Source organism: Alteromonas sp. 38 (genome assembly GCF_902506055.1).
Lineage (GTDB): Bacteria > Pseudomonadota > Gammaproteobacteria > Enterobacterales > Alteromonadaceae > Alteromonas > Alteromonas lipotrueae.
This window is the reverse complement of sequence record NZ_LR733300.1, coordinates 4554870-4612540: the sequence shown is the minus strand read 5'-3', so window position 1 is coordinate 4612540 and position 57671 is coordinate 4554870. Positions and strand designations below refer to the sequence as shown.

Here is a 57671-nt window from a genome sequence, read left to right as displayed (position 1 = left end):
GTTTGCGCGTTTCAAAGGGAGACGTATTTACATTAAGGGTGGCATTACCTAAATCTTCACTGTTAATAAGCGACTGGGACTTAAGCTCTCCTTGCCTGAACGTTCCTGTTGTTTCCACAGAGTTAACCGTTATTGCTAGTGGCCTTTCTTTTCCTAACTGCCAGGTGGCAGGTGATAAAGACGCCGTAAAAGTCGCATCGATAGGATCGGCTTGAGAATATTGCCCTTGGGTTTTCATCGATAAGGTTGCCGGTGCGGCTGCCGCTATCATATCTGGCGCAAGCTCGTGTGCCCATAACCCCACAGGTAATGCCTTGGCCCATACATTCCACTTCGCTTTATTCTCTTGGTAGTTCAAGCTGGTGATACAAAGCTCACCATCTTCCCTAGAGTGCCAGCAGTGTTCGCCCACGCTTGCGCTAAAGGGGGCGCTGCCTATATTTAGCGCAAAAGGAGAAGATAACGCCCATTGCATGTTTGCGAGCTCTAGTTTGCTCTGTTCTACCTGTCCTGCCCATGTGTTGTCTTGCCATTTTCCTGCAACGCTTAGGGCAACACTATGTTCCGGTATGGTTACATCAAGGTCGGCCTTATGGTCTGTGTATGAGCCGTCGATGACAAGCTTGCCGTTGATTTCGCCTTGTTGGGCTACTGCGTTTGAAAGCGCTGGCGACACCGTAATATTTGAAAAATTAAGTGCGCCGGTCGCAATAGGGTTAGTCCACGGACCGGTGGCTTTTATGTTGCCAGAAATCGCTCCAGCTATTTCAGGGTAAAGGTCGGCAATGGCCGCTACATTAAGGCCAATATCGGCGTTGATATAGCGTTTGTTTAGCAGTTGACCTATAACATCAATTTTATTGTCGGCTTGCTCTACGGTAAGTGAGGCAACAAGCAAGTCGCTGGGGCCGGAATAAACGAAAGCGCCCGCTACTGAAAAGGGCTTGTTTTGCAAAATGCCTTTAAGATCTAATTCCCGAATACTGACGTGGGGGCCTTTTTCTGTGTACTGCATCACACTGGTAAAACCGCCCTCTAATTGCGCTGGCGCGTACTTGGAAAACTGAACGCCAGAGACATTGGTAAAAGTGGTGTTTCCTTCCCAAGAGATAGCCTCATCTAAATACAAGGTGCCGGTATTACTAATACTGCCTTCCAATGCTTCAATTTTGGCCTCGTTCACAAAAATATTATGTTCTTTTAGCACCACATTTAGCGCCACAGGCACCTTGCCGATATCAGGCAAGGTAGCTGCAGCGCCGCCATCTAAGAGGTAGTCGCCCATGGTGCCATTAAGGGTTAGCGCGCCATCGTGTAAGGTGCCGGATTTCATGGTTGGTAAGGGTTGTTTTTTCCACGTTGCGCTAAATGAAATGGGCAGGTTGTCGCTAAGTACATCGGCTGACAAATTCACTTTTGCATTCATCGCCCCTTCAGTTTTAAGGTCAGCTTCAAGTGCTGCTAACGACCCTGATGCTTGAAAGTCTACTTGCTGCTGGTTGTCGCTTATAAGGCCGCTACCGTTCAGTGAAACTGACAACGGATAGGCACCATCTAGGGTAATGGCTATGTCACCACTAAGTGTTCCTTGAGGGTGTTCCACATTCAAATTGGCGAGGGACACACTGGCATTCGCGAATTCAAAATCCTCAAAAGCGAATACCGATAAGGTTTGGGCTGAATCGCCTTGGTTTAATGTGCCATTGGTCAATGAAAACTCACCGATTTTTATTGGAATAGGCGATGAAACCGTCGGCAGTTCTGGAGCGGTGTACGATAGCGAATAGGACTTTGGCAGTGATTTGTTAGTGGCACTATTGTCAGTACGACTTTCAGGTGCATTGTTAGAGTTACTAGCATAAGTCTCAGAGGCAGCATCACTATTGTTAGCGTTACTTGAACTGGCTGTCGCTTGAGAGGAAACTTCATCTTGATGAAGGGTAACGGCTAAATTTTCAAGCGATAACGATGAAATCGCCAGCGTATCGTTACCCAAGAAATCATCTAAGCTTAATTTTCCTAATTCAACCGTCTCCCCCGGCATTTTTAGCGTAAAGCGCTCAACCTTGGCTAGGCTTACCTCAATAGGTAAAGGCAGCGTAAAACTTCCTGTTTCTTCGGTTGATTCTGCTTTCGGTGAAGTGCTTAATTGCTCAACAATAATATCGTTGGCATTCACTTCGTTCACGCAGACTCTAGGTTCAAAAATACAGCGCCACGTGACATCAAGGTACACATAGTCAGCGTGCACCCGCCACTGTGCATTTTCCCACTTTACATGTGAAATGGTGATGTTGTCAGCAAGGCCGCCCTCAATGCTCTTAATACTTAGCCCATTCACTAGGTTATTGGCAATAACGCGAATGGTCGGCCCACCTAATGGACTAATTAATAAACCATAAACAAACACTACGATAATTACAGGCGTTAATAGAATGGTTGAAATCGTTCGCTTTCTCATAACTCAGGCCCCAACATCAGGTGCAGTTGCCATGTCTTTTCATCTGGCGCAAAGCCTCGGGCTACGTATACCCGAACTGGACCTATGGGAGACAGCCAGTGAAACCCCGTCCCCACGCTGTAAGTTAATGTAGTATCTAAATCATTGGTTGCTGTGCCCGCATCAGTAAAGGCCGCAATACGCCAATTTTGTGCAATGCGATAGGCATATTCCACGCTAGCCGTGGCCAAGTATTTTCCGCCAATAGCATCGGTTACGATGTCACCGGTTTCAGGGTCGATAACCTCATCGGTAGGAGATATTTCTCGATAATCGAAGCCTCGAACACTTTGGTCGCCACCAGCATAAAACCGCAGTGATGTAGGTATTTGCGAAAAATCATTGGTTTTTATTGCGCCGAGCTCGCCCCGAATAGACACCCGATGCACATCAAAAAATGTACGAATGACCATGCCTTCCATTACAGATTTCACAATATTGATGTCAGAGCCAAGATTATCTCGCCCTACTTGGGTTAAAAACTGAAAATAATTGCCGTTGTTAATATTAAGGTCGTTATCTTTGGTAACGTAGGTAATAGAGTAGCCTGGCAGTATGAGTGACGTTGTGTTGTTGTCAGTGTCACCTTGATCATAGGTTTCTCGTAAATAGGTGATAGATCCATCGTGTTGCCATGGCGAATGATTTTCTTGAAAGTAACGGTGGGCAGCAAGCGATAAGGTTTCACTTTCAAACGAAGTGTTACTATATTCAATGAACTGATAACCCGCTTCAAAGCTAACGTAATCTTTGGTGATATTCTGCATAGGAATGCGATAGTCAGCCGTAACCGATTGCTCGGGTTGAGAGATAAAAATATCGGAGGAAATAGAATGACCGCGATCATTTAACCAAGGGCGCTCCCAGCCTAATGTAACACGTGGACCTGTGTCGGTAGCAGCACCGATAGAGACATCAAAAGCATCACGAGGACGATGTGCTAACGAAACTTCAATAGGGACATTCAGTCCCTCAGCGTCACTCACTACAGGCCGTGCAATAACACGGTTGAAATACCCTGATTGATTTAATGAACGGTTGAAGTCAGACAATTTTGCTGAGGAATAAGGCTCGCCTTCTTCAAACGGAGTTAGTCGTTTGATAATCGCTTTCGCTTTGTCTTCCCCAATGAATTTTAATTTACCAAAGTTATAACGAGAGCCGCTTTGGGCAATGAGGAGAATGTTAGCTTCTTTTTCTTCTCTGACTAAATCTAACCGCGTGGCCTGCCAATAAAAATCGAAGTAACCATGAGATAAGGCATAATTGAACATCGATGACTTAAACGACTCGTAAACGGGCTGATTAAGTACATCTCCTTCTTTAAGTGAAAACGCATTAAAACGGCTTCTAAAGTCGCTATCTTCTCGGCCTACACCAATAATTTCTCGAGTGACCTTTGATACAAGAAGAGGGTCGCTAAGTGAAACGGTTACAACGACCTCATCGTTCTTGGTGACTTCTACCGTTGCATTGCTATTGTAATAGCCAAAGGGCTGCACAGCGGTGGCTACTGTAGCGATAACCTCGTCCTGCCAGAATGGATCGTTCAGTAGTTCAGTTTCTACATCTAAATTATTCAAGTGCAAGCGAATATTATCTTTAAGCTTGTCTTGCTTTACCCCATTGATTTTATAGGTAACCGCTTGAGCTGAGGCGATAAAAATTACCAATAGGCACAGCGATAAAAACCGAAGAGCATACCCTTGGTAGCGCCAGGCTTTAATACCCGTTAGCAGCGTTTTTAAAGAAGATATAAAGCACAGTGGCATTGAAAAATGCGATTCCTTGTAGCAAAAAAAGAGACGGCGCGGTTTCAGCCTTTACGAAAAAGGGGGCGCTAATATGATACGAGATAAGCAACACAGCATCGACGATGCTGATAATACCATACCCCTTTGTATACTGTGTATTTAGTAAAAAAGCACAACTAAAGTACAGGTTAATGTTAAGCACTTTTTAGTGTAGTGTTTTGTCTGAATGTAACCAATTATTACAATTGAACTTTCTTTTTAAATTATAAAATGTTGTATAGTGGTAGAAACTTCGAGCTAATCACAGGATGAATAGTTCAATACGGGTTATTAATAAGCAAAGGAAAATATATGCGCTGTCGTTTGTTCTCGTGTATTCACTCAGTTACCTCTTTAGTGGTTCTATTTTCATTCAGCTTAATAAGCTTTTCCTCGCTTAGTGACGAAAATACGGCCAAGCCAGTAGAAAGTGTTTCAGCTCCCCTGCCTTACACCGTATTTAGTGCTTTACCGGCTTATCGAAGGCCTGCATTGTCGCCTAAAGGTGATAAAATTGCGTTTGTGAAGAACGTTAACGAACCTGATGAATTATCGGTTTTAGCCACTGTCGACCTGTCTACCGGCAAGTTTCATTACCTTATTCATTCTGATAATGAAAAAGTTAAGATCAATTGGTACCGGTGGGTTAACGATGAGCGAATAGTTATTAGTGCTCGTTATGAAAGTCGTCGCGGTAATACGCGGGTTTATGATACTCGTCTACTCGCTATGAACTTCGATGCGCAAGGCGAAAAACCTAAACACCTTTTAGATTGGCGAAGACTGAAACGAAGAGCGGCAGACCCTAATCGTGTCCCCCAATTTCAAGACAATGTGATTGATTGGCTACCTGATGATCCGGAACACATCTTAATGGCCATCGATGTAGAAGTGTTCGCTCTTCCCTCTGTATATAAAGTTAATGTTTATACTGGCAGCACCTCTAGGTTGGAGCGTGGGAAGCGCAGTATCAGAGACTGGATAGTTGATAGACAGCATAATGTTCGTGTGGGTACCACGTTAGATTATGACAGCGGTGAGCGCCACGTTTTGCTTAAAGAAGATGATAGTTGGCGCACCCTGTTCAGTTACAATGCCATGAGTGAAAAAGGTGAAATGCCTCTCGGGTTCGGTCTCGACCCCAACATTCTTTACTATCGCGGCTACAAGGGTGACTACAAAGCCTTATTTACGCTAAACCTTGAGACCAATGAGCATACAGAAATTTTCTCTGATGAAGGCTACGACGTTGATGGCAGTTTAATCTACTCCCCTGTTACCAACGATGCTATTGGTATTCGTCACTATGGTAGACATTACTGGGACGAGCGCTATGTTGCCCTGCAAAACGGCTTAGACGAAGCGCTGGTCGACTATTCCAATACACTCGTTAGCTTTAGCCGTGATGAGAAAAAATATATTGTTTATTCTGAGTCAGACACTATGCCAGGCGCCTATTTCATAGGTGATCGAGATAAAGGGTCACTAGATTTCTTGTTTCAGCAGTACTCTAAAATTGAAGAAGGCATGCTGACCGAGCATAACCTGATTACTTACACTGCCCGTGACGATATGGAAATTGAAGCTTACTTAACCTTGCCTAAAGGTGAAGGGCCGTTTCCAACGATTATTCACCCTCACGGTGGCCCAGGTGCGCGAGACTTTAGCGGTTTCGATTACTGGACATCGTACTTTACTAACAAGGGGTACGCGGTGCTTCGCCCTAACTTTAGAGGGTCGGAAGGTTATGGGTTTGACTTTGCACAAAGCCAGATGAAAAGCTGGGGGTTGTCGATGCAAGATGACATTACAGATGCAGCAAACTGGATGGTTGAGCAAGGCTATGCCACTAAAGACAATATGTGTATTGTTGGCGCGAGCTATGGTGGCTATGCAGCGCTAATGGCGGCGGTGAAAACGCCTGAATTGTTTCAATGTGCAGTCAGCTTTGCTGGTGTTAGTTCGCTAAAGCATATCGTTATTCACGCCAGACGCTTTGTAAATTCAGATTTGGTGAAAGAACAAATTGGTGACGACTTTGACGACTTGGAATCGCGGTCACCTTATTACAACGCAGAAGGGATAAAAACGCCTATTTTACTGGTACATGGCGAAGAAGATCGCATCGTTAGACCATTGCAAAGCCGTTACATGGCTGACGAACTAGAAGATTTAGATAAAACATTTAAATATGTCGAGCTAGAATCGGGCGACCATTACTTGTCTATACAGGGTAATCGTCATCGCTTCTTTGCTGAAATGGATGCATTCTTAGATAAGTATTTGAAAACAGAATAAACCTTTTTTCACACTGTACGCTTAAAAAAGCCAGAGCCGCCAAGTTCCACGACCAAATCGTGTGAAACTGGCGGCTTTTTGTTCATCTTTACGTTACAATTCTGCCGATTAGCGTGCAATTATGATGCACTAACGTGGCAATCATCACACTGAGCAACACAACTTATACCCCCTTCTTCGTTAAATAGAGAAATTATGTCCCATTCAAGCGAGACCGCGCCTAATGCTGGCCAGCCTCAAGGAAAGCCCCCTTTAGGGTTAATTGAATTTGTAGCACTGATGGCTACCATGACATCGCTGGTGGCGTTAAGCATTGACGCTATGCTGCCTGCACTACTGCAAATAGGCGAAACGTTAAACGTAGACGAGCCGCACCATACTCATCTTATTGTGACTGTTTTCTTTATAGGAATGGCCTTTGGGCAGATGTTCTTCGGTCCATTTGCAGATAGTCGTGGTAGAAGGCTTACCATTTTGATCGGGCTGTTTATTTTTGCGATTGGCACTTTTGTGTGCATGTCGGCCACTAATTTAGAGACCATGCTGGTGGGCCGTGTGATACAAGCCTTTGGTGTTTCAGGGCCGCGTATTGCCGCTATGGCGATTATTCGCGATTTGTACGTGGGCGACGCTATGGCGCGGGTGATGTCATTTATTATGATGGTGTTTATCCTCGTGCCTATGATAGCGCCCATGGTGGGCCAAGCAGTAATGGCCTTTTTGGGGTGGTTTCATATATTCACCCTATTTTTGATTGTGGCAACATTAGCGGGTACATGGTTTTTCAGCCGGCAAGGCGAGACTTTGCCACGGCATAAACGCAGGCCGTTTTCATTTAAGCAGTTTTATTTGTCATCAAAATTTATTCTTACCCACGCAACGGTAATGGGTTACACCTTCGCGATGGCGGGTATTTTTGGTTCGTTTTTGGCATATTTAAGTGCCTCACAAACCATTTTTCAGGTGTATTACGGTGTAGGTGATATGTTTCCTTACATATTCGCAGTACTGGCATTCTCGATTGGTTTAGCATCTTATTTCAACGGCACCATGGTAATGAAATTCGGCATGCGCCGCTTGTGTCGTTTTGCGCTTAAAGGCGTTAACGGGTTTGCCGTTGTCTATCTTGCGTTGCTGCTCGCTTATGATGGGTTGCCACCGCTCGTGCTTACCGTTGTTACCATGTTCGTCGGTTTCTTTTTTGTGGGTATTTTATTTGGTAACTTAAATGCGCTTGCCATGCAGCCATTAGGCGATATGGCAGGGCTTGGTGCCGCTATTATCGGCTCTCTTTCAAGCCTATTTTCTGTGCCTATTGCGCTGTTCGTCGATAGCTTTTTAGACGGCAATTTGTACCCTATAGGCGTCGGCTTTTTTGTCTTCTTTGTGTTGGCTTACTTTGCGGTGAGATATGCAGAGCGGGTTCGTGAGTGCGGGGAATAAGTAAAAACAAGCAGGCATAAAAAAGCCCGACCAAATTGGTCGGGCAAGAGGGCTTATATAAAGCACCTAACGACAGAAACTGTCCTAACCGATGATGGCTTTCATGTCAGTCATGTAGCCACGCAGGGTCTTACCTACTTGCTCAACACCGTGAGTGCGAATAGCTTCGTTAATATCAACAAGGCGCTTGTTTTCAACCTGATTAGAGGTTTCTGACAATCCCTTACCAATAACTGAAGTATCGATAGTAGGCATAAATTTCTCACGCAAAATTGGAATTGCTGCATTCGCAAACAAGTAGTTTCCATATTCTGCTGTGTCTGAAATTACCACGTTCATTTCATACAAACGCTTACGCGCAATGGTATTAGAGATAAGTGGTGTTTCATGCAGTGATTCGTAGTATGCAGACTCAGGTAAGATACCCGCTTCAACCATTACGTCGAAGGCTACTTCTACACCGCACTTGATCATGGCAACTAAAAGGATGCCGTGGTCAAAGAATTCTTGCTCGCTGATTTCACCTTCGTAGACAGGTGCGTTTTCAAAACCAGTTTCACCGGTTTCTTCGCGCCATCTAAGTAGGTTAGCATCGCCGTTTGCCCAATCTTCCATCATAGTGCGAGAGAACTCACCGCTAATGATGTCGTCTTGATGCTTTTCAAATAGTGGGCGAAGCAAGTCAGTAAGTTGTTCTGACAAATCGTACGCTTTCACTTTAGCTGGGTTTGATAGGCGGTCCATCATGTTGGTTACGCCACCAATTTTAAGTGCTTCAGTGACAGCTTCTAGGCCGAACTGAATAAGTGCACCAGCATACGCTGCGTCAATACCGTCAGCGGTCATTTTCTCAAAGGCAAGTACTGCAGCAACTTGTTGCATACCACATAGAATGGTTTGCTCGCCCATAAGGTCAGATTTAACTTCTGCCACAAACGAAGACTCAAGCACACCTGCACGATCGCCACCTGTTGCACTTGCTAACGCTTTAGCAGTATCCCAACCCTTGTTTTCAGGGTCGTTCTCAGGGTGAACGGCAATCAGAGTTGGTACACCGAAACCACGTTTATATTCTTCACGTACTTCTGTACCTGGGCACTTAGGTGCACACATAACCACCGTAATATCGCTACGGATTTGTTGGCCTTCTTCAACAATGTTGAAGCCGTGTGAGTATCCAAGTGTTGCGCCTTTTTGCATTAACGGCATTACCGCTTCTACAACGCTTGCATGCTGCTTATCAGGTGTTAGGTTGTACACCAAGTCAGCACTAGGAATTAGTTCCTGATAAGTGCCAACAGTGAAACCATTGCTAGTAGCACGTTTGTAAGAGTCACGTTGCTCTTCAATAGCTGCTTGACGCAGCGCATAAGAAACATCTAACCCAGAGTCACGCATGTTCAAGCCTTGGTTAAGACCTTGAGCACCGCAGCCTACAATGACAATCTTCTTGCCTTTTAAGAACTGACAACCGTCAGCGAATTCTTCGCGTGCCATGAAGCGGCAGCGGCCAAGCTGATCTAGCTGCTGGCGTAGCGATAGGGTATTGAAATAATTAGCCATAAAAATTCCGAACAACATTCATTTTCGTCATTATCAACAACCAACCGTGGCGTTGACGACCTCGTCTATGACGACTTGTTACGGAGATTAAGGGATTTCTTTTGTTTTGGAAAATGATATATTTGCAAGATAATATTGCAATAAGTGAAACACTATGGATTTTCGTAGCCTTCAATTGTTTACGCATCTTGCCACCAGCCTACATTTTGGCGATACCGCGCAAGCCATGTATGTGTCGCCTTCTACGCTAAGCCGCGTTATACAAAGGCTAGAGGATGAATTGGGTTGTACCTTGTTTAAACGCGACAACCGTAAAGTGGCGCTTACTCATAGTGGTCATAAACTGCTTTCATTCTCTACCCAGTCTTTAAAAGACTGGCAACAGTTGAAGGTAGACTTGCGAGAAGACAGTAATTCGTTGCAAGGTGAGATAAGTTTGTTTTGTTCTGTAACGGCCAGTCAAAGTCATTTGCCTGCTATATTGCGTCAGTTTAGGGCACAGCATCCTGGAGTCGATATTCGCTTAATTACCGGCGACCCTGCACTAGCGATAGATAAGGTAAAGCAGAAAGAATGTGACTTATCGATAGCTATTTATACGCCTGACTTACCTACTGACTTACATTTCTCCCCTTTAGATAACGTGCCTTTGGTGCTAATTGCGCCGCGAGACTGGCGGTTAACCCAGTTGACTCAGGTTGATTGGACTAAACATCACGTGATCATGCCAGAGCATGGGCCAACAAGACGCATTGCTTACCACTGGTTTGCAGAGCATGGTATTAGGCCAAATGTGTATGCTTCGGTAGGGGGGAATGAAGCCATTGTCAGCATGGTGGCTCTAGAATGCGGTGTGGGTTTTGTGCCTAAAGTGGTGCTTGATCATTCCAGTATGGCTAGCTTGGTAACCCAAATTCCGGTAGATGACATTGAGCCCTATGGGCTAGGGCTATGCTGCTTGCAAGATAAGCAAAACGAGCCGCTTATTAACGCGTTTTTACAATTGGAAATGACGCCCTGATCTATTCAATGGTGAGGTGTTTAGATATTTGAACTACAAATAAGCTTGGACGTTAAAGGCTATGCATTAAGCTTTCATGCTACTTGCTGTTAAATATCACCTAATAGGCTACTGACTACTGAGCTGCTTAATTAAGGTGTCCAATGCGCGGTAACCTAGCGCTTCGGCTAAATGGGCGCGAGTCACCGTAGGCTGTCCTGACAAGTCTGCCAGTGTCCTCGCTACCTTAAGGGTGCGGTGGAATACCCGCATCGACAAATTTAATTGCTTAGCGGCTGCTTGTAAAAAGCGTAAGTCGCTATCGGTTAGCTGACATAAATCAGCAAGCTCCCCGGCGGCAAGCTGTGCATTGGGCTTTCCTTGGCGAAGAAGTTGCACTTCTCTTGCACGTAATACCCTGTCTCTGGCATCTAACATGGAGTCAGACTCAGAATTTACCGGTGGCGATAAATCGTAACTGGCAAGCCTGGGTACCTCTACTTGTATGTCTATTCTGTCTAATAAGGGGCCAGACAGCCTATTTAAATAACTCAACTGCTGTTGTGGTGTTAAGCGGTTGTCGTCAATATCGCCAGTAGGGCTAGGGTTCATAGCCGCAATCAATTGAAAATTGGCGGGATAGGTGGCGCTCGCCATCGCCCGCGATATATGTACATCACCGGTTTCTAATGGCTCTCGAAGTACATCTAATGCGCGGCGGCCAAATTCCGGTAATTCATCTAAAAATAATACCCCATTATGGGCTAAGGATATTTCGCCAGGTACAGGCTGCGAGCCACCGCCGGTAAGCGCTACAGCAGAGCTTGTGTGGTGTGGGCTGCGCATGTGGCGCTTTAAAAAACGCTCTACATTTAAATTTTCCCCTTTTACCGAATGAATGGAGGCTACTTCTAAGGCTTCTTGTTCAGTCATGGGGGGTAATAGGGCAAGTAACCTACTGGCTAGCAGACTTTTACCCGTGCCTTGAGGGCCAACCATAAGAAGATTATGGCTACCCGCTGCCGCAATAGTTAAAGCACGTTTGGCTTGTGTTTGGCCAATAATATCATCCCAACCCATACTACTAGTAGAGGAAGAACACGAGCTAAAAGGCTGGCCTTTATTGAGTTTTTTATTATTCGCTAGGTGTTCGTAAACCGATAAAAGATCAAACGCTGGGTAACGAGTGGCGTAGGATACTAACGAGGCTTCTACATCGTTAACCCCCGGAAAAACAAGGGGTGTGTCATCGTCGGCTGCTGCAATTAAAACAGGAACAAGGCCACTTACTGGCTTAATTTCACCGTTTAACCCGAGTTCGCCCACAAAGGCGATGTTGAGTACGCTAGTGTCAGGGAGATACCCTGATGCCACCAAAATACCTACTGCAATGGGTAAGTCGAAACGCCCACCATACTTAGGAATATCAGCGGGGGCTAAATTTACGGTTATACGTTTAGCGGGAAAATCGAAACCGCTGTTTATGAGCGCACTGCGCACCCGCTCTCGGGCTTCTTTTACACTGGTTTCTGCCATACCTACCAACTGGAACGCGGGTAAACCATTGGCCAAGTGAATTTCTACTGATACCTCGGGGGCTGCCACGCCCTGCCCCGCAAAGGTTTTAACTACTGCCATGCTCATACTTTGTCGCTCTTGAAGGAAGTCCCCTAAGAGGCGTACTTTAAGTGAGCATGATAAAAGCTGAAACTGTACTTAGGGCAAGAAGAAGGACTAATTTTCGTTATAGAAGACCGGCATTTCCCAGTGCCAGCGCAAAGCGCCTAGCCGCATTAATACTGTGGTTGCAAGGGCAACTGCACCGCACCACTGGGCCTCAAAGCCCAGATACATGGCGAGACCGTAGGCCATTCCCCCAACAATACAGGTCGTTGCGTAGAGTTCCCCGCCTAAGACTAATGGTATTTCTCTACATATAACATCACGTAACAAACCACCAAATACCCCTGTAATGGTGCCCATGGCAATGGCGACGGCAATGCCTGTGTCATTGGCTAAGGCCTTTTCAATACCCACTACATTAAATAGCGCTAACCCAAACGCATCAGCAATAAGCAAATAATGATAAGGAAAGCGTGGGCTTAATCGTAACCAAATAATAGGGATGAAGGCAGCAATCAGCGTGGTGTACAGGTAATCGTTATCGGCAATCCAAAATACGGGAACATCTAGCATCATGTCGCGCAGTGTTCCACCCCCTATAGCTGTAGCGCTAGCCAATACAATAACGCCAAACCCGTCCATCCTTTTTTGGTACGCCATCAGGGTGCCAGAAATAGCACACACCGCTACCCCTGCTAAATTTAACCAGTGAAACCAGTCTACCATTGTATTGCGATACCTTTTTTATCTGACGAAAACCGCGTTTGAACCGCAAAATACTTGATTTCGGCTGCGGTTTCATGCTATTTCTTTGCGCACAATAAACGTGTAACGGCCAATTCACGTTTAATTGGGGTAAAAGCCATAGCCCTATCGTACAACCATTCATTTTAGTATTCATCCAAGGAACTGGGTGTTGCTCGTCAATTAAATCTGTAAATTCAATGGCATAAGTCCATTGTTTTTATCTGATGTCCTTTGTTTACACGACAAACGACAGTGTTTCAATGTCAGTGATAAAGCACAGATGCGTAAATTTATGTGTCCGCGCGTCGCGTATTGCATCAAGCGTATTGGGCGCTCGCGCACTGTCATGTATCATTCGTCTCGGTATTAATATTTCCGCAAAACGCGGTTCGGGCTTTACGCTCAATTTTTGAAGGATTACTCATGGCTAAGCAACCTGCCGAACATATTTGGTTTAATGGCGAACTGAAACATTGGAAAGACGCTACTGTTCACGTAATGACGCATGCTATTCATTATGGTTCGTCTGTATTTGAAGGTGTACGTGCATATAACACGCCGGATCAAGGCACTTGTGTTTTTCGTTTAAACGATCACAACCGTCGCTTGTTCGATTCAGCGAAAATCTATCGTATGACCATTCCATACACGCTAGATCAAATTAATCAAGCTACCCTTGATATCATTCGTGAGAACAAATTGAAATCAGCGTACATTCGCCCTATCGCGTTTTACGGTGATATTGGTATGGGACTTCAAGTGCCGTTCGGTACGGAAGCTGAGGTTGCCATTGCTGCATTTGAGTGGGGCGCTTACCTAGGTGAAGAAGCCCTTAAAAATGGTGTAGATGCGGGTATTTCTTCTTGGAACCGCTTAGCAGCTAACACTATGCCTACTGGTGCAAAAGCCGGTGGTAACTACTTATCTTCACAGCTGATTTCGATGGAAGCCCGTCGTCATGGCTATGGTGAAGGTATTGCCCTTGATACTAACGGTTACATCAGTGAAGGTGCGGGCGAAAACATTTTTGTTATTCGCGACGGCATTGTAATTACCACGCCTAAAACTGCAGCCATTCTTCCAGGTATCACTCGTGATACATGTATCACGCTACTTAGAGACAAAGGCTACGAAGTTCGCGAAGAAAACATTCCTCGTGAAGCTATGTATCTAGCTGATGAAGTATTCATGTGTGGTACAGCGGCAGAAGTGACGCCAGTACGCAGTGTAGATGGTATTGAAGTAGGTGCGGGCGGCCGTGGCCCAATCACCAAAGAAGTGCAAGATATGTTCTTCGGTCTTTTCAACGGTACTACTGAAGACAAATGGAACTGGTTAACACCGGTTTACAAGTAATTAATTTAGCTATTTATTAAACGGGAAGGATTTTATGCCCAAGTTACGTTCTGCAACGACTACGCAAGGTAGAAATATGGCCGGCGCACGCGCTTTATGGCGTGCAACGGGAATGAAGGATTCTGATTTCGGTAAACCTATTATTGCTATTGCTAACTCATTCACGCAGTTTGTGCCGGGGCATGTGCATCTAAAAGACATGGGTCAATTAGTGGCACGAAGTGTTGAAGCCGCCGGTGGTGTAGCAAAGGAATTTAATACTATCGCGGTAGATGATGGTATTGCTATGGGTCACAGCGGCATGCTTTATAGCTTACCTTCCCGTGAAATTATTGCTGATGCAGTAGAATACATGGTGAACGCGCACTGCGCCGACGCCATTGTATGTATTTCAAACTGCGACAAAATTACCCCAGGAATGTTAATGGCGTCATTGCGCTTGAACGTACCTGTTGTGTTTGTATCAGGCGGTCCGATGGAAGCGGGTAAAACCAAGCTTTCTGATCAAATCATCAAACTCGACTTAGTGGATGCCATGGTAGCCGCTGCCGACGATAAAGTGAGTGACTCTGATACTGACGAAATTGAACGCTCTGCATGCCCAACTTGTGGATCATGTTCAGGCATGTTTACCGCAAATTCTATGAACTGCTTAACCGAAGCACTCGGTTTATCGCTTCCGGGTAATGGTTCAATGCTAGCGACCCACGCTGACCGTGAAGGTTTGTTTAAGAAAGCTGGTTCGCAAATAGTAGAGCTGTGTAAACGTTATTATGGCGACGATGATGAAAGTGTGTTGCCACGTAACATTGCTAACTTTAATGCCTTTGAAAACGCCATGAGCTTAGACATTGCCATGGGCGGCTCTACTAACACTATTTTGCACTTGTTAGCGGCAGCAATGGAAGGTGAAATACCTTTCACTATGAACGACATCGATAGACTGTCACGTAAGGTTCCGCACCTTTGTAAAGTGGCACCGTCTACCCCGAAATACCATATGGAAGACGTGCACCGTGCAGGTGGCGTATTAGGTATTTTGAATGAATTAAACAAAGGTGGCTTACTGCATGGTGATGCAAACCATGTGTTAGGTAAGTCACTGACAGAAGTGATTGCAGACTGGGATATCACCAATCCAGAAAACACCGATGCGATTAAATTTTTCCGTGCAGGCCCTGCCGGTATTCGTACTACCCAAGCATTCAGCCAAAGCTGTCGATGGGATGAAGCAGATAGCGACCGTGAAAACGGCTGTATTCGCTCAGTTGAAAATGCCTTTAGCCAAGAAGGTGGCCTAGCCGTGTTATACGGTAATGTGGCGGAAGATGGCTGTATTGTTAAAACCGCTGGTGTTGATGATTCTATCTTGAAGTTCACTGGTACTGCACGCATTTACGAAAGCCAAGATGATGCCGTTGCCGGTATTCTGGCTGACGATGTGAAAGCTGGCGATGTGGTCTTTATTCGTTACGAAGGCCCACGCGGCGGACCGGGTATGCAAGAAATGCTATACCCCACTTCATACTTGAAGTCGAAAGGCTTAGGTAAATCGTGTGCGCTCGTTACTGATGGCCGTTTCTCGGGTGGTACAAGTGGCCTATCGATTGGTCACTGCTCGCCAGAAGCTGCCAGTGGCGGTGGTATTGGTTTAGTTGAGCACGGCGATAAGATTGAAATTGATATTCCAAATCGCAGTATCAACATCGCTATTAGCGATGAAGAACTCGCAGAGCGCCGCGCGAAAATGGAAGCCAGCGATAAGCCTTGGCGCCCGAAAGATCGCGTTCGTGAAGTATCAACATCATTGAAAACCTTTGCGGCATTGGCCACCAGTGCGGATAAAGGCGCAGTACGTGATGTATCGAAACTGGAAAATCTATGACCGTTAGCGATCACGACTATTTAAAGAAAATTCTATTAGCCCCTGTTTACGACGTAGCCGTAAGCAGTGAGCTTTCTTACATGTCGTTGTTGTCTGCCGAGTTAGGCAATGAAATATTTTTAAAGCGTGAAGATCAGCAACCGGTAAAGTCATTTAAGTTGCGTGGCGCTTACAACCGTATTTGCTCGTTAAGCGAAGCACAACTTAATGCAGGTGTTATCGGTGCTTCAGCGGGTAATCATGCACAAGGTTTGGCGTACAGCGCTAGGCGCAAGGGCATTCAGGCAACCATTGTGATGCCTGAAACTACCCCAGACATCAAAGTGGATGCGGTGCGTCGTTTTGGCGGCGACCATGTAAACGTTGTACTTCATGGCACTAGTTTCGACCAAGCCAGTGGTCACGCGAAAGCGCTTTGTGCAGAACATGGTTACACCTTTGTGCCGCCGTTCGATGACCCTGATGTTATTGCGGGTCAAGGAACGGTTGCACGGGAATTGCTAGAGCAAAACCCTAACCTAGATATTTTATTTGTTGCGGTAGGCGGTGGCGGTTTAGCGGCCGGTATTGCGGTTTACTTAAAGCAATTAAAGCCTGAGATTAAAATTGTTGCCGTTGAATCGGAAGAGTCTGCTTGTTTTGCCCTAGCGCAAAAAGAAGGCTCGCCCACCGCGCTTGAAAACGTAGGTATTTTTGCCGATGGCGTTGCCGTTAAAGTGATGGGGCAAGAAACCTTTAGGCTGTGTAATCGCTTAATTGATGAAACCATGACGGTAAGTAACGATGAAATATGCGGTGCCATTAAAGATATTTTTGATGATACGCGGGTTATTGCAGAGCCAGCTGGTGCGATATCTGTGGCGGCTATTCGAAAGTATGCGAAGCAACACGACCTTACCGGTAAAAAGCTAGGCGGCATTTTATGCGGCGCTAATATTAACTTCCATACCTTGCGTTATGTGTCTGAGCGCTGTGAACTTGGCGAGCAAAAAGAAGCTGTATTCGCGGTGAAAATACCCGAGCGCAAAGGGGCATTTAAGCAGTTTTGTGAATGTGTTGGCGCAAAGGCCATTACCGAATTTAACTATCGTTACGCGAATGATGACGAAGCCCATATTTTTGTTGGGGTTAAATTAAAAGGCGGCCAGCAAGAGTTCTTAAGCCTGCAAAGCGACTTAGAAGATAAAGGCTACCAGTGCTTTAACTTATCCAATAACGAATTAGCCAAACTACACGTTCGTCATATGGTGGGTGGAAGACCACCGGCCATTCTAAACGAGCAAGTGTTCAGCTTTGAATTTCCAGAGCGCCCTGGCGCACTGCTAACCTTCTTAAACACCTTAGGTGAATCGTGGAACATTACCTTGTTCCATTATCGTAACCACGGTGCAGCAGAAGGGTTAGTGTTGGTTGGGTTCGATATTGCCCCTGAAAGCCGAGAGGCCTTCAATGAGCATGTTATTGAACTTGGCTACAAAGTAGATGAAGTCACACAAGACCCTGCTTATAAGTTCTTCTTGTCACAATCATCTAAGTAAAGAGCAAACCGTTTTCGCTTTACTTCGCTTCACGTTAAGCATGGTTTACCTTGGGGCGAGGTAAAGCGTATTCCAAATCAATAAAAAAGCCGAAACGATTTAACGTTTCGGCTTTTTCACGTTATCGATAACAGTCTCTTCAGTGTGCAGCCTATTATCGAGTAGCAGCTAGCTGCATCCCAATCGACGAAGTAAACTAGTTATGCAATACCACATTCTCAAGATGCTGGGTCATTTCTGGCCAAACTAACGCCATCACGTCTTCGCGAAGCGCTTCACACTCTTCAGAGTATTTCAGGCTTCCATCTTCTGTAGAGTCTAACCAATGGTTATCTTTTAACGCACTAATAAAGCTAGACAGTACGTTCTTATCGTAAAACTCAGGTGAGCTTAGCCCATAAAGGGTAGACAAGCGTTCGGCCACTTGGCGACTGGTACGTTCGAGCGCACCACGACTAATAACTTTTTCCTTGTCTAAAATAGTCAGTACTACCGCATAACGCTGCAAGGTTTCTTGCATACAGCGGCTCAATAGCCATGCTGAATGAAACTGCTTTTGCTGAGCATCAGGTGGAAGTAAGTCACCGCCCTTTATACGCAGAAGGCCTTGGTCGACCAATTCATCAATAAGCGCATCGGTGTGAGCAAGGGCTTCGTCTTGAGACAAGTGCAAAAATAACTCGCGCTGTAGCAGCGGGTATAACGCAGCAATTAACTGGAATACTGTCGCTTTACTTGTGCCTTTGTGCGCAAATACACAGGCCATAATTAAGCCAGGCAACGCAAATAAGTGCAAAATATTGTTGCGATAATAGGTGAGATAAACTGCCGACTTAGGTTTTGGGCTGATTAATCGACCGTAGTCATCTTCCTCAATCACAAACTTACCAAGCTTCAAGGTATCGTCAAACAATTCCTTCCCGCTAGCATCGGGTATAGTGGCATCGGCACTGAAAGGCACATTTTTGAACAAACTGATAAAGTCGCCCATCGCTTGTTTAAGCTCAGACTCACTCATGGTTTGTGTTTTCGATGACAGCAAACACAGCGACGTTAGCGCCATGCCATTAACCGCTGCTGCGCGATTAATCCGGGTCATTACATTGTTGGCCAACTCGTTTACCGCTGGCGTTAGCCATGCAGGCTTTTTCTCTGGCTCGGCATCGCGGCAGTCACGCCAGTTTGGCACATGGGTTTCCAAAAATTGATTCAGCTGAATAGGCTCACCAAAGTTTACATAACCATGACCGTAGTTTTTAAGCTTGCGAATAGCCGAGAATACTTGCCAGTTCGATTCTTTTTGCTTCTTAGTACCTTTAAGCTCGTTCAGGTAGCTTTTCACTTCCATCACGTTTTCGTAGCCAATATAGACTGGCACCAAGCTAACTGGCCTGTTTACGCCTTTCAGCATGGCCTGAATGGTCATGGCTAGCATGCCTGTTTTGGGCGGAATAAGACGGCCAGTGCGACTTCTGCCACCTTCAGGGTAATACTTAACTGAATAGCCCTTATTGAAAAGTAACTCTAAGTATTCACGGAATACAGCGGTGTACAACTTATTACCGGCGAAGCTACGGCGTAAGAAAAAGGCACCACCACGGCGGAAAATTTTCCCAACCGGCCAGAAGTTTAGGTTAATACCAGCAGCAATGTGAGGGGTTACCATGCCTTCATGATAAATCACGTAGGTCAGCAAAAGGTAATCCATGTGGCTGCGGTGACAAGGCACGTAAACAATCTCATGGCCGTTTGCGGCTAATTCTCGAATACGTTCAGAGTGTCCAACACTAATACCATTGTAAATTTTGTTCCAAATGCGAGTAAGCAGTCGGTCGCCAAAACGTATAAGTCCTTCGCGGTAATCGGCGGCTATTTCGGTAACGTAAGATTGCGCTCTATCTTTAGACGCTTCATGAGTGATTTTTTTACTGCGTGATTCTTCAGCCATAGCACGGCGCACGGCATCAGAGCCTAGTACACTGTTGTTCAACTCTTGGCGCTCTAACAATGTAGGGCCGGTCATACTTTGGCGTTTACGCTGAAAGTGAGTGCTTGCTACACGTACTAGCTTGTGTGCAATGCTTTTATCACTGCCATGTTGATTTGACATGGCGCGAGCTGATACGGCTTTTGAGTAATTGATAAAATTGTCGCGGCCTAAAAATATCACGATAAAGAGTTTTCTTAGCCAACTTGGCGCTGCATTGTCGGCAATAAGGTCGGCTAATCCTGGTGTGCCTCTGCCAGGCGCTCGGCCCCAGGTGACAAACACCGGAACCACTTGGAGATCTAACTGGTGATGATCTCTATGCAGATGAAATAAGTCAGTAAATACATCTTCAATTCCCGTATCGTCTGCTTGTGAACGAAAGATCGGCTGGGTTTTACGCAAAAATAACGTAGAAGGGTATTCTCTGCCCGCTAACGTAAGCGTATCTGTTGGGCTCGGTAGGCCTAGTGCTTCTGTTGACATTCTAAGCGCTAATTGATCGGTTACCGAGTTTGCTGGAAGCAAGTAAACGATGGGCTTCGATTTATCAATGCCAAGCTCAGTTTCTACGTTTACGGGAATGCTGTGGGCTTTAACCAGCAACTTAACAGGATAATGAAATAGCGACAAAAGGGCTTTTCGCATCCACGACATGAATTCTGTAATCCTATGAAATTAAAACGGGGGAAGTGTACCACATCTCGTGCAATGTCTTGCAGAGGCCATGGGGCTGTTTGAAAGAGTCATTAGTATAAATTGTTGCCATAGCAAATCGATTGAGCGTGTTTTTACTCATACATCAGTTGGTAACTGCACCTTTGTAATGCATCGCTACGTCGCAGCGTTCATAGGCACAGCCGAACTTTTGCATGATTTCTTCACAATGAACAAAGCCATTTTTCTCATAAAGATGAATGGCGGCCTCGCACTTCTTATTCGTCAAAAGAAATAATGTATTAAAAGCAATGGTAGGGGCGTTATTCAACACATGTTGTAACAAGCCTTCCCCTACTTTTAATCCTCTTGCTTCACTGACCACACCCATCTTAGTAAGTTCGAATACCCCTTCTCCTTTTTTCATTAATGCGCATGTACCTACAATGCCAAAGTCCGGGTGTTCAGCAAACCAAATGTATCCACCCTTATCGATAATATTGCGCTGTGGGTAGCCAATAACAGCCTCATCAATGCTCTCTAAATGAAACATTTTGGTTATCCACTCTCTATTTATGCGGTCGAAATGGGGGGCTAACTCGGGGGTATAGTCGAGGTAATGCAACATGATGGAATTCAATACTCTGGTTAAGCATAGTTAGAAGAAGGTTTACTTTATGCTTTAATGGCAAACTTGTCATCTTGACGTAAATACCATTAAGGGTACTGATTCCATTCGTGAGGATTGTTTCAATAGACTGTCTCGTCAAGCTGACGCATTCATTTATAACAAAAGTTTAATTTTTATTAATACACCTTTTAATTGCCAATAAATCTGACTAGAATCCGCTCTAAATAAGAATATCTATCATTTTCAATACTGTTTGAATTATCACTTGAGGAGACTTGCTTGAAACTTGGTAAAGCAACTATTTCTACTGCTGTTCTTTTAGCTCTTTATGGCACATCTGCATTCGCACAAGACGATATGGCTGAGTCAGATGAAAGCGTTGAACGTATTACCGTACGCGGCGCATTCTTTGGTCAACAAGTCGCCACAGCGGTTAAAACCCCTACATTATTGGTTAACGTGCCCCAGTCAGTATCTGTTGTAAGCGCAGAACAAATTTCAGAGCAAGCATTGTTTAGTATTGCCGATGTTATGCAATACACCCCAGGTGTGAGCATTGGCCTAGGTGAAGACCATCGCGATCAGGTGACTATTCGTGGTCAGAACACCACCGCCGACTTTTTTGTTGATGGTCTTCGTGACGACGTTCAGTACTTTCGCCCATTGTATAACCTAGAGCGTGTAGAAATATTACGAGGCGCGAACGCCTTACTATTCGGCCGTGGTGGAGGCGGTGGCGTAGTTAACCGTGTGACTAAAGTGGCCAGTAGCGCAGAAGATTTCACCACACTGTCAGCAGGTATTGATACCTTTGGCGCTGGTTCTATTAGTGTTGATACCAATAAAGCCATAGATGCTAATAATGCTTTTCGTTTTAACGGTGTGTTTGACAGTATTGATAATCATCGTGATTTTAAAGATGGTGAACGTTACGCCATTAACCCAACTTATACATGGATGGCTAACGACGACACCACGGTGGTTGCATCTTACGAATACGTAAATGATGATCGTTTAGTCGATAGAGGTATACCCTCATTAGATGGTGCACCGCTTGAAGGCTTTGACGACACCTACTTTGGTGATCCAGACTTCAACAATACTACCCTTGAAGCGCATATTGCCCGTGTTCGTGTTGATCATGCACTATCGCAAAATTGGAACTTGAACGGTACCGTTCAGTTTGCTGATTATGATAAAGCTTACCAAAACTTGTACCCCGTTAACTTTGACGCTGATGCAGGCACGGTTACGTTAGATGGGTATCGTGATACCACCACTCGTGAAAATGCGCTGGTTCAATTAAACCTTATTGGGCAGTTTGCAACAGGTGATATTAACCATACCTTACTAACAGGAATGGAGTACGGCAGCCAAGATACAGAAAATGCTCGTCGTGATGCGTTTTTTGCAGACAGTCAAGACGACCAAGTATCCTTCGTGTTTAGCGACCCCCTGGTTATTCCGTCAATGACGCTGACAGATCCGGTAAGAAATCGTGCATCAGACGTCACCTTTACCTCAGCCTTCGTGCAAGATGAAATTAAGCTTAACGAGCATTGGATTGTGGTGGCCGGTCTTCGCTACGATAATTTTGATATCGATGTGGTAGACACTATTGAAGTGGCTAACGGTGCTGACGATGGTAACAGCGGTTTCCTATCTAGTTCTGATTCACAAGTGTCACCCCGTGCAGGCCTAATTTACAAGCCAGCGGAATCTGTTTCGATTTATGCCAGTTACAGCAAATCGTTTTTACCTCGTTCAGGTGACCAATTCCTTTCTCTGTCGCTTACAAGCCAAGCGCTGGAAGCTGAAGAATTTGAAAATAAAGAAATTGGCGTAAAGTGGAATTTCTCTGACTCACTTAGCGTAACAGCAGCGGCATTTGAAGTTGAACGTGAAAATGGCACAGCGCAAGATCCTAACAATCCAGAAGCGTCTATTTTAACCGGCACCGAAACCAAAGGTTTTGAAGTGCAGGTGGTGGGCAAGCTTTCAGAGCGTTGGGTAATAAATGCTGGGTATAGCAACCTTGATGGCGAAGAAATGGGCCGCATTGTAGATGGCGCATTGGCGAACCGTGATTTAGCACAGCTACCAGAACACATGCTGACGTTATGGAACCAATATGAAGTAAACGATAAATGGCGTGTTGCATTAGGCGTGATTTATCAATCTGAGCAGTACGCGTCTTTAAACAATACCGTCGAACTACCTGATTTTGTTCGCGTAGACGCTGCAGTGTATTACGATTACAGCGAAGACATTAAAATTCAGCTAAATGTGGAAAACGTATTCGACGAAGACTATTTCCCATCAGCACATAACGACAACAATATTGCCACCGGCGAGCCGCTTAATGCGCGCGTGAGTTTGCAATATAAATTTTAGTCACGCTGAATAGTAGTGATAGATAAAGCGGCCTTTAATGGTCGCTTTTTTGTTGTGATTTGGCCGGAGTAAAAAACATGCTTTGCAACGCTTAGTGCTTGTCATTTCCTTTTAGGTGTATATACTTACAGGAACTGTATAGACAGACAGGTCTTTTATGCGCCCACTCACAGCAAGACAAACAGAAGTTCTCGAGCTTATAAAAACAACGATGCTCGAAACTGGCATGCCGCCTACCCGTGCAGAAATTGCCCGTCATTTAGGTTTTCGTTCTGCGAATGCCGCTGAAGAACATTTAAAAGCGTTGGCCCGTAAAGGCGTCATCGAAATCCTTCCAGGCACTTCTCGTGGTATTAAACTTAATATTCCTCTTGAAGATGAAGCCCCTGAAGAAGAAGGCCTTCCTCTTATTGGCCGAGTGGCTGCGGGCGAGCCTATTCTAGCGCAAGAGCATATAGAGTCTCATTATAAGGTCGACCCTGCCCTGTTTCAGCCTCACGCCGACTTCTTACTTCGTGTAAGCGGTATGAGTATGAAAGACATTGGTATACTTGATGGTGACTTGTTAGCCGTGCACCGCACGACGGATGTCCATAATGGGCAGGTGGTAGTAGCACGTGTCGATGAGGACGTTACTGTTAAACGCCTTGAAAAGCGTGGCCGCGAAGTATTGCTTCATGCCGAAAATGACGAGTTTTCACCGATTAAAGTCGACTTAGCGTCAGAGCCTTTTTCCATTGAAGGGATTGCCGTTGGTGTTATTCGAAATGCTGATTGGATGTAACCTTTTAGCTATTTAGTAAAGAAAGCGGCTTATAGGCCGCTTTTTTGTATGTTTACCATACCTTGCTTACACAATAATCGTATTTAAGTCTAAGAAATCCCTCAAAAGCCACCAGATACCGCTCCCGCATATTTTCTCCTATTTATGTCACCTTTTTTAGTGCTAACTAGCGCTATTTTAGTCATCTGTTTTGTTTGAAAAACAATCATAAGTGCGTAACTACCTTTTGATTATAAGAAACTTATTGCCAACTTCTATTCGCCCATCTCGTTCAAAATGAGCGTTTCAAACGGGCTCGCTAAATACCCGTGTAACGTCCATGCGCTGTGACGTCATTCACTTCTCTGTCATACCGCGTTGATTAAAAATTAAACGCTGCAATTGTTTTTTCTTAGAAAAGACTAGACTTGTGCGTTTTATTGAGCAATTCTTATACTGTATTTAACAAAATAATAACAATAGCTGTAACTTTGTTTTACAACTAAAGCTAGGCAGTTAAGTTAAAAGTTGGATTTCGAGTATCAGTTGCCAGAAGCGCAGCGCATCTAATGCGTTAATGCTTCTGTTATAACGGAGGTGTTGAGTGAAACGAGTAACGACACAAGCGGCGACACAAGCGACAAAGTGGCTTTACGGGCTTCCACTTTTGCTTACCTCGCCACTACTGTTTGCTGATGCAGCAACGGGCGAAGGCTCTTCCATAAATTTGCGCCGAGGCGCAACAGACATAAGTGGTCAAGTATACGACCTCCATATGTTGATGTTCTTTATCTGTATCGCAATCGCTGTTGCGGTTTTTGGGGTTATGTTTGCCTCAATGTACTTGCACCGTAAATCCAGAGGCGCTAAGCCCGCTCACTTCCATGAAAATGTAAAAGTGGAAATTGCATGGACAGTAGTGCCATTCATCATTCTTATTCTTATGGCTATTCCTGCTGCTAAAACCCTTATTGCGATGGAAGATACCAGTGAACCTGATCTTACCGTTGTCGTTACTGGATCTCAGTGGAAGTGGCATTACCGGTATATGGACAGAGACGTTGAGTTTTATTCGTTAATGGCGACGCAACGAGAGCAAATTGAAAACAAATTCGAAAAAGGCGCGAACTATCTGTTGGAAGTCGACCGTCCGTTGGTGATCCCCACAGGGCAAAAAGTGCGCTTTCTTATCACCTCTGATGACGTTATTCACTCGTGGTGGGTACCGGACTTTGCAGTGAAAAAAGATGCTAATCCTGGGTTTATTAATGAGTCGTGGGCAAAGGTGAACGAGCCAGGTATTTATCGTGGACAGTGTGCCGAGCTTTGCGGAAAAGATCATGGCTTTATGCCGGTTGTGGTCATTGCTAAAGAGCCTGCCGAATTTGATGCTTGGATGAATGAACAAGAAGAAGCAGCTCGCCAAGCGAAAGAAGAAGAGCAACGTCTACTGTCGATGAATATGTCGATGGACGAACTTATGGATGAAGGTAAGCGGGTTTACAACGCCACTTGTGCGGCTTGCCATATGCCTAACGGCGAAGGGTTACCCGGAGTTTTCCCTGCGCTTAAAGGCAGTGAGATGGTACTTGAAGACCAAACTGCACATATTGATATTGTGTTGAACGGTAAAACCGGTACGGCCATGCAGGCGTTCGGAAAAATGTTAAGCCTGAAAGACATTGCGGCTGTGGTGACCTACGAACGAAATGCGTGGGGCAATAACACGGGTGATATGGTGCAGGCTAAAGATGTTAACGCCGTCGTTAATGGGAACTAGGAGTGCGTAATGAGTAAAGCAACTGATGTCATTGCGCCGGATACCTCGGCGCATCACGAAGATCATGACCATCATAGCCATATTCCAAAAGGAATAACCCGATGGTTGTTTACCACTAACCACAAAGATATAGGCACTTTGTATTTATGGTTCGCCTTTATCATGTTTTTGATTGGTGGCGCCATGGCAATGGTGATCCGTGCTGAGCTATTTCAGCCTGGATTACAAATTGTTGAGCCAAACTTCTTTAATCAAATGACGACTGTGCACGGCCTTATCATGGTATTTGGTGCGGTAATGCCAGCCTTTACGGGGCTTGCAAACTGGCTAATTCCTATGATGATAGGTGCACCAGACATGGCGCTGCCGCGAATGAATAACTGGAGTTTTTGGATATTACCTGGCGCCTTTCTTATTCTGCTTAGCTCGCTATTTTTAGAGGGCGGCGGCCCGGCATTTGGTTGGACCTTCTATGCACCGCTTTCTACCACCTACAGTGGTGACTCAACCGCATTGTTTGTGTTCTCGGTACATATCATGGGTATCTCCTCTATTATGGGGGCGATTAACGTCATTGTGACCATATTCAACATGCGAGCTCCTGGCATGACGTGGATGAAAATGCCTTTATTCGTGTGGACTTGGCTTATTACTGCTTTCTTGCTTATTGCTGTTATGCCTGTGTTAGCGGGGGCGGTCACCATGGTACTGACGGATAAGTTCTTTGGCACCAGCTTCTTTGATGCAGCAGGTGGTGGTGACCCCGTTATGTTCCAGCATATCTTCTGGTTCTTTGGGCATCCCGAGGTGTACATAATGATATTGCCAGCCTTTGGTATTATCTCTCAAATTGTCCCTACGTTTTCCCGTAAGAAGCTGTTTGGCTACGCATCAATGGTTTATGCCACCGGCTCTATTGCGCTGTTGTCCTTTGTGGTATGGGCTCACCATATGTTTACCACCGGCATGCCGGTGTATATGGAAATGTTCTTCATGTTTGCCACTATGCTTATATCGGTGCCTACAGGCGTGAAGGTCTTTAACTGGGTGGCGACTATGTGGCGGGGCTCTCTAACCTTTGAAATGCCCATGATGTTTGCCATTGCGTTTATCGTATTGTTTACCATTGGCGGCCTGTCAGGATTAATGCTGGCCATCGTGCCGGTGGACTTCCAATACCACGATACCTATTTCGTGGTCGCACATTTCCATTACGTTCTGGTCACCGGTGCCATCTTCTCGATTATGGCTGCGGTGTATTATTGGTTACCCAAGTGGACAGGGAAAATGTACGACACGGCGCTAGCAAAATGGCATTTCTGGTGCTCACTTGTGTCGGTAAATGTGTTGTTCTTCCCGATGCACTTTGTGGGGCTGGCTGGCATGCCACGTCGTATCCCTGACTACGCCTTACAGTTTGCCGACTTTAACAAGTGGATAAGCCTTGGCGGCTTTGCCTTTGGGCTGTCGCAGCTAATCTTCTTAGCGCTGTTGATTAAAGCCTGTAAGAAGCAGGGTGAGCCAGTATCTGCCCAAGTGTGGGAAGGTGCCGAGGGACTAGAATGGGAAATTCCTTCTCCTGCGCCCTATCACACCTTTGAAACGCCGCCCGTTGTTAAATAGAGAAAATAGGGCAAGTAAGAAAAGGAGCTACCCATGACACAAGCAAATGCAAACAACAAAATGGTGATAAAACTCGTCGTTATTGTGTTTGGCATGTTTGGTTTTGGGTTCGCCCTGGTGCCACTTTACGACGTATTTTGTGACGTTACTGGTATTAACGGTAAAACTGACAATACCGCAGCGGTGTATGAGTCCATCGAAATAGACGAAAGCCGTGAGATAACAGTGGAGTTTATTACCCGCACTAACACTGGTATGCCGTGGGAATTTCGTGCGCAAACTAGTCGTATGAAAGTGCACCCTGGGGAGCTTAATACGGTGTCGTTTTACGTAAGAAATCCAGCGTCGAGCAATATGATGGCGCAAGCTATTCCATCGGTGTCGCCGGGTATGGCAGCGCTATATTTGAATAAAACGGAATGCTTTTGTTTTAATCAACAACCTTTAAATGCTGGGGCCGAGGCTTATATGCCCATGCAGTTTTATGTCGACCCACAGCTTCCAGAAGATATTAGTTATTTTACTGTGCAATACACCCTTTTTGATGTGACCGCACGAGTGAGTGACATGAAAACAAAACCGAATCCCTACATGGTCCCTCAACCTGAAAGTGGTAAATAACAGGTGTTGGGATAAGGAGAGAGTAATGCAGCAAGAATATCAGAAATATTATGTACCGGCACAAAGCCCATGGCCTATTGTAGGCGCGGTGGCGCTATTTTTAATTGCCGTTGGCGCGGGCAACTTTGTGATTGAAGCCACTAAAGGTGAATCAGGCTATGGAGGCTATACACTTCTCGCTGGGTTTGTCGTATTGATGGTGATGCTGGTCGGATGGTTTAAAAACCAAATTGATGAGTCTATGTCAGGGCTATATAGCGACCAATTAGGACGCTCTTACCGACAGGGAATGAGTTGGTTTATCTTCTCTGAAGTCATGTTCTTTGCCGCTTTCTTTGGGGCACTCTATTATGCCCGATTCATTTCAGTGCCTTGGTTAGGCGGTGCATCAAATAATGCAATGACTAACGAAGTGTTATGGCCCACATTTGAAGCCATGTGGCCGTTAGTATCTACCCCAGGGGGCATCACTACACAAGAAATGAGTGCGGTTGGTTTACCCACCATTAATACGGTTATTTTGCTTATATCGTCGGTCACATTGCATTTTGCTCATGTTGGTTTAGAGCAGAACAAACGCAAACAACTGACCCTAATGTTAGGCGTCACTATCTTGCTGGGAATTGGGTTTTTATTCTTACAGGTGGAAGAGTATGTTCACGCCTATCGTGACCTAGGGCTAACGCTACAGTCAGGCATTTACGGCAATACCTTTTTCATGCTGACGGGCTTTCACGGTATGCACGTTACCCTTGGCACCATCATTCTTATTGTCATGTTTTTTAGGGTACTAAAAGGGCATTTTACACCGCATAACCACTTTGCTTTTCAAGCCGGAAGTTGGTACTGGCACTTCGTTGATGTGGTGTGGGTAATGCTTTATATCTTTGTTTACGTTTTATAAAAACGTTGCCAAACCCTAGTAAGGTCGAGGGTTTGGCGTAATTAAACCGGTGCCAATCGCCACTAAAATTAAAATCACTATGATGGCAGATGTGAGCACCCTGCGACCGATATATTTACTCATTGGACCGTCTTTGGGATCGTTTTTCATCATGACACGCATGGCCATAAATAGGTTAACGATCATGAAAATTACCAATGCAACCAATATTATTTTTATCAACATATAAACCTCAATAGTAGTGTGCAGGTTGGCCAAATGAATCAGGTTACAGCATCCAAATTAATCGCAATCGTCATTACTAGTCTATGTGTAATGGCGATGTGTGGCTTGGGGTTCTGGCAACTAGACCGAATGGCACAAAAGCAACAACGCATAGCTAGCATAACCGAAAAACAGGGGAAAGAAAGCTTGTCGCTTATTGATGCCCTTTCAATGAAAGCGCCCGAAGATCGCGCCGTTTACTTTGAAGGTACGCCAAACGGCGACAAGGTGTTATTGCTCGATAATCAAATACACGAACAACGGGTAGGCTATGACGTTCTAGTGCCAGTACAAACCAATGCAGGGTGGATATTAGTTAATTATGGCTGGTTGCCTGCACCAGACTTAATGCGTTCGCTACCGGCAGTAAAAATTAGCCACCACGCACAACAATTTGAAGGGGTGGTGAGTCAGCCCAATCATAATCCGTTAGTAAAAGAAACGCTTTCATCAGCATTAAGCTTTCCGGCTCGTATTCAGCAAGTTTCTACCAGTACCGCCAGTGAATTGTTATCGCTTAACTTATTACCTTATGTAGTAGTACTTACCGCAAAAAATGACCTTTTTGTCAGGCGTTATAATCGAGTTTCCATGCCGCCTGAAAAGCATTTGGGTTATGCCATTCAATGGTTTGGTCTTGCAATCGCAGCCGCCTTGATTGGCGGTTTCGCAATTATGAAAAAAGGACGTCAATATGAGTAATCCGGCCTCGAAAAAAACCTTAATTATCATGGTTGCCGTGTTCGTGCTACCAGTGATTTTAGCCAAGCTTGCGTTAGAGAATGATTGGTTCAACCAAGGTGCTACCAATAAAGGTGCATTGTTGCAGCCTACCATTGATGTTTCATCGCTTTTAGAAGGTACGGAGCCGAAATGGCGCTTGTTGTATGTCTTGCCCGAAAGCTGTGATGTCACTTGTGAAAATGCATTGTTTAGCATTAACCAAGTGTGGCTGGCGCTAGGCAAAGAGTCTGACAGGGCGCAAGCATTAGTTTTGTTCACTGAAAAAAGTGATGTAACAGCGCTAGAACAGTTATCTGAGTACGCCAATGTGCATACCCTGAGCGTCAGCGGTGTGCCTATCACCAACCTTAAACAGCAAAGCGTATATATCGTTGATACCTTAAATAATGCCATGTTGTATTACCAAATAGACAGTGACAGAAGTACCGCGGTGATGGAAAGCCGAAGTATGCTGGCTGATATTAAAAAGCTTCTGAAATTGTCTCGTATTGGGTAGGAGATGCTATGAAAAAACTGGTGCTGTTTAGCCTGTTTCTTGCCGCAGTAGTCATCATTTTAGGGGCTTACACACGCCTTACTGATGCTGGCCTTGGTTGCCCTGACTGGCCGGGTTGCTATGGCAACCTTACCGTGCCGCTAAGTGACGAAAAGGTAGCCGCGGCGAATACGGCGTTTCCAGACCGCCCCGTGGAGGCGCATAAAGCATGGAACGAAATGATTCATCGCTATTTTGCAGGGGCGCTAGGGCTATGCATTTTGGCGATTGCCATTATCGCGGTAAGGCAGCGCCATAAAGGCACGCCAGTTAAGCTGCCCTTGTTGCTGCTTGGCCTTGTGATTTTTCAAGCGGCGCTTGGCATGTGGACAGTCACTCTTAATTTATTGCCTGTGGTGGTTATGGGGCATTTGCTAGGGGGGTTCACCGTACTAAGTTGCTTATTTTTGCTTTATTTACGCCTTAGAAAACACAGCTCAGTTAACTTGCTACAACGGGAATCCAATTCGGCACAACCGTTAACAGACGACAGCCTTAATCTTGGTAAAACCAACAAGCTGACGATGATGGCATTGTTAGGTATGGCCATTTTAGTGGGGCAAATAGCGTTAGGCGGCTGGACATCGGCCAACTACGCCGCCCTCGCCTGTACCGATATGCCAATTTGCGAGCCCGGGTGGCAGCAGCGGTTAGATTTTCAAGGCGCATACAGTGTGCCCGAGGCACAAAACTATGAATTTGGGGCACACGATTACGGTGAGCGAGCCACTATGCATATTGTGCATCGGTTCGGCGCTGCAATCACCTTTCTTTACCTTACCGTATTGGATGTTATGTGGTTACGAAACAGTAAATTATCACCGGCGGTGAAAAAAGGGTGTGTCTTAATGCTTGGAGTACTATGCGTGCAAGTGGCGCTGGGTCTAAGTAACGTTTTGTTTAGTTTACCTTTGTTTATCGCGGTATCACATAATGCAATTGCCGCCATGCTATTACTCACAGTGATATGGCTGACATGGTCAGTTGCTCCTTCAACCTCTTCTTTCTCCTACTCTACTGGAGGTCATCATGGCTAAAACTATCCCGTTAAATACTGCAGTTGCAGGTAAGCACTCGCTAAGCTCGCAAGTGAAGAACAACTCGCAAGCAAAGATCAGCTGGCGTGACTATTACGAAATGACAAAACCAAACGTGGTGATGCTACTTTTGCTCACGGCGTTAGTGGGGATGTGTTTAGCCTCGCCTAGCTGGGTAAACGCTACAGCGTTGGTGTGCGGATTGCTGGGTATTGGCATGTTATCGGCATCAGCCGCGGTGATTAATCATGTGGTCGACCACAAAATTGACAGCCAAATGGCACGTACTTTCAATCGGCCTGTGGCTAAAGGAAAAGTAAGTATCGCAAAAGCATCTTGGTTTGCAGCAGGGCTTGGCGTAATGGGTTTTGTTGTATTGAGCTTATGGGTGAACATGCTTACCGCTTGGCTTACCCTTGCTAGCTTGGTGGGCTATGCCGTGGTGTATACCATGTTTTTAAAACGAGCCACGCCGCAAAATATTGTAATTGGTGGTATTGCAGGTGCTGCTCCACCGCTTCTTGGCTGGACCGCTGTCACTGGGGAAATTCATGCTCATGCGTTGTTGTTAGTACTCATTGTATTTACGTGGACTCCCCCGCATTTTTGGGCGTTGGCTATTCATCGCGAAAAAGATTATGCGAAAGCGAAAGTGCCCATGCTGCCGGTGACCCATGGGGTAGAATTCACTAAAACCTCGGTGTTACTTTATACCGTGTTACTGAGCTTGGTTTGCCTGTTGCCTTATTTGGTGGGCATGAGTGATTTAATTTACCTTATTGGCTCTTCGCTTCTAAATATTGGGTTTATGTATTACGCGATAAAACTGAAATTTGCGGCCACTAGCCAAACCGCGATGAAAACTTTTAAGTTCTCAATTGTTCATCTCATGGTATTGTTTGTAGTATTGTTGTTCGATCACTACGTACCACTGAGTTTATGAACCGACGGATTTTTGTAGGCGTTGTTGCATTAGTAGCGTTATTGGCGGGTGTGTTAGGGGCAATTTATTTGTCACCAACGGGTCAGTCTAATGGCGGTAAACCCAAGTATTTTCAGGCTTATCCTGAGCCTCGCGCCATTGCGCCTTTTTCGCTGACCGACAGCAAAGGCAATGAATTTAACCAAGCTTCGCTAGAAAATCAGTGGAGCTTGTTGTTTCTTGGTTATACGTTTTGCCCAGACATATGCCCTACTACAATGGCCGAACTGAACAGCATTTACCCGCAACTGCAGGCTATTGAGTCTGAATTTCCTATTAAAGTGGTGTTTATTTCTATCGATCCTAACCGTGACTCATTAGCACGGCTCGACGAATACATCAGCTACTTTAACCCAAACTTTATTGCTGCGACCGGTGCGCATAAAGCCTTATTTCCCTTCGCTCGCAACTTGGGCATGATGTATGCAATTGCTGAAAGTACAGATAATCCTAATTATCTTGTCGATCATAGTGCATCGGTAGTGCTTATTAATCCTGAAGTACAGGTGATAGGGCGTTTTAAGCCAAAACGTGAGCCTGGCAAGTTGTCGATTAGTGACGCACAGCAAATACGTAATGACATGCCAGCGATTACTTCATCATTCAGTTCAAACTCGGCACTATAGGTAGGTATGGGAGGCATGGATATAAAAATCCGACAAGGTCTCGTGTCTGATGCTCGCCAAGCGGTTCCCTTATTATTAAGTGCTGCAGAAGACCTATTGGTTTGTGTATTTGGTAATGGGGATACAAGGCATACTCTCGAATTTTTGACCCATGCATGGAAAGGTAAGGACGGGCAATATGGCTGCAATAATCACTGGGTTGCGGTAGTCGATAATGTTGTTGTAGGCGTCATTACGGCGTGGCACACCAAGTTGGGGCCAGTGTTTGACCGAGCGTCGTTAGACAGCGTGACTAGCTTCTACAATCTTGATGAAGCAATGGCAGTGCTAATGCGCAACCAAGCTGTTGCTGTCGGTTTAACTCCCCCAAGTGCGACAGAGCTTATGTTGGGCCATGTAGCGGTAGATAGCATTGCTCGGCGAGGCGGCATTGGCAGCGCCATGATTGCCCATATGCGTAGTTACGCGATAGCACTTAAAAAGCAGGCATTGGTACTAGACGTACAAATTAGTAATATTGCTGCCATCCGGTTTTATCAAAGCGTTAATTTTAAAGAGCAATCAGTGAACGGCACCTTTGTGCGTTTTGTTCATGCACTTTCAGCTTAACTAATCTGGGTAATTTCCGTTTTTATCTGCCACAAAAAATGGCTGAGAATACCAATAATATCTTCCCGATTGAGAGTTGCTCGGAGCGGTACAATTTACTCGCGAACGGCCTACAGGAAGTGCTTGAGTAATACTGAAGGTAATCGCATTGTCTTCAACCCTAGTTTCAACTGGTGAGCCTGAAAAGAAGCAATTTACTTGGCTTAAACGTACATCATCGCCCTTAATCGTTAGCGTAATAGGGGGGAGTCTCGATTCGTCACTAGCGCCTTGCACCGTATTTCGATTTACCTCAGGGATATACTCACCTTCAAAGCTGGTCGATAATACCGGCATAGCAATACTGTTTAGTTTGGTTTTTAGTGTACTTAAGTTGGCATAAGGGCCAGCTGCAGGAAAGCGAGGTAATGTTTGAAAATGACTGTGTGGACCTATAGCGCCTGAGTGTTGTCCGAACGCAATGTAGCCCTCTTGCGCGAGTTTATCTGCTAGCTTTTGGTTGAACTCACCAAAAGGGTAGGCCAAATATTTAAGTGATTCGCCAATTTTGCTATCAATAATAGCCTCGGCTTCAGCTACATTCTGCCATACCTTTTCAAGCCAAGCTTCGTCGTTAGTGTCGCTATCAGCCTCACTGCTTGAAACTCTGCCATCCAGCATATGCAAATGATCAAGCGTATGGTTAGCGAAGGTAACGCCATCGTTGTGCATCGCCTTAACTTGTTCCCAAGTGAGTTGGCTTCTATTGGTACCAATTTCCCCTGGATTAATAAATATTGTGTACGGGAAGCCCATATCAACCATAATGGGGTGGGCATTTGTGAGGATGTTTTCATAGCCATCGTCGAAGGTCACTACCACGGTATTGGAAGGCAGCGGTGTGTTATCTAAAATAGCGTTGACCACTTTTGCTAAAGGTAAAACTGTGTGATGTTGCTTTAAATATGCCATATGTTGCTTGAACATATCAGGCGATATACTGGTGCTTTTCGGCGTGTGGTTAGACACATGATGGTAAAGCAAAATAACACCATTTTGAGTAAGAATTTCACGGGTTGGCTGCGTAGTGTTATCAGTAGCAGCCAGACTATAGCCAGAAAAACAGACAAGAAAGAAAAGTGCTAACCCGTGTGGTCGGTTGCCTTTCATTTGCGCCAATATAGCGTCACATTTAATCCACGAAATGACATTGAAAGGCATGATAAACTTCATGTTTTCTCCGAGTTGAAGTTGATTTAATAGCAGTGCTTTTTACTGCGTGTCAGCATGCTGTTCTACTAATGCAGAGACGATAATTAATGCAAAAGCGAGTGCAAGAAGATAAGCAATCTCTACGCCAACCTGAGTCGTTATGGCACGATCATACACGCTTACTCACTTTAGCGCTGCCCATGATTCTGGCCAATATTACCACTCCTTTACTGGGTTTGGTGGATACGGCGGTTTTGGGGCATATGTCGGCGCCCGCCATGTTAGCCGGTGCGGCAGTTGGCGCACTAATTCTTACCCAAATTTACTGGGTGTGTGGATTTCTGCGCATGTCATCAACGGGCTTAAGCGCACAGGCAAAAGGGCATGAAGATGCCACGCTTGCCTCTGCCAAAGTACTTTGGCAAACCCTTGCTGTCGCTTCAATTTTGGGGCTGTGCTTACTAATACTTCAAGAGCCTGTACTCACAGCAGGGTTAGCATTGGCAAGCCCTTCAGATGCAGTAGCAGTACACTTAACTGAGTATTATCAGGTTAGGGTATGGGGCGCACCAGCGGCTATGCTGAACTTAGCCCTTATCGGCTATTTAGTTGGGCAACAAAAAACCCGCACGGTGATGATTATTCAAATAGTGGGTAACCTTGTAAATGCAGGATTAGATATTACCTTCGTTTATGGGCTGTCTTTGTCGGTGGCTGGGGTTGCCTTAGCCAGTATTATTGCTGAATACGCCATGGCATTTATGGCGATGTACGTAGCGTTGAAACAAGTGAGAGGTATTGCACCAGAAGCAAGTTGGTTTAACCGTGCAGCGCGTAAAGTGTTAATGAAACTCAATACTGACATGCTGCTACGCAACTTAGCCTTGCAAGCTTGCTTAGCCTTTTTGACGATACAAGGCGTGCGATTCGGTGAAATACCGGCGGCAGTGAATGCTATTCTACTGCAGTTTTTCGTATTAATAGCGCTAGGATTAGACGGTGTCGCCTATGCAGTAGAAGCGTTGGTGGGTGAAGCTAAGGGGGCAAAGAATTCCGCGGAAATAAAGCGCAGAACATACCAAGGGTTGTTTTGGTCATCGCTTTTTGCAATAGGCTATAGTGCTATCTTCTTCTTTGGCGGGCACGGCATAATAAGCTTGCTCACTGAGCATCAAAATATTGTGAATGCAGCGGTAACCTACCTTCCACTTATGGTTATTCTGCCACTACTGGCACATTGGTGCTTTTTGTACGACGGTGTATTTGTTGGCCTTACTAAGTCATCTTCTATGCGCGACACAATGATTATTAGCGCCTTCGCGGTATATTTCCCAGTATGGTTTTTTACTCAGTCTCTCGGTAATGTCAGCTTGTGGTATGCATTGCTGGCGTTCTTACTCGCCCGTGGCATTACGCTTGGATGGAGCTTCGAACGGCTAAGCAAGCGCAATGCATTGTGTGACAGCTAATCTAAGCCATGCAAAACCCAACCACGCTAAGCAGCTACGTCACTGTAGTCACTTCGATTGGCAGAAATACATCGGTCACGGCTTCATGGGCGGCTACATCGGGGAAAAAGCGAATACGCTCTAAAAAAATCGGGAAGTCTCTCAGTTCAAATTGTGTATCAGGCAACCATTGGTGATATAAAGCGTGCACCACCGCCCCTAATTCGGCATCGGTGCCAATATGGCGGGCCTTAGCGCAGTATCCTTCCGGTATGGCAGTGGTGGTGACGTTGGGAGTGATCGTATCCTTAGACTGGCATGCTTCTATAGCCTTGCTTGTTTTTGCGGGCTGGTTAATAGGCGCAGTAATTTGGCACGCCACACCAAACCGGTAAGACTCATGTGGCGTGTTGTCAGGGTCATCATACAGTAAGTTGAAAGTGCGGCTGGTGGAGGGCGGTAGTTTTTTTTCTCTGCGCCACGCAATAAACGCACTTACCGTGCTCATAATGTGGCTAGGCGGGCCAATGTGCATCATCATCGCAATGTCTAAGGCTGGAAACTGAATAACTGACACATCAAGTTGATGATTTTCAGAGGTGACATTTTCAGACGCGCTATTTGAGTTGTCATGTGAGGTGTTCATAAGTACCGAAGATCCTTTTTCGTTAGATATTACTAGCGAGCTAATTTGTGCACCTTTATGTAGCGCTTCAACATTGGGTGTCTTTCTAAAGCCTGAAGGCGACTGGTTGTAATGCTTTTTAAAGGCTTTGGCATAGCTTTCATGTGACCCAAACCCTGCTTCTATCGCAATTTCCAATATGCGTTTTTGAGGCCGAAATGCTAATTTATAGGCACTTTCGTGCAGTCGAAGCTGCCTAGCGTAGGCGCCAATATTAATACCAAACTTTGCGTTAAATGCGCGATGAAGATGGTACTCAGAGGTACACGCGAGAGAGGCGAGTTGAGTAAGATTATTGGCACGGTCGGGCGACTTTAAAATGGCGTCGGCGACCTTATCAAGACGGCGATATAAAGGGTTCATTCGTTACTAGCGTTATTGAGGTTAAGCAAACAATACAAAGTTGAATCAAAACATACCCGACTATTTTTGCGGTATTGCCTTTTGCACGACAAAGTAGGTATGAAATTCGGGTAGCTGCTCGTATTCAATATGCCGAATAATGCAGTCGGCTTCGACAATATGACGTATATAACCGTTGATACCTAGTGAAGCGTAATAGACTTCAGGCCCCATGGTGGTGTTGGTATGTTCACCCGGTTCATCCACACCGCCACAGCTAAATATAAATATGCCACCTGGCTGTAGTGCATTGCAAAGTTTGGTAACTAGAGCCGCTTGGCTGTGTAGTGGTACGTGCCACAGGCAGTCCCAAGCACTAATGAAGCGGTACTGATGGGGCAGGTCGAAGGTGCAAATATCACCAAAATAAAACGTGTTGTTAGGGTGTCTCCCTCTGGCTAACGCCAGCATCTCATTTGAGATATCAATCCCCTCTACTACAAACTCGTTGTCATGCAGCAGTTCAATAAACCTACCCGTACAGCCACATCCTACATCAAGGCCGATGCGAGGTTGATCTGTTCTGGATGAGCCTTGTTCTGACGTAAATACGTCTAGAAATGATAACGCGACCTTATGCTGAGCAATACCATTGCTACGATTAAACTCTGGCCGTGTCCAACGCTGGGTAATTTGATCGTAAGCAAGGCCGGTTTCTGCTGGTGTCATGGTCGCTTACCTATTCTGACTTATCGCTCGCCAGTGTAGCACTGACGAGCTAAACGTAGATGTTTATACACGCTCAAGGCTGTTTAAAAGCTCAAGGCTGTGTATCCGCTCAAGGCTGTGTATCCGCTCAAGGTTATTTCTTAACGAAGTGAGTCGCACACAGTTTGTTGCCAGAAGGGTCGCGCAAATACGCAAGGTACAACTGGCGCTCTTCTGTACCACGAATGCCGGGAGGATCTTCAACCGGCACGCCGCCATTGGCTGCGCCTACTTTATGCCATTCATCAACAAGCGCTGGGTTTGCCGCAGCAAGGCCAATCGTTGAACCGTTCCCGTGGGTAGCGGCTTCGCCGTTAATTGGTTTGGTAAGGGCTAACACACCTTTTGGGGTGAAGTAGAAAACACGACCGTGTTCATCGTATACGCCTTCATCGTATCCAAGTACAGCAAGAGAGGCATCGTAAAACTTCTTCGATGCTTCGATGTCGTTCGCGCCAATCATTACATGACTAAACATAGCATTTCCTTTTTGTAGGCAAAATATAGTTATCTGACTATTCTAGCGCCATTTTTACAGCCTCAGCAGCGTGAAGTGCTGTTGTGTCGTAAAGAGGCATATCAGTGTCTGACTGCTTTACCAACAAGGCAATTTCCGTGCACCCTAAAATAACGGCCTGTGCACCTTGCGCCTTTAATTTGTTGATAATATCAATATACGCGTCACGGGATTTTTCACAAATAACCCCTTTGCATAATTCCTCATAAATAATTTTATGCACGACTAATCTGTCTTCACTGTCTGGTACGACTACATCTAAATCAAACTGTTGCGCTAAACGTTCGCTGTAAAATGCCTGTTCCATGGTGAATAGGGTGCCTAACAAGCCCACTTTTTTGACCGTGTTTTCACACAGAGCCACGCCGGTGGCATCGGCAATATGCAATAAAGGAATGGCTACAGCGCTGGCCACCTGGGCAGCGACCTTATGCATGGTGTTGGTACATATAAGGAGAAAGTCTGCGCCGGCATCTTCTAATGACTGTGCGGCGTGCTTCAACGCATCGGCGGCTTTATCCCACTCACCGCTGCGCTGGAAAGCTTCTATCTCGGCAAAATCAACCGAGTATAGGCATATTTTTGCACTGTGGAGCCCCCCGAGTTGGCTATTCACCAACCGGTTAATCGCTTGGTAATAGCTAACCGTCGATTCCCAACTCATACCACCAATAAGCCCAATGGTTTTCATCTCAGCCTCCTCTAATAAGCACGACAAAAAACGTATTAAAAACCGTCACAAACATGACGTTAAGAACAACCAATGTAAGATTATAAATACTAGACTACGTGCAATCCGCAGCCTAGGACAAGGTCATTGAACGTGAGAATTAACAAAAGTATGTTAGGAAACGTATGGGACAAAAGCAGGAGGTAAGCGACTAATCGTCTTTGAAACTAGGCGGTATTTTCTTATCTTTTAGAAACGCGAAACGCTGCATGAAGATGCCTACATAGCCAGACATGGCAATGACAAAGCCCACAAGCAAGGTGGTAAGAGAATAATAGTAAAGGAAGGTGCTTAGATGACTTAACGTGAAAAGCTGCACAACGCCAGCAACGAACAAGGCAAGGCCTAATTTAAATCGTCGCCAGCTTTTGTGCACATCAAACATAGTTGAGATACAACATCTTAGTAGTAAGAATGCTCACCGGCTTCATGTTCAGTAGCATCACGAACACCGTTTAGTTCCCCTGCAAATTGCTCAAGCATTTGCTTTTCAATGCCGTCTTTCAAAGTTACATCAACCATAGAGCAGCCATTACAGCCGCCGCCGAACTGAAGAATAGCGAAGCCATCTTCGGTAAGTTCAGCCAACATTACTTGGCCGCCATGGCTAGCAAGTTGAGGGTTGATTTCAGCTTCAATCATGTACTTTATGCGTTCAGCCAAAGGCGCATCATCAGCTACTTTGCGTGCTTTAGCATTAGGGGCTTTAAGCGTAAGCTGCGAACCCATTTGATCAGTGACATAATCAATTTCTGCTTCATGTAAAAAAGGAACACTTTCTTCATCTACCACTGCATTGAAGCCATTGAACTCTAGGCGAGTATCCGTTTCTTCAACGGCATCTGGCGGGCAATAGGACACGCCACACTCGGCGCTCGATGTGCCCGGATTTACGACGAATACACGAATATTTGTGCCAGTCTCTTGTTTATCCAACAGTTTTACGAAGTGAGCCTGGGCTTCTTCTGATATAGTAATCATCAGTAAGTCCTATTAATTTAAAATTTGGTTTATGATAACAAATTTACCTGACTAAAACAGTCAAGTATTGACTAGTTTCGATGTAACCGCATAACGACAAGACGGATATCACTATGCTCGCAGCTTTGGTTCGCACCGCCACAATCTCGATTTTCCCAAAATGGTTTGCGCCATTTATCGTGTTAACCGCCGTGTGCGTATCTGCTTCGGTAAATGCCAATATAGTTGCCCTCGATAAGGGGGGAAAGCCGGTTCAGGCCTACTTACCAACTGATGTAACATATAACCCAGATATCCCTACGCCAGAATCAGTACTGGGTGCGAACATTGGCCAGTGGCACGTACGTCACGATCAACTAACCCACTACATGCGTGTACTCGCTGACCATTCCGACCGCATTTCATTAGAAGTCACCGGCAGAACCCATGAAAATCGTGAGCTATTGCTACTTACCATTACTGCGCCATCGAATCGCCCTAATATAGAAAGTATGCGAACCGCGCATATCGATGCCATGAATTCAGGTGAAAAAGTAAAAGCCGGTGCGCCACTCATTTTCTATATGGGTTACAGCATTCACGGTAATGAGCCTTCAGGCTCAAACGCTGCATTAGCCCTAGCTTATTACTTAGCCGCTGGGCAAGGTGCGCGAATCGATGCGTTACTGAACAACAATATTGTGCTGTTAGACCCATCTTTCAACCCCGATGGGTTATCTCGTTTCGCGCAATGGGCCAATATGCACAAAGGAAAGCAACTTGTCGCGGATAGTAACACCCGTGAGCATGATGAAGGCTGGCCATCAGGACGCACGAACCACTATTGGTTTGACTTAAATAGAGACTGGTTATTGTTGGCTCACCCAGAGTCTCAAGCGCGTATAAAGCAATTTCATCGCTGGCGCCCGCATATTCTTACTGACTTTCATGAAATGGGTACCGATAGCACCTACTTTTTTCAGCCAGGTGTACGCTCGCGTAAAAACCCTATTACGCCGGATGAAAACGTCACTTTAACCGAAGCGTTAGCGGCGTATCATGCCAAAGCATTTGATAAACAAGGGAAGTTGTATTTCTCGGAAGAGGCATTCGACGACTTTTACGCCGGTAAGGGAAGTACCTACCCTGATTTACATGGCAGCATCGGTATTTTGTTTGAACAAGCGAGTTCTCGCGGACATATACAAGAATCTATCAATGGACCATTGGCATTTTCTACCACTATCGCAAATCAAATTACGACCTCATTAAGTACCTTTGAAGGTGCGCTTGCCAACAAGCCGGCTATTTTAGATTATCAATCGGCTTTTGTTAAAGACACGCAAGCATTAGCAAAAGACGGTGATATTAGCGGCTACATTGTGGGTGAGTCGAGTGATAGCGGCAGGTTTAATGCGATGTTGTCGCTACTTAAACAACACAATATTAAGTTCGAGGTTGTCAGCAAAGACTCAGACGTTGGCAAGCAAACCTTTAATGCTAATCGCGCCATTTATATTCCTGTCGCGCAGGCCCAGTACCGACTTATCACGTCCATATTTTCAACCCAAACCTCGTTTGAAAATAACACCTTCTACGATGTGTCATCGTGGAACATGGCGATGGCATTTAACTTGCCCTTCTCGGTGGTTGAAAAACGGGATACCCGAAACGTAAAAACGGCTGCCAATGCAAAGTTAGCAATGCCAGTGCTTAGCGAGTCGTTACCTGCCAGTGCCTATGCGTACGCGTTTTCATGGAACGATTACTACGCGCCAGCCTTGCTTCAGTCGTTATTAGAGGCTGGGGTAAGCGTAAGAAGTAGCGAAAATGCGTTTGAAGCTAAGCTTGTTAATAATCAGCGCCATACCTTTACCTCGGGTAGCATTGTCATTCCTACAGGATTAGTTCAGCCTGAAAATTTACTCAGTCTGCTAACCGAGCAAGCTCGCGCGTTACGTATTCCTGTTTACGCCCTCGCGAGTGGACTAACGCCAACGGGCAGTGATATTGGAAGTCGCTCAATCAAACCTATTTTAGGGCCAAAAGTGCTATTAGTTGGGGGCGAGGGGGTAAGCGAATATGAAGTGGGCGAAATGTGGCACTATTTTGATACGCGGGTAGGCCTACCTGCCAGTATTGTGGAGCAACAAAAACTGGGCAATGCGCTACAGTCAGGTTATACCCACATTGTGTTTGCTAGCGGGCAGTATACGCTGTCGGATGACACTAAAGATGCCCTGTTCAATTGGGTTAAAAATGGCGGTGTGTTGATTGGACAAAAATCAGCCCTTCGTTATTTTGCAGCCAATGAATGGTTAAACGTCGATATAGTAGATAGAGAAGAAATAGACAGTCAATTTGATGAAGATAAACTGACGTTTGGCGATAAATCGGCGTTATATGCAAGAAAGTTGGTGGCTGGCGCGGTTTATGAAGCTGAAATAGATATCACCCATCCACTATTTTACGGTTATACCGACACTACACTGTCTATGTTCAAAACCAGCAATATGGTGGTGAACAATTATTACACGCCATTTACTACGCCAGCTCGATATACCTCAGCGCCATTATTGGCTGGATTCAGTGATGAAAAACTAGTGAAACTAATTGCCGAAACCCCTGCTGTGATCACCACACAGCAAGGTAAAGGTGTTGTGATTGGGTTTACCGACAATACGCAATTTCGAGGGTACTGGTATGGCACAAACAAAATGTTAAGTAATGCCATTTATCAGTCTGGTTTTCTTAAGTAGCTAATTTTTATTTAGCCAATTCTTATGTAGCAAGAATACGTGGCGGTAGTCGTTTCGATTACCCCGCAACTAGCAGTGAACTTTTCGGGGGCGGTGTAAAGGTCATTGCCCATACCAGAATATTCAGTTGTGGGTAGCGAGCTCTCAATAAGCTTGCTAGCGCGTTTACCGTAACACCAGTAGTAATAACATCATCTACTATAGCGATACGCTTAAGAGTAGGGGTAGAATCGACTAACCTATCAATACACTGATGAGTTAATGAAAACACCTGCTTAGCATGTTGTAGCCTTTGTGCTTTTCCTAGTTGATGTTGCGCAGACATACCTTGTCGAATCGCCCAATTGGTGCAAATGGGAATATTCAGTGCACTTCCAATGGATTTAGCTAACACTGCGGCTTGGTTATAATGTCGCGTTGCTAGCCGCCAAGGGCTTAATGGCACTGGTAAGAGAAGTTGGGGAGCAGTGTGGGTTAAGTGCGGTGTGTGGTGCGCCAAGTGTTGCTGTTTACCGACAAACCACTTGGCTAAAACCTTCCCTGAAGTGAGTGAGTGTTGAAACTTAAAGCTATGAATTAAGGTGGTTATTGGATAAGTATGTAAAGCCAATACCGACAGCTGCTGATAGGCACTATGCTTAACGTGCTGACCGACTGGTCCAAATGACAGTAAGTTATTACCGTGATCGTTGGCCGAGAAAAAAAATATGTCATGTTCACACCAATGACATACTGGCGCAGGACTTGCCTGATAACATAGTAAGCATGAAAGATTCATAGTACGTGAATTTTTGAATTCTTAAGTTGAGTCGCTTTTTCTCGCTTGTAGCTACAGTAAGATAACGTGTCTTTAAGCATTTTTTGAGATAATGGGTAATCATGCATATATGGCAGCCTATTAGGTTTGCTTCTTCATGCAACAGCCAAAGGATGTATACAGTGAAAGATTTGCATACAAACACACAGCTTGTCACCCGAACTCAAGGTACAGGAAACGATCTGGTTTTCCTTCATGGTTGGGGTATGAATAGTGGGGCTTTTACTTCGTTTATTCCCTATTTAACCAATAGTTTTCGGGTTACCACTATTGATCTTCCCGGTTTCGGCGAAAACGCTCAGCATGTGCCTTCCCCTTATAACGCTGAGTCTTTAGCACGAATGATAGCGCCTTATATTCCGCCAGAAAGTATTGTTGTGGGTTGGTCTTTAGGTGGTTTGGTGGCGCAACGATTAGCTTTAATTGGTGGCTTAGATCTGAAAGGCTTAGTGACGATAGCCTCTACACCACGTTTCATCGCTGGCCCCTGCTGGCCAGGCATTGCAGGTGATTTACTTGCCATGTTCGAAAATCAGTTAGAGAGTAACTACAACAGGACACTAGAGCGCTTTTTAGCGATTCAAGCAATGGGAAGTGATACGGCACGACAAGATATAAAAGCTATTCGTGGGCATATCAGTGAATTCCCCGAACCAGATCAGCAAGCGCTGAAACAAGGCTTGAGAATTCTTTCCACAGAAGATTTACGCCAAGACATTGGCCGGATAACGGTGCCAACCCTTAGACTTTATGGCCGCTTAGACAGCCTAGTGCCTACCAGTGGTATAGATCGTATTTGCGAGTTGCATCCTCAAGCCGATACGGTGGTGTTGCCCCATGCAGCTCATGCGCCGTTTATTTCTCACCCTCAACAAAGTGCCGATATTTTGTTTAGCTTTGCATCGAGCGTGTATCAACAAAAAGCATCGTAAATCCGATGCTTTTAAGTCGCGTTAAGGTGATGTAAACGGCCGCGAGTGTATACGCCGCAGCTTTTAGCCAGCGAAATGCTAGGCGCAAAGAAGAAATATTGCTCGTTTTCACAGCCAGTTAAGGCGTATGAGCGGTACAGACCTTTTCATTTAGTGCAATTTGGTTAATAATTGCACATGAGAGTGTAGAGGTAGTGTATGTCTGGTATATCAGGTGTAAATAGTAATAATATAAATTCGGCTATTTTGTCCGGACAATTCGGTTTGCAGAATGCCAGTAATGGTATTACGCAGGCTGCGTCTAATATTGCCCAGCAAACCACGAACGCAGAGCGCGATCCGCAAGCCGTTTTAGCCAATGCTGCCACCCAAAGCTTACAGAATGTACGCAACATACTTCCCTCTACGCAGGATGATGTCACCACAAATCTGTTGTCATTGAAAATCAACAGTATCAACGCCCAGGCTTCCGCCAAGGTGCTTGATGTGGCGAATGACACGATAGGCACAATAATCGATACGTTAGCGTAGTAATGTAGGAGTGTAATGTGAACATTGTTACCCCTATCCTTACGGCCATAGCGTACCCTACTGCAAACGTTAATACCGAGTCAGCGAGACGAGACAACGCATTACGTGAAACCATTCCTCAATCGGGGGATGCAGAGAAAGGGGCGTCGCAAAAGGGCCTAGGTTCGGACAGTGACAAAGCTCGAAATCCGGGACAAACGCCTGCGCCTGTTACCTACGATCGCCCCCAAGTCCAAACTGAGCTGCAAAGCGCGTTTGAAAGCGTGTTTGGCGAACAAAAAGACAATGGCTCTGATGAAAGCGCGGGTAAACAAAATGCCCAAGACCAACAGGAATCAAGCCAACAGGAATCAAACCAGCAAGCTTCAGGACAGCAATCCGCACAGCCTGAGCAGCAGACGGAAGAAGAACAGCAAGAGATAAGTAACTTAGAGGCGCGTGATCAAGAAGTCCGTACTCACGAGCAGGCACACGCCGCGGCGGGTGGACAATACGCTGGATCTCCCCAATATGAATATACCACTGGGCCGGATAACAAACGTTATGTAACCGATGGCGAAGTCTCTATTGATATCTCTGAGCTAAATAGCCCTGAAGAAACCCTTCGTAAAATGCAGCAAGTACGTGCTGCTGCACTCGCCCCTGCGGAGCCTTCTGCGCAAGATTTAAAAGTGGCAGCAGAAGCTACTCAAAAATCGTTTGAAGCTCGCAGCGAAATCGCTGAAGACAACGCTACAACATCATCGGTATCGCCTAGCGCATCAGATATCACGCCCCCTGATATTGATGAAATTACCGATAATGCGGGTGTTGAACGCCCGACAAGGGCACTAGACGAAGCTGTTTTACAAGCGCAAACGGTTGAGCAAGATGCTGTAAGCCAAGGAGCGCAAGGTACTAGTGAAGCTTCAAATGAGATTGGTGGTGGGTTTGATACGCGCTCACTAGCATTTGGCAACGAAGCTCTGCCAAATGGCGACAATGTTCAACAAAGCCAAGCTAACTCAGCCCGCATTGGTCGCATTCAGAATTTCTACACACAAGCCTATACACCAGTACGTGAAGGTTTTTCCGCTAGCGCCTAGGGTTTGTAGTGCCTAGCGCTTAATAGTAATAGCGCTTATCTAGCCTCGTTTACCGCTCATTGCCAATAACACGTGTTCTTAACCGTACTACTCTCATAAATACAAAACTCTACTGGGCAAATACAAAAAGCCAGCATGTATGCTGGCTTTAAAATTATAATCGCGCGTGTAAACAATGGCGTTACGCGTTATTTCTTGGCTTTGGCGAAGGCATCGGCAAAGGCATTACCCATCGCACTGTTTTGCTGCTGGTTTTGTCCGCCGCCACGCTTGTTTGGCTTATCTGCGTGAGAGTGTCCACGCGACCCATTGTTAGCGCGGGAATTAGCAGTAGACTTTGCGTTAGCAGCGCCATTGCTGTTATTGCTTTTGCCTGCTTGATTCGACGAGGTAGGGGTATCCTCTAACCGCATAGTAAACGATATACGCTTACGTGCTACGTCTACCTCAAGCACCTTAACTTTAACAATGTCCCCGGCTTTCACTACATCCCGTGGATCTGAGATGAACTTGTTGGTTAGCGCTGAAATATGCACCAAGCCATCTTGGTGGACACCTACATCAACAAAGGCACCAAAGTTCGCAACATTACTCACAACGCCTTCTAAAATCATACCTGGGGTAAGATCTTTAATGGTCTCCACCCCTTCTTTGAAGGTGGCAGTTTTAAATTCAGGTCGAGGATCGCGGCCCGGTTTATCAAGCTCGCTTAAAATATCTTTTACCGTGGGTAAGCCGAAAGCGTCACTGGTAAATGTATCTGGCGATAAGGTTTTCAATAGCTCTGTGTTACCGATAAGATCGTTAACGGCAACCGCGGCCGTATCCACAATTTTATCAACCACAGGATAAGCTTCGGGGTGAACCGCAGACGCATCTAGTGGGTTGCTACCATTTACGATGCGTAGGAATCCCGCCGCTTGTTCGAAGGCTTTCGGCCCTAGGCGCTCAACTTTCATTAGCGCTTTTCTGTCGCCGAAGGCGCCATTGGTATCTCTAAATTGCACAATGTTGTTTGCAAGGGTTTTATTCAATCCAGACACATAGCTTAGCAGCGCGGGTGATGCTGTATTTAAATCTACACCCACCGCATTTACACAGTCTTCAATTACGCGGTCGAGAGATTTACCTAACTGGCTTTGGCTAACATCATGTTGATATTGGCCTACACCAATGGCTTTAGGTTCAATTTTTACAAGCTCGGCAAGGGGGTCTTGTAAACGACGAGCAATGGAAACTGCACCACGTATAGACACGTCCAAATCAGGTAGTTCGTTTGAAGCTAATTCTGATGCAGAGTAAACCGATGCGCCGGCTTCGCTTACCATGATTTTTTGTGCACCTAGCTCTGGGCTATTTTTAAGCATTTCCCCTACAAGCTTATCGGTTTCACGGGAACCTGTACCATTACCTATACTGATAAGCTCAACTTTATACTGCTTACACACGGTAGTGAGGGTACGCAGTGACTTATCCCACTGGTTCTGCGGTGCATGGGGGAAGATGGTATTCTTAGCGACGACTTTGCCTGTTTTATCTACGATAGCGACTTTCACGCCAGTACGAAGACCAGGATCAAGGCCCATCGTGGTCTTAGCGCCAGCAGGCGCAGCCATTAGCAAATCGTTGAGGTTCTTAGCAAAGACCTCAATCGCTTCTTCTTCAGCGCGCTCGCGAAGACCACTGAATAGCTCGGTTTCCATGTGTAACGCGATTTTAATTTTCCACGTCCACTGCACTACTTGCGCTAAGAAATCATCTGCAGGACGGTTGCGGTGCATTATGTTGTAGTGGCTGGCAATAAGGTGTTCACAGTGAGAAGGTGCACTGGCATCATCTTGCTGCGGGTCGGCATCAAGTTGAATGTTCAACATGCCTTCGTTACGGCCACGAAACATAGCAAGGGCGCGATGTGAAGGTGCGTTTTTGTACTTTTCACTGTGTTCAAAGTAGTCTTTGTACTTAACGGCTTCTTGTGCTTTACCGTTTGCTACTGTGCTTTTAATATGTGCGTTTTCAATCAGGTAGCTGCGAATTTTACCCAACAGTGCTGCATCTTCAGCAAACCGTTCCATTAAAATAAAGCGAGCGCCTTCAAGTGCGGCTTTGGTATCTGAAACCCCTTTTTCGGCATTAACGTATTTAGCGGCTAACTCATCGATAGACTGGTCAGGGTTGGCAAATAAAGTATCTGCTAAGCCTTCAAGGCCTGCCTCAATGGCTATCTGACCTTTGGTGCGTCGACGGGGCTTAAAGGGTAAGTATAAGTCTTCCAATGTGGTCTTACTGTCAGCGCCGGTAATGTTGCGCTTTAACTCATCAGACAGTTTTCCCTGCTCATCAATAGATTTCAAGATGACTTGGCGTCTGTCTTCTAGTTCTCGAAGGTAGGTAAGACGTTGCTGAAGCGTACGTAACTGAGTGTCGTCTAGCCCTTGAGTCACTTCTTTACGGTAACGTGCAATAAACGGCACCGTTGAACCTTCATCAAGAAGCTTAACCGCAGCACTGACTTGAGAAGTTTGTACGGCAAGTTCTTCGGCAATTTTGTTAATAATCATAATACGCTCTAGGCAATAGCAAATAAGGATGTAGTGGCTAGCATTAGCCTTTTTACACCGCTTTCATTTTAGTTGGAATAACTGGCAGCAATTATACCACCGCGACGGGTCAGAAGAAGCCTGATTGTAAGGTCAGTATTCATGGAAACTGTTTTAACCTTATTACAGTTTATCGGTTGGATCGTACCAAATGCGGTTTATCCACCATTCTTTTATGTCGGTTTCTGTTTTTACCGTAACGTCATCATCTTCTTCTTTCCCCACTAGGGCTCGCGCCATAGGAGAGTCGATAGAAATGTAATCTCGACGGCCAAATATTTCATCGTAACCCACAAGGCGAAGTTCTAGCACCTGCCCTTGTTCGTTTTCGATTTCTACCCAAGCACCAAAATAAACTTTATTTTCCTGCTGGGAACTATAATCCACGACTTTAAGGTTTTCCAAACACTTACGTAAGTAACGTACTCGCCTGTCGATTTCACGTAATTTTTTCTTATTATATTGGTAATCTGCATTTTCACTACGATCGCCCAAGCTAGCAGCCCACGTCACCTTTCGTGTGATTTCGGGCCTTTCTTCCCGCCACAAATGGTCAAGCTCCTGTTTTAGCTTCAAATATCCTTTTCGTGTTATCAGTGGTGTTTTCACAATTATTTAGTTAAATTGAAATCTTATGGCTAGTGTATGTGGGTGAATTAATAGAACGCAATAAACAAATGCGTTGAAATCTACCATTTAAACCACTTTGTGCAAATATTGAACATAAACCTTAAAGTTGTTGTCGCAGTATAAATAGCAACCAGCTAATGAGCGGGAAAATCGAATGGAAGATAACGCACCGAAGGCGGAAAATAAGCCTGCAGACAGGCGCCGTGCTGCAACTAACGGTTCAATGGGCGGCACTATTGCTGGTTTTATGCTTTTTTTAACTGGCGCGTTAATGGTGCTGTATGGCTTACTGGATATTGTAGTACGTATGGATAGCCTGATAACAGCAGGATATCTCGTGATTGGTTTATTAATGTATAAGTTTGGTCAATATCTGTTAAATCACTTTGCGGTATTTAAAGTGCAGCGTGAACGTCGTCGTGCGCCACCTCGTCATACTTAAATAGGTTGTCGATAAGGTGCACAAAAAGCGAGTAATCGAATGACTAGCCGTCTAATACACCTTCTGCGTAAGGTGGGCATTTGCTGTATTAATAGCGGTGAATATCGTGCAGCCTTCACTCTTATCCGCTCTTTTTGGTACAACCATCACTTAACGCATTAAAAAAGCCGACACTTAAATAAGTATCGGCTTATACAAGTAGTGGCCAATGCTAAAGCGTAGCCACTACACTTTGAAGCGCGGCGTGATATTACTCAGCAGCAGCTTCTTCTTTAACGATTTCAAGCAATTCAACATCGAAGATTAGCGTTGAATTTGGTGTAATTGAACCAGTAGCACGCTCGCCATAAGCTAATTCAGAAGGGATGTGGAAGCGGTACTTCGCACCTTCTTGCATAAGTTGAACTCCTTCGGTCCAGCCAGGAATAACTTGGTTAAGTGGGAATTGAGCTGGCTCACCACGCTTGTATGAAGAATCGAACTCAGTACCGTCTAGCAAAGTGCCACGGTAGTGAACTTTAACGATGTCTTCAGCCGCGGGGCTTGCGCCATCACCTTCTTCTAACACTTCATATTGAAGACCAGATTCGGTTGTGGTTACGCTATCTTTCTTCGCGTTTTCTTCTAAATATGCCGCGCCTGCTTCAACATTGTCTTGTGCGGCTTTTTGCGCCATTTCTTGTTGCTTAGCACGAAGTACTTCTTCGCCTTGCTGAGCAATTTGCTGAATTTCTTGTGGGGTAAATTTCAATGTGTCGTTAAGGCCATCTTCAAAGCCTTCTTTCAACGCCGCTTCATCTAGCGGAAAGCCTAGTTGCTCTTGCTGTTGTGCACGGTTGCTCACGAACAAGCCCATACTTGCACCCATAGCGTACGCTTGCTTTTGTACGTCTGTCATTGATTCTGTCGAAACATCGGCGGTTTCAGCGATGTCAGTGCCGGTAGTAGCGGCCTCATCAGAGGTGTTTGGCTGACAGGCAAAAAGGCCTAGGGCAGCAATAGTAGATAAGGCAACAAGCGACTTCTGCATAAAACGTCTCCATAAATTTTTATCATCATGCGTCTATGTTTAAACTGCTGCATCCAGGGCAGTCTGCACGATAGTGAAAGATGCGTGATCCATGCTATGTTAAACCTAGCATTCACAAAGCGAAACCTATTTGATTATGTTTAGGGCTCAAATGTTCCCCAGATTATTGTTACTCACCTTATTAATAAGTGGATCTATAGGATGTAGCTTCCCTGAGACCACGCCAATTAAACAATGGCGACATGTTGAGGAAGGGGCTTACGCAGCCGATGTGTCGCCCGATGGTACTATTTCCGTTGTATCAGGCATCAACAATGGCATCAATGTATGGCGAATAGGCGAAGAAACTCCTTTGTATCAATGGAGTCATCAAGGGGAAGGTAATAATTTAGTCGTTTCGTTACATATATCAGCCGACAATACTCATGTAGTCACTGCTGACAGAGAAGCGTTTGCACTGTGGAGCATTGAAACCGGCGACCCGATTGGCTTTTGGCGTATTGACGAAGCGTCTATTCGTGATGTGGCCATTTCGAATAATGGCAATGGCATCTTGGTGGCTCGTTCTAATGGTAAGGTCATGTTTTTTGAGCCTAAAACTCAGCGCAGGTTAGAGTTTTTAGGGCATCAAGAAAAAGTGAACTCGATTGATATCTCCCCGAATGGCAAGTTTGCCTTAACCGGTGGCAACGACTATATCGCTTATTTATGGAGCACCGACACAGGGCAAATAATCCATACCTTCACGCATCCTTCCCGGGTGACCAAAGTGGCATTAGATGACAAAGGTCGTTTTGCTTTTACTGCCGATAGCCAAAGCAAATCACAAGTGTGGAACGTGCAAACTGGCGAGGCCATTAGCGGTCTGAGCTTTATTGCTAGGCAAAAAATCTTCACTGATGCTGTGTTTTCTGATGATGGTAAGTATTTACTGACAGGCTCGCCGTCACGCCAAGTGTATTTGTGGGATTTGAAAAGTGGTAAGGAAGTGGATGCTTGGCAAGTAGCATCACGAGATACTGTTTCACCGCCAACTGCAGTTGTTTATGGCGTTGGGTTTATGTCCGATGGTAATATTGTGACAGAAAGCAGCAGTGGTCTTGCCGAAGTATGGCAACGCAGTAAATAGAGTAGATTATGACAGATAAAAATAGCAGTACTGACAGTGTCGCATTTCGGGTAGAACTCGATAGTACGAACCACAGTATTGAAGAGCTCCAAACGAAAATAGCGTTTCAAGAGCATACCATTGAAGCCTTAAATGAAGCGCTGTCTTCGCAGCAGCAACAACTTGATGAGCTTACCTACAAGTTACGCCACGTTATCGACAAGGTTAAATCAATTGAGCCTTCTAATATGGCCAAAGACTCGGAAGAAACACCGCCTCCCCATTATTAATGATACCCCTGCATTGCAGACTGAGCTTACGAAGCCCTGGCCGATACAGATACAACGACTAGCTTATCGTATCAAGGTTTAGTGCTTTGGCTGTCTGTGTCAATGGTTTTGGTTGAATCAGGCAGTGCGGGTTCAGCTAAAGTTTCTAACTCTACCGACTCTTCAATGTCGCCGCTAATGGCTTTAATAAAAGCGTTTTTAATAATGGCGCCCAGCGCACGAAGTACATCGGTATCTGGGCTACTTAAATCCCCCTCAATAGGAATGCGAGTAGCGACTTGATCTTCACTTTGGTTCTCAAATAGTTCAGTAATAAAAGCGGATAATAGCTCTACGGTGCCTTCAAGTAACCCATCACCATCTTGCTCAATATCACCCTTCCATGAAAATACTTCCACATGGTGCAGTATTGGTTTTATGTAGCCTTTTACTTTGCCATCATCGGCAGCAACTTCGGCAGCAAGGGTAAGTGAACCTGCCTCTAGGTCAAATGGTGCATAGGTATCCAGCAGATTTTTAAAGTTAACTAAAGCCACATTGTCGGCTTGAATATTGAGATCGAAAGTAGGTTTATGTGTGGCAGGGTTAAGCTTGGCTTCTAGGTTCAGTGTACCTTGTTGGGCAGTTTGTGCGCTCAGGGTGGCATTAGCCACCCGATTGTCAGATAACGCATCGCTATTCACCAAATTTGTTACTTCACCTTGAATGTCGTGTAGCGAAATATCAATAACAGGCGAGCTCTCTGGGTTATAAAAACCAATTTTGCCATCGGTCACACTAAGCTTATCAATACGTAATGGAAACAGTTGATTAGCAATGTTAAGCCAATCTTCGTTTTTACCGGCTTGACTGTTATCGCTGGTGGCACCGTCGACAAAGTTAATTTCAGGACGAGTAAGATTCACCGTACCGCTTGCGGCCCCTTTTATAAGTTGGCTCCAGTTTAATGTGAACTCAACCTTATCGGCGCGAAACAGAGGCTTGTCTACTTGTCCGTTAGACTTGTACAACAACACGTGCTCTAAACTATAAGCACCGCGCCAAAGCATTAAATCTACGTCACCTACTCGGCCGCTGTATTCACCTGGCTGACTGAGAGTTTTATTGATATACGACTGGGCCGTATAAGGCATGCTCATGCGAATGATAAGTAGCAACCCAAGTACGATGGCGAGTGAAATAAATAGGTAACGATTTGCGGTCTTCATAAATACTCCTTTAAAAGAGTACTTCAAGAATTATGCCGCCGGAAGTTAGCTGTCTGTAAATGGGGCGAGGTTAAATAATTCAGTACTATCAGTTGGATAAGAGTATGCTATCAAAAGTTTTCTGACGTTACATTATGTAAAGATACGTCGAATGTGGGCGGTATCTTCACAGAATGCGTAATAGTTACTTCTTATTAGAAAGAGGCAATGCACATGACTAAAATCTTATGTGAATTAACTCATGAGTAGCACCCTACGAGGAATGCAAGGTTGAGTATTATGTGTACTAGCGCTAATTGCGAAGAAGTGAGTTACACAAACGTGAGGGGGGGTAACCGCGAACTAGTGAGGTTTGAAAATGCCAATCACGTTTTCATTTTCACGGGTGGCCGCATTCACTTGTTCTTCGGTTTGCGCTTCATTATAGCCACAGGCCACGCACTCTAGCTTTTCTACGTTATTTTCGTAATATAGCGAAATAGTGTCTAACTCTTGGCATTTTGGGCAGGTAGCGCCTGCAACAAAGCGGCGTTTAATCGATTTTTGCATTGCAGCTCTCTTAACGTAATTTACTCAGTATTATACCGCGAAAAGCCATTTCCTGATCAGATTTTGATAGGAATTTGCTATTATACGCGACCTAAATTGTTCCCGCGAAGGTTATGAATGATAAAGCTTACCAACGTATCGCTAATGCGTGGCAGAAAAGTGCTGCTAGAAAATGCATCAGCGCAGGTATTTCCAGGCCATAAAGTCGCCCTTATAGGGAGCAATGGCTGTGGCAAATCGACCTTGTTTTCCTTACTGCGTAACGAAATGTCTGTAGATGCAGGCGACTGTGTGGTGCCTGCTGATTGGCGTATAGTGAGTGTTGCACAAGAAACTCCTGCCACCGACAGACGTGCAATAGAGTACGTTATTGATGGTGATAAAAATCTTCGCCGTTTACAAGCACAGCTTCAGCAAGCAGAACAAGATGAAGACGGCGTATTGATTGGTAAAATTCATGGCCAACTAGAGCAAGCCGGCGCGTACGATGTAGAAGCAAGAGCCGCGACTATTCTATCAGGGCTGGGCTTTACCAACGTTCAGCTTACCGCACCGGTTACCGATTTCTCTGGTGGTTGGCGTATGCGCCTAAATTTGGCGCAAGCACTACTATGCCCCTCTGACTTATTGTTGCTTGATGAGCCCACGAACCACTTAGATCTAGATGCCGTCATTTGGTTAGAAAAGTGGTTGCAGCGCTACGAAGGTACGCTGTTATTGATTTCTCACGATAAGGCGTTTATCGATAATACCGTAGCGCAAATTATCAGTGTTGAGCAGCAACAGCTGATTACCTATACCGGTAACTATTCTGCCTTTGAAAGGCAGCGTGCCGAGCGACTTCGTTTGCAAAATATAGAGTTTGAAAAGCAGCAGCAAAAAGTGGCGCATTTAACCTCTTTTATTACCCGCTTTAAAGCTAAAGCGAGTAAAGCTAAGCAAGCACAAAGCCGTATTAAGCAACTTGAAAAAATGGAAACTCTGTTACCTGCTCATGCGGCTAGCCCATTTAGTTTTGAGTTCGTACCGCCTGCTGCACTGCCTAATCCCCTTGTGCAAATGGAACACGTACAGTTAGGTTATGATGACCATATTGTATTACAGCAAGTGAAGCTTAACTTGGTGCCAGGAAGCCGTATTGGTTTACTGGGGCGAAACGGACAAGGTAAATCTACTCTTATCAAGTTGTTAGCTGGTGTACATGCCCCGAAGCAAGGTATTTTCGATACCGCCAAAGGCCTTAAAATTGGTTACTTTGCTCAGCATCAATTAGAAACCCTCGATCCTAACGCCACGCCTATTTTGCACTTACAGCGCCTAGACGAAAAAGCTACCGAACAACAATTGCGAGATTATTTAGGTGGCTTTGGCTTTAACGGCGATGAAGCGCTTTCAGCTGTTGCGCCTATGTCTGGTGGCGAAAAAGCCCGGTTAGTGCTCGCACTTATTGTGTACCAAAAACCAAACTTGTTATTACTCGATGAGCCCACCAACCACCTTGATTTAGAAATGCGTCATGCGTTGAATATTGCGCTGCAAGGCTTTGAAGGTGCCATGGTGTTGGTATCGCACGATAGATTTTTACTCTCATCGGTATGCGAAGACTTTTACCTAGTAGATAGCGGCGAAGTGGCGGCGTTCACTGGCGACTTAGACGACTACCGCGACTGGATTTTAAAGCAACAAGCCGCCGAAAAAGCAAAAGCGAACAGCGATGCGAAAGCGTTAAATGAAGACGCAAGCGCTGTTAGCGAGCGTAAAATCGATCGTAAAGAAGAAAAGCGCCGAGAAGCAGAGTTTAGAAAGCAAGTTGCTCCACTGAAAAAAGCCTTAGAGAAGCACGAAAAGGCCATGGACAAATGTTCAGGCGAGCTGAAAACCCTTGAAGCATCATTATCAGACACAAGTTTATATAACGATGATAAAAAAGCCGAACTTATGCAATTGTTAGATAAACAGGCAAAGCTCACTCAGCAGCTTGAAGAAGAAGAGATGCAGTGGCTTGATGCTCAGGAGCAAATGGAGGCGCAGCGCGCAAGTTATGAAGCACAATAATGCTATTGTAAATGCAGAGGATTTTTGGCAGTACGCAGGCAGTCGCTATGGTACAGGCGATGTAGCGCCACTTGCCATTTTGTTGCAAGACCGCCATGGTGTGAACGTAAACATACTTTTGCTGATATGTTGGTGTATTGAGCACGGCTTCATTATTAATTTGCCTCAGTTAAACGCGGTTATCAGCGCCGTTGAAGCATCAGAACACGTCCTTAAGCAACATCGGCTTGAGCGAAAGCAAGCGAAGCAAGATGCAAACTACCAGAAAGCTTTAGCGAGATACAATCAGCTAAAAGATGACGAGTTAGCATTAGAAAAAACGCAACAAGCTATTATTGTAGAAACGGTAAACAGCCTTGGCTTAGCGTCTTTACCTTCAGGCGCCTCTGGTCAGTCGGGTGTGTTCAATGCTTCTATCGCTGCACTTATTAATGCGTATGGGCTAAGAGAAAAACAAGAAGCCCGCAAGTTAATCAGCCAGTTACTAAAGCATTTGTCGTAGAAAAAATAAGAAAACAGCATGAGCAAAATCGCGTTATCGCATGGAAAGATTATAAAAAGCAGCTTTCGGGTACCAAGTTGGGCAAAGAACCGTCATGTTCAAACTATATGGCCACGCTTCATTCAAAAACGCTTACCGCTAAAATACAGCATGGAACGCCTAACATTGCCAGATGACGATTTTGTCGACGTTGCATGGGGGCCAAAGCCCGCAGAGCCTTCGGGGATTATTGTGATGTTCCATGGCCTTGAAGGCAGCATTCGCTCACATTACGCCAACGATATGATGGCCAATTTATCCGTGAATGGCTGGCAAGTGGTGATGATGCACTATCGTGGCTGTAGCGGTGTTCCGAACCTAAAGCCAAGAGGCTACCATTCTGGCGAGACTGGCGATCCGAGCTTTTTTCTTGATTGGCTAAACCAAAAATTCCCCCAACTTCCTAAAGTTGCTGTAGGCTTTTCGCTTGGTGGCAACATGCTGTTAAAGCTACTTGGCGAGAACCCCGCGCAAAAATGGTTGAACGCGGCTATTGCTATATCGTCACCATTGAAGTTGTCGGAGTGTGCCAAATCAATTAACCACGGTT

Annotated in this window: 50 protein-coding genes (2 of these 50 cut by a window edge); 29 read left to right on the top strand and 21 right to left on the bottom strand. The window is 45.3% G+C overall.

Annotation, left to right across the window (positions count from 1 at the left end):
• A protein-coding gene (locus FLAVO9R_RS19900) for a translocation/assembly module TamB domain-containing protein (RefSeq protein ID WP_159534170.1) crosses the window boundary here: on the bottom strand, nt 1-2461 show its 5' portion. 1394 nt of this gene lie to the left of the window's left edge; 2461 of the gene's 3855 nt are visible here — the first part of the coding sequence; it begins with the start codon at nt 2459-2461; its stop codon lies beyond the left edge, outside the window.
• Entirely contained in the window at nt 2458-4272 is a 1815-nt protein-coding gene (locus FLAVO9R_RS19895) for an autotransporter assembly complex protein TamA (RefSeq protein ID WP_159534168.1), read from the bottom strand. The genes FLAVO9R_RS19900 and FLAVO9R_RS19895 overlap by 4 nt, the downstream gene beginning before the upstream one ends.
• Before the next feature lie 333 nt (nt 4273-4605).
• Between FLAVO9R_RS19895 and FLAVO9R_RS19890 the strand changes: the two genes are divergently transcribed.
• Entirely contained in the window at nt 4606-6591 is a 1986-nt protein-coding gene (locus FLAVO9R_RS19890; protein WP_159534167.1) for an alpha/beta hydrolase family protein, read from the top strand.
• A gap of 195 nt (nt 6592-6786) precedes the next feature.
• Nucleotides 6787-8034 carry a multidrug effflux MFS transporter gene (locus FLAVO9R_RS19885; protein ID WP_159534165.1) on the top strand — a complete coding sequence of 416 codons (1248 nt, stop codon included), beginning with the start codon at nt 6787-6789 and terminating at the stop codon, nt 8032-8034.
• Between the two features lie 84 nt (nt 8035-8118).
• Here the strand turns inward: FLAVO9R_RS19885 and ilvC are convergent, their stop codons facing one another.
• Nucleotides 8119-9597, bottom strand: a complete 1479-nt coding sequence (gene ilvC, locus FLAVO9R_RS19880; RefSeq protein ID WP_013786748.1) for a ketol-acid reductoisomerase — start codon at nt 9595-9597, stop codon at nt 8119-8121.
• A 154-nt stretch (nt 9598-9751) separates the two neighbouring features.
• On the opposite strand from ilvC, the gene ilvY reads away from it, so the two are divergent.
• Nucleotides 9752-10618 (top strand): HTH-type transcriptional activator IlvY, encoded by an 867-nt coding sequence (gene ilvY / locus FLAVO9R_RS19875; RefSeq protein ID WP_159534163.1) that lies wholly within the window; start codon nt 9752-9754, stop codon nt 10616-10618.
• Nucleotides 10619-10726: 108 nt separating this feature from the next.
• On the opposite strand, the gene FLAVO9R_RS19870 is transcribed toward ilvY, so the two are convergent.
• Both FLAVO9R_RS19870 and FLAVO9R_RS19865 read right to left on the bottom strand, forming a co-directional pair.
• The gene (locus FLAVO9R_RS19870; protein ID WP_159534161.1) at nt 10727-12241 is read right to left on the bottom strand and encodes a YifB family Mg chelatase-like AAA ATPase; all 1515 of its coding nucleotides are present in this window, start codon (nt 12239-12241) and stop codon (nt 10727-10729) included.
• A gap of 90 nt (nt 12242-12331) precedes the next feature.
• Nucleotides 12332-12946: a trimeric intracellular cation channel family protein gene (locus FLAVO9R_RS19865; RefSeq protein WP_159534159.1), complete on the bottom strand. Its 615-nt coding sequence runs from the start codon at nt 12944-12946 to the stop codon at nt 12332-12334.
• Nucleotides 12947-13390: 444 nt separating this feature from the next.
• On the opposite strand from FLAVO9R_RS19865, the gene FLAVO9R_RS19860 reads away from it, so the two are divergent.
• Genes FLAVO9R_RS19860 through ilvA form a run of 3 tightly spaced genes read left to right on the top strand, consistent with a single transcriptional unit; the run spans nt 13391 to nt 17746 of the window.
• Nucleotides 13391-14323 (top strand): branched-chain amino acid transaminase, encoded by a 933-nt coding sequence (locus FLAVO9R_RS19860; protein WP_159534157.1) that lies wholly within the window; start codon nt 13391-13393, stop codon nt 14321-14323.
• Between the two features lie 34 nt (nt 14324-14357).
• Entirely contained in the window at nt 14358-16208 is a 1851-nt protein-coding gene (gene ilvD, locus FLAVO9R_RS19855) for a dihydroxy-acid dehydratase (RefSeq protein WP_159534155.1), read from the top strand.
• Nucleotides 16205-17746 carry a threonine ammonia-lyase, biosynthetic gene (gene ilvA, locus FLAVO9R_RS19850; RefSeq protein WP_159534153.1) on the top strand — a complete coding sequence of 514 codons (1542 nt, stop codon included), beginning with the start codon at nt 16205-16207 and terminating at the stop codon, nt 17744-17746. Before ilvD ends, ilvA begins: the two co-directional genes overlap by 4 nt.
• 196 nt (nt 17747-17942) lie before the next feature.
• On the opposite strand, the gene plsB is transcribed toward ilvA, so the two are convergent.
• Complete coding sequence (gene plsB, locus FLAVO9R_RS19845; RefSeq protein ID WP_159534151.1) at nt 17943-20390, bottom strand: glycerol-3-phosphate 1-O-acyltransferase PlsB; 2448 nt, start codon at nt 20388-20390, stop codon at nt 17943-17945.
• A 145-nt stretch (nt 20391-20535) separates the two neighbouring features.
• Nucleotides 20536-21018, bottom strand: coding sequence for a GNAT family N-acetyltransferase (locus FLAVO9R_RS19840; protein ID WP_232370709.1), 483 nt, complete (start codon nt 21016-21018; stop codon nt 20536-20538).
• Nucleotides 21019-21300: 282 nt separating this feature from the next.
• Between FLAVO9R_RS19840 and FLAVO9R_RS19835 the strand changes: the two genes are divergently transcribed.
• From FLAVO9R_RS19835 to FLAVO9R_RS19810, 6 genes are all read left to right on the top strand, one after another.
• Nucleotides 21301-23415 (top strand): TonB-dependent receptor, encoded by a 2115-nt coding sequence (locus FLAVO9R_RS19835; protein ID WP_159534149.1) that lies wholly within the window; start codon nt 21301-21303, stop codon nt 23413-23415.
• A 157-nt stretch (nt 23416-23572) separates the two neighbouring features.
• The gene (lexA, locus tag FLAVO9R_RS19830; RefSeq protein WP_057795164.1) at nt 23573-24199 is read left to right on the top strand and encodes a transcriptional repressor LexA; all 627 of its coding nucleotides are present in this window, start codon (nt 23573-23575) and stop codon (nt 24197-24199) included.
• Nucleotides 24200-24782: 583 nt separating this feature from the next.
• Entirely contained in the window at nt 24783-25958 is a 1176-nt protein-coding gene (coxB, locus tag FLAVO9R_RS19825; RefSeq protein ID WP_013786737.1) for a cytochrome c oxidase subunit II, read from the top strand.
• A 9-nt stretch (nt 25959-25967) separates the two neighbouring features.
• A complete protein-coding gene (gene ctaD, locus FLAVO9R_RS19820) occupies nt 25968-27581 on the top strand; it encodes a cytochrome c oxidase subunit I (protein ID WP_159534147.1) in 1614 nt (537 codons plus the stop codon).
• Between the two features lie 33 nt (nt 27582-27614).
• The gene (locus tag FLAVO9R_RS19815) at nt 27615-28202 is read left to right on the top strand and encodes a cytochrome c oxidase assembly protein (protein WP_159534145.1); all 588 of its coding nucleotides are present in this window, start codon (nt 27615-27617) and stop codon (nt 28200-28202) included.
• 25 nt (nt 28203-28227) lie between these two features.
• Nucleotides 28228-29106: a cytochrome c oxidase subunit 3 gene (locus FLAVO9R_RS19810; protein ID WP_159534143.1), complete on the top strand. Its 879-nt coding sequence runs from the start codon at nt 28228-28230 to the stop codon at nt 29104-29106.
• A gap of 15 nt (nt 29107-29121) precedes the next feature.
• Here FLAVO9R_RS19810 and FLAVO9R_RS19805 read toward each other — a convergent pair whose 3' ends face one another.
• Nucleotides 29122-29331: a DUF2909 domain-containing protein gene (locus FLAVO9R_RS19805; RefSeq protein ID WP_159534141.1), complete on the bottom strand. Its 210-nt coding sequence runs from the start codon at nt 29329-29331 to the stop codon at nt 29122-29124.
• A 33-nt stretch (nt 29332-29364) separates the two neighbouring features.
• Here FLAVO9R_RS19805 and FLAVO9R_RS19800 point away from each other — a divergent pair, with 33 nt between their 5' ends.
• The 6 genes from FLAVO9R_RS19800 to FLAVO9R_RS19775 are packed head-to-tail and all read left to right on the top strand — an operon-like array spanning nt 29365 to nt 33903.
• Complete coding sequence (locus FLAVO9R_RS19800; RefSeq protein ID WP_159534139.1) at nt 29365-30072, top strand: SURF1 family protein; 708 nt, start codon at nt 29365-29367, stop codon at nt 30070-30072.
• Complete coding sequence (locus FLAVO9R_RS19795) at nt 30065-30610, top strand: hypothetical protein (RefSeq protein ID WP_159534137.1); 546 nt, start codon at nt 30065-30067, stop codon at nt 30608-30610. Before FLAVO9R_RS19800 ends, FLAVO9R_RS19795 begins: the two co-directional genes overlap by 8 nt.
• 8 nt (nt 30611-30618) lie before the next feature.
• Nucleotides 30619-31686, top strand: coding sequence for a COX15/CtaA family protein (locus FLAVO9R_RS19790; RefSeq protein ID WP_159534135.1), 1068 nt, complete (start codon nt 30619-30621; stop codon nt 31684-31686).
• Entirely contained in the window at nt 31679-32629 is a 951-nt protein-coding gene (gene cyoE, locus FLAVO9R_RS19785; protein ID WP_201299287.1) for a heme o synthase, read from the top strand. Before FLAVO9R_RS19790 ends, cyoE begins: the two co-directional genes overlap by 8 nt.
• Nucleotides 32626-33294: an SCO family protein gene (locus FLAVO9R_RS19780; RefSeq protein WP_159534133.1), complete on the top strand. Its 669-nt coding sequence runs from the start codon at nt 32626-32628 to the stop codon at nt 33292-33294. The genes cyoE and FLAVO9R_RS19780 overlap by 4 nt, the downstream gene beginning before the upstream one ends.
• Before the next feature lie 15 nt (nt 33295-33309).
• On the top strand, nt 33310-33903 hold the full coding sequence (locus FLAVO9R_RS19775) for a GNAT family N-acetyltransferase (RefSeq protein ID WP_159534131.1): 594 nt from the start codon (nt 33310-33312) through the stop codon (nt 33901-33903).
• Here FLAVO9R_RS19775 and FLAVO9R_RS19770 read toward each other — a convergent pair whose 3' ends face one another.
• A complete protein-coding gene (locus tag FLAVO9R_RS19770) occupies nt 33904-35115 on the bottom strand; it encodes a polysaccharide deacetylase family protein (RefSeq protein WP_159534129.1) in 1212 nt (403 codons plus the stop codon).
• Between the two features lie 179 nt (nt 35116-35294).
• Here FLAVO9R_RS19770 and FLAVO9R_RS19765 point away from each other — a divergent pair, with 179 nt between their 5' ends.
• Nucleotides 35295-36563, top strand: a complete 1269-nt coding sequence (locus FLAVO9R_RS19765) for an MATE family efflux transporter (protein ID WP_232370739.1) — start codon at nt 35295-35297, stop codon at nt 36561-36563.
• Between the two features lie 34 nt (nt 36564-36597).
• On the opposite strand, the gene FLAVO9R_RS19760 is transcribed toward FLAVO9R_RS19765, so the two are convergent.
• The 6 genes from FLAVO9R_RS19760 to nfuA form a co-directional block, all read right to left on the bottom strand.
• Nucleotides 36598-37590, bottom strand: coding sequence for an AraC family transcriptional regulator (locus FLAVO9R_RS19760; protein ID WP_159534125.1), 993 nt, complete (start codon nt 37588-37590; stop codon nt 36598-36600).
• Nucleotides 37591-37650: 60 nt separating this feature from the next.
• A complete protein-coding gene (locus FLAVO9R_RS19755; protein ID WP_159534123.1) occupies nt 37651-38298 on the bottom strand; it encodes a class I SAM-dependent methyltransferase in 648 nt (215 codons plus the stop codon).
• 133 nt (nt 38299-38431) lie between these two features.
• Entirely contained in the window at nt 38432-38815 is a 384-nt protein-coding gene (locus FLAVO9R_RS19750; RefSeq protein ID WP_159534121.1) for a VOC family protein, read from the bottom strand.
• Between the two features lie 37 nt (nt 38816-38852).
• Nucleotides 38853-39545, bottom strand: a complete 693-nt coding sequence (locus FLAVO9R_RS19745) for an aspartate/glutamate racemase family protein (RefSeq protein ID WP_159534119.1) — start codon at nt 39543-39545, stop codon at nt 38853-38855.
• 190 nt (nt 39546-39735) lie between these two features.
• Nucleotides 39736-39969, bottom strand: a complete 234-nt coding sequence (locus tag FLAVO9R_RS19740; RefSeq protein ID WP_159534117.1) for a hypothetical protein — start codon at nt 39967-39969, stop codon at nt 39736-39738.
• Between the two features lie 17 nt (nt 39970-39986).
• The gene (nfuA, locus tag FLAVO9R_RS19735; protein WP_126872128.1) at nt 39987-40565 is read right to left on the bottom strand and encodes a Fe-S biogenesis protein NfuA; all 579 of its coding nucleotides are present in this window, start codon (nt 40563-40565) and stop codon (nt 39987-39989) included.
• Nucleotides 40566-40678: 113 nt separating this feature from the next.
• On the opposite strand from nfuA, the gene FLAVO9R_RS19730 reads away from it, so the two are divergent.
• Nucleotides 40679-43303, top strand: a complete 2625-nt coding sequence (locus tag FLAVO9R_RS19730) for a M14 family zinc carboxypeptidase (protein WP_159534115.1) — start codon at nt 40679-40681, stop codon at nt 43301-43303.
• Between the two features lie 58 nt (nt 43304-43361).
• Here FLAVO9R_RS19730 and FLAVO9R_RS19725 read toward each other — a convergent pair whose 3' ends face one another.
• Nucleotides 43362-44081 (bottom strand): ComF family protein, encoded by a 720-nt coding sequence (locus FLAVO9R_RS19725; RefSeq protein ID WP_159534113.1) that lies wholly within the window; start codon nt 44079-44081, stop codon nt 43362-43364.
• A gap of 161 nt (nt 44082-44242) precedes the next feature.
• Here FLAVO9R_RS19725 and bioH point away from each other — a divergent pair, with 161 nt between their 5' ends.
• The 3 genes from bioH (at nt 44243) to FLAVO9R_RS19710 (ending at nt 46668) form a co-directional block, all read left to right on the top strand.
• The gene (gene bioH / locus FLAVO9R_RS19720; protein WP_159534111.1) at nt 44243-45052 is read left to right on the top strand and encodes a pimeloyl-ACP methyl ester esterase BioH; all 810 of its coding nucleotides are present in this window, start codon (nt 44243-44245) and stop codon (nt 45050-45052) included.
• Between the two features lie 198 nt (nt 45053-45250).
• Nucleotides 45251-45583 carry a hypothetical protein gene (locus FLAVO9R_RS19715; protein ID WP_159534109.1) on the top strand — a complete coding sequence of 111 codons (333 nt, stop codon included), beginning with the start codon at nt 45251-45253 and terminating at the stop codon, nt 45581-45583.
• Between the two features lie 17 nt (nt 45584-45600).
• A complete protein-coding gene (locus FLAVO9R_RS19710) occupies nt 45601-46668 on the top strand; it encodes a putative metalloprotease CJM1_0395 family protein (protein ID WP_159534107.1) in 1068 nt (355 codons plus the stop codon).
• A gap of 188 nt (nt 46669-46856) precedes the next feature.
• On the opposite strand, the gene FLAVO9R_RS19705 is transcribed toward FLAVO9R_RS19710, so the two are convergent.
• The gene (locus FLAVO9R_RS19705) at nt 46857-49229 is read right to left on the bottom strand and encodes a Tex family protein (protein ID WP_159534105.1); all 2373 of its coding nucleotides are present in this window, start codon (nt 49227-49229) and stop codon (nt 46857-46859) included.
• Between the two features lie 162 nt (nt 49230-49391).
• The gene (gene greB, locus FLAVO9R_RS19700; RefSeq protein ID WP_159534103.1) at nt 49392-49877 is read right to left on the bottom strand and encodes a transcription elongation factor GreB; all 486 of its coding nucleotides are present in this window, start codon (nt 49875-49877) and stop codon (nt 49392-49394) included.
• 175 nt (nt 49878-50052) lie between these two features.
• Between greB and FLAVO9R_RS19695 the strand changes: the two genes are divergently transcribed.
• Complete coding sequence (locus FLAVO9R_RS19695) at nt 50053-50340, top strand: hypothetical protein (RefSeq protein WP_201299286.1); 288 nt, start codon at nt 50053-50055, stop codon at nt 50338-50340.
• A 250-nt stretch (nt 50341-50590) separates the two neighbouring features.
• Here the strand turns inward: FLAVO9R_RS19695 and fkpA are convergent, their stop codons facing one another.
• On the bottom strand, nt 50591-51370 hold the full coding sequence (gene fkpA / locus FLAVO9R_RS19690) for an FKBP-type peptidyl-prolyl cis-trans isomerase (protein ID WP_159534101.1): 780 nt from the start codon (nt 51368-51370) through the stop codon (nt 50591-50593).
• A gap of 151 nt (nt 51371-51521) precedes the next feature.
• Here fkpA and FLAVO9R_RS19685 point away from each other — a divergent pair, with 151 nt between their 5' ends.
• Both FLAVO9R_RS19685 and FLAVO9R_RS19680 read left to right on the top strand, forming a co-directional pair.
• Nucleotides 51522-52499, top strand: coding sequence for a WD40 repeat domain-containing protein (locus tag FLAVO9R_RS19685; protein WP_442858572.1), 978 nt, complete (start codon nt 51522-51524; stop codon nt 52497-52499).
• 8 nt (nt 52500-52507) lie between these two features.
• The gene (locus FLAVO9R_RS19680) at nt 52508-52768 is read left to right on the top strand and encodes a SlyX family protein (protein ID WP_159534099.1); all 261 of its coding nucleotides are present in this window, start codon (nt 52508-52510) and stop codon (nt 52766-52768) included.
• A 71-nt stretch (nt 52769-52839) separates the two neighbouring features.
• Here the strand turns inward: FLAVO9R_RS19680 and FLAVO9R_RS19675 are convergent, their stop codons facing one another.
• Both FLAVO9R_RS19675 and FLAVO9R_RS19670 read right to left on the bottom strand, forming a co-directional pair.
• A complete protein-coding gene (locus FLAVO9R_RS19675) occupies nt 52840-53976 on the bottom strand; it encodes a DUF748 domain-containing protein (RefSeq protein WP_159534097.1) in 1137 nt (378 codons plus the stop codon).
• 342 nt (nt 53977-54318) lie between these two features.
• Entirely contained in the window at nt 54319-54525 is a 207-nt protein-coding gene (locus tag FLAVO9R_RS19670) for a YheV family putative zinc ribbon protein (protein ID WP_159534096.1), read from the bottom strand.
• Nucleotides 54526-54642: 117 nt separating this feature from the next.
• Here FLAVO9R_RS19670 and FLAVO9R_RS19665 point away from each other — a divergent pair, with 117 nt between their 5' ends.
• The 3 genes in view from FLAVO9R_RS19665 to FLAVO9R_RS19655 are tightly spaced (at most 18 nt apart) and all read left to right on the top strand, a layout consistent with a single transcriptional unit that may run on beyond the window.
• A complete protein-coding gene (locus tag FLAVO9R_RS19665) occupies nt 54643-56580 on the top strand; it encodes an ATP-binding cassette domain-containing protein (protein ID WP_159534094.1) in 1938 nt (645 codons plus the stop codon).
• Complete coding sequence (locus FLAVO9R_RS19660) at nt 56567-57082, top strand: TIGR02444 family protein (RefSeq protein WP_159534092.1); 516 nt, start codon at nt 56567-56569, stop codon at nt 57080-57082. Before FLAVO9R_RS19665 ends, FLAVO9R_RS19660 begins: the two co-directional genes overlap by 14 nt.
• Before the next feature lie 18 nt (nt 57083-57100).
• Nucleotides 57101-57671, top strand: partial view of a hydrolase gene (locus FLAVO9R_RS19655; RefSeq protein WP_159534090.1) — the 5' portion only. Its footprint extends 458 nt past the window's final position; 571 of the gene's 1029 nt are visible here — the first part of the coding sequence; the start codon lies at nt 57101-57103; its stop codon lies beyond the right edge, outside the window.

What these genes read in the sequence shown, in the direction of transcription:
- FLAVO9R_RS19895 (WP_159534168.1), bottom strand. Translation starts at nt 4,272, where the DNA reads ATGCCACTGTGCTTTATATCTTCTTTAAAAACGCTGCTAACGGGTATT.
- FLAVO9R_RS19890 (WP_159534167.1), top strand. Translation starts at nt 4,606, where the DNA reads ATGCGCTGTCGTTTGTTCTCGTGTATTCACTCAGTTACCTCTTTAGTG.
- FLAVO9R_RS19885 (WP_159534165.1), top strand. Translation starts at nt 6,787, where the DNA reads ATGTCCCATTCAAGCGAGACCGCGCCTAATGCTGGCCAGCCTCAAGGA.
- ilvC (WP_013786748.1), bottom strand. Translation starts at nt 9,597, where the DNA reads ATGGCTAATTATTTCAATACCCTATCGCTACGCCAGCAGCTAGATCAG.
- ilvY (WP_159534163.1), top strand. Translation starts at nt 9,752, where the DNA reads ATGGATTTTCGTAGCCTTCAATTGTTTACGCATCTTGCCACCAGCCTA.
- FLAVO9R_RS19870 (WP_159534161.1), bottom strand. Translation starts at nt 12,241, where the DNA reads ATGAGCATGGCAGTAGTTAAAACCTTTGCGGGGCAGGGCGTGGCAGCC.
- FLAVO9R_RS19865 (WP_159534159.1), bottom strand. Translation starts at nt 12,946, where the DNA reads ATGGTAGACTGGTTTCACTGGTTAAATTTAGCAGGGGTAGCGGTGTGT.
- FLAVO9R_RS19860 (WP_159534157.1), top strand. Translation starts at nt 13,391, where the DNA reads ATGGCTAAGCAACCTGCCGAACATATTTGGTTTAATGGCGAACTGAAA.
- ilvD (WP_159534155.1), top strand. Translation starts at nt 14,358, where the DNA reads ATGCCCAAGTTACGTTCTGCAACGACTACGCAAGGTAGAAATATGGCC.
- ilvA (WP_159534153.1), top strand. Translation starts at nt 16,205, where the DNA reads ATGACCGTTAGCGATCACGACTATTTAAAGAAAATTCTATTAGCCCCT.
- plsB (WP_159534151.1), bottom strand. Translation starts at nt 20,390, where the DNA reads ATGTCGTGGATGCGAAAAGCCCTTTTGTCGCTATTTCATTATCCTGTT.
- FLAVO9R_RS19840 (WP_232370709.1), bottom strand. Translation starts at nt 21,018, where the DNA reads ATGTTGCATTACCTCGACTATACCCCCGAGTTAGCCCCCCATTTCGAC.
- lexA (WP_057795164.1), top strand. Translation starts at nt 23,573, where the DNA reads ATGCGCCCACTCACAGCAAGACAAACAGAAGTTCTCGAGCTTATAAAA.
- ctaD (WP_159534147.1), top strand. Translation starts at nt 25,968, where the DNA reads ATGAGTAAAGCAACTGATGTCATTGCGCCGGATACCTCGGCGCATCAC.
- FLAVO9R_RS19815 (WP_159534145.1), top strand. Translation starts at nt 27,615, where the DNA reads ATGACACAAGCAAATGCAAACAACAAAATGGTGATAAAACTCGTCGTT.
- FLAVO9R_RS19810 (WP_159534143.1), top strand. Translation starts at nt 28,228, where the DNA reads ATGCAGCAAGAATATCAGAAATATTATGTACCGGCACAAAGCCCATGG.
- FLAVO9R_RS19805 (WP_159534141.1), bottom strand. Translation starts at nt 29,331, where the DNA reads ATGTTGATAAAAATAATATTGGTTGCATTGGTAATTTTCATGATCGTT.
- FLAVO9R_RS19800 (WP_159534139.1), top strand. Translation starts at nt 29,365, where the DNA reads ATGAATCAGGTTACAGCATCCAAATTAATCGCAATCGTCATTACTAGT.
- FLAVO9R_RS19795 (WP_159534137.1), top strand. Translation starts at nt 30,065, where the DNA reads ATGAGTAATCCGGCCTCGAAAAAAACCTTAATTATCATGGTTGCCGTG.
- FLAVO9R_RS19790 (WP_159534135.1), top strand. Translation starts at nt 30,619, where the DNA reads ATGAAAAAACTGGTGCTGTTTAGCCTGTTTCTTGCCGCAGTAGTCATC.
- cyoE (WP_201299287.1), top strand. Translation starts at nt 31,679, where the DNA reads ATGGCTAAAACTATCCCGTTAAATACTGCAGTTGCAGGTAAGCACTCG.
- FLAVO9R_RS19780 (WP_159534133.1), top strand. Translation starts at nt 32,626, where the DNA reads ATGAACCGACGGATTTTTGTAGGCGTTGTTGCATTAGTAGCGTTATTG.
- FLAVO9R_RS19775 (WP_159534131.1), top strand. Translation starts at nt 33,310, where the DNA reads ATGGATATAAAAATCCGACAAGGTCTCGTGTCTGATGCTCGCCAAGCG.
- FLAVO9R_RS19770 (WP_159534129.1), bottom strand. Translation starts at nt 35,115, where the DNA reads ATGAAGTTTATCATGCCTTTCAATGTCATTTCGTGGATTAAATGTGAC.
- FLAVO9R_RS19765 (WP_232370739.1), top strand. Translation starts at nt 35,295, where the DNA reads ATGATTCTGGCCAATATTACCACTCCTTTACTGGGTTTGGTGGATACG.
- FLAVO9R_RS19760 (WP_159534125.1), bottom strand. Translation starts at nt 37,590, where the DNA reads ATGAACCCTTTATATCGCCGTCTTGATAAGGTCGCCGACGCCATTTTA.
- FLAVO9R_RS19755 (WP_159534123.1), bottom strand. Translation starts at nt 38,298, where the DNA reads ATGACACCAGCAGAAACCGGCCTTGCTTACGATCAAATTACCCAGCGT.
- FLAVO9R_RS19750 (WP_159534121.1), bottom strand. Translation starts at nt 38,815, where the DNA reads ATGTTTAGTCATGTAATGATTGGCGCGAACGACATCGAAGCATCGAAG.
- FLAVO9R_RS19745 (WP_159534119.1), bottom strand. Translation starts at nt 39,545, where the DNA reads ATGAAAACCATTGGGCTTATTGGTGGTATGAGTTGGGAATCGACGGTT.
- FLAVO9R_RS19740 (WP_159534117.1), bottom strand. Translation starts at nt 39,969, where the DNA reads ATGTTTGATGTGCACAAAAGCTGGCGACGATTTAAATTAGGCCTTGCC.
- nfuA (WP_126872128.1), bottom strand. Translation starts at nt 40,565, where the DNA reads ATGATTACTATATCAGAAGAAGCCCAGGCTCACTTCGTAAAACTGTTG.
- FLAVO9R_RS19730 (WP_159534115.1), top strand. Translation starts at nt 40,679, where the DNA reads ATGCTCGCAGCTTTGGTTCGCACCGCCACAATCTCGATTTTCCCAAAA.
- FLAVO9R_RS19725 (WP_159534113.1), bottom strand. Translation starts at nt 44,081, where the DNA reads ATGAATCTTTCATGCTTACTATGTTATCAGGCAAGTCCTGCGCCAGTA.
- FLAVO9R_RS19715 (WP_159534109.1), top strand. Translation starts at nt 45,251, where the DNA reads ATGTCTGGTATATCAGGTGTAAATAGTAATAATATAAATTCGGCTATT.
- FLAVO9R_RS19705 (WP_159534105.1), bottom strand. Translation starts at nt 49,229, where the DNA reads ATGATTATTAACAAAATTGCCGAAGAACTTGCCGTACAAACTTCTCAA.
- FLAVO9R_RS19695 (WP_201299286.1), top strand. Translation starts at nt 50,053, where the DNA reads ATGGAAGATAACGCACCGAAGGCGGAAAATAAGCCTGCAGACAGGCGC.
- fkpA (WP_159534101.1), bottom strand. Translation starts at nt 51,370, where the DNA reads ATGCAGAAGTCGCTTGTTGCCTTATCTACTATTGCTGCCCTAGGCCTT.
- FLAVO9R_RS19685 (WP_442858572.1), top strand. Translation starts at nt 51,522, where the DNA reads ATGTTCCCCAGATTATTGTTACTCACCTTATTAATAAGTGGATCTATA.
- FLAVO9R_RS19680 (WP_159534099.1), top strand. Translation starts at nt 52,508, where the DNA reads ATGACAGATAAAAATAGCAGTACTGACAGTGTCGCATTTCGGGTAGAA.
- FLAVO9R_RS19675 (WP_159534097.1), bottom strand. Translation starts at nt 53,976, where the DNA reads ATGAAGACCGCAAATCGTTACCTATTTATTTCACTCGCCATCGTACTT.
- FLAVO9R_RS19670 (WP_159534096.1), bottom strand. Translation starts at nt 54,525, where the DNA reads ATGCAAAAATCGATTAAACGCCGCTTTGTTGCAGGCGCTACCTGCCCA.
- FLAVO9R_RS19665 (WP_159534094.1), top strand. Translation starts at nt 54,643, where the DNA reads ATGATAAAGCTTACCAACGTATCGCTAATGCGTGGCAGAAAAGTGCTG.
- FLAVO9R_RS19660 (WP_159534092.1), top strand. Translation starts at nt 56,567, where the DNA reads ATGAAGCACAATAATGCTATTGTAAATGCAGAGGATTTTTGGCAGTAC.